We start from the raw sequence: 40773 nt of genomic DNA, 5'->3' as shown, positions 1-40773 counted from the left end.
TTCGAGCGGCTCCTGAATACGTGCGAACGACACGCGACGGGGACCAGCGGGTACGGCGGAGGCGTTGCGCGAGGCTGCCAACAGATGTCCTTCCGAGGGCTCGCGGCGGACTGACTACACGCACGCCAGACGACCATGCATCGGAGCACCAAAAGAAGCGGGTCGTCAAAGGGCAGCGCAAAGGGGCAGTGTAGCCGAACGGCATACACCTGTCCAGTTCACCCTCGCTGCGCTCTCCACGTTGGTCGCAGCATCGCCCGTCAGAGCCGAAACGTCAAGCCCGTGAGCCGACATTTCAGCCAAGGAACAGCCGAGCCGCTGGGAGTTTTCCCATCGTGTGACCTGCGCAACCACCAGCCCCAAGACGATACCCGCGCCTCGGGGAGGCTAACGCCTCGCCCTACGAAGCTTCGAGCGCCAGACGCACACACGACCGACGATCGACGCTGCGATGAACGATGTACCCGGCCACAAACCAGCTCTAAACGCAGACTTTGATAACAATTGAATGAAGCGCCACGCCAACCTAGTGGGGCGGCGGGTTTCCCAGCAGGGTGGACAGCTCGGAGACGAGCCAGTGGGAGTCCTGCCTGACCATGACCAACCGGGCCCTGTTCTGCCTGATCTGACGCCGGGGCTGCTTGTCCCCCGGCATGGTCCGCACGGTGCTCATGTTCACGAACAGCAGGACCTCGACCCGGTCGGCGCGCGCCGACTCGACCCCGGCCCCGGCCACCGTCGCCTGCTGGACGGCGCGCTCCTTCCTGGCCGTCGGCACCAGGCTCGTGGTGAGCTGCCGGTAGTACTGGCTGAGGTTTCCCGTGGTGTATCCCCGAGCCCGTGCGAAATCCTGTTCGATAGTACGGTAGTCGTACGACAGCATGTCGGCGGCGACGGAGCGGGCGGTCGCGAGCGCCTCCCGTCCGGCGGCCTCGTCCGAACGCAGTCGGCTCAGATCCGCGAACATGATCCACACCACCGCGGCGAGCGAGAGCGCGACGGCGGTCATCACCCCGACCAGGAGGAGGGAGACGCGGGTCACAGGACCAGCTCCGTCTTCGAGACGAGCCAGGCGGTCCCGATCTTGGTCACTTCCATGTTCCACTGGTAGAACCGCTCCTGCGGGGGCTGTTTGCTACCCTCCCAGCGAATGACGGCGTCCCCGACGACCATCACTCTGGCGACGTTCCCCTTCATCGAGACGAGCCCGGAGGCACGGAGCGCGCCCGTCTGGAGAACCTTGTTCCTGAGCGTCGTCTCTTTGAGCGTCGTGACGTTCCTGGCGTACTCCGCCTTCGCCGCGCCGGTTGACGTGTCCAAGATGCGTTTGATGTCGGAGTCCACGGTCCGGTGACCGACCGAGAGCAGATCCAGGGCGTGTGATCCCGCCGCCCGTATCGCGGCCTCCCGGTCGTCGGCCTCCGCCTGGGCCTGCGCAAGCGCCGAGCGCAGCCAGAACGCCGCGCCGAGCAACGCCACGATCAACAGGGCCAGCACCAACCCGGCGACTCTCAGCGGGCGAGCCCGCCGAGCAGTGTTCACCGCCATGCGCTCTCTCCCATCGCGGGTCCGTCGGAACACGGACCGGTGATCACGTGGCGCCGGCCGTTCAGGCCGAAAGCTCCCCGATCGCCGGATCATAACCCGCCAAACGGATCGTCATGGAGGGCTTTGCCCACCTCCCCAGGAGCCGCCCTCTCATAACAGGAAAAAAATATCCCTGCCAAGGCCGCTGATCTCGTGGCCCTCTCCATCCCGAACCACCGATCTCGTGGCCCAGGCGCCCAGGCGCCACCGATAAACGACCTTCGGGCTCACGCGGGGAAATGCCGCCCGGTGCCCCGCCGTACGGCCCGGCGAGCTCTTCGGGTCGCATCCCAAACCCATTTCAGAGCATTTAATGGCGATTTAGTGAACAAACCGCCCATAAAGCCATAAATCATGAGAAGTTCGCCGCAGGAGAAGCCGACCGAAGGCATGAGAGCGTCGTACGGACGCCCCTCGCCGAGGCCTTCACCCAACCCCAGACGGGCTCTGACACGTCCCTGACGGGCCTCTGACGGGCCGGGAAAGCAGAAAGAGCGGGCCACCGGCACCAGGTGGACCCGCTCTTTCTGTTGAGTCTCGTCGAGCTCTCCTACGAGGCCTTCAGGCCAGGTGGGACTACTTGACGGTGACGGTGGCGCCGGCGCCCTCAAGGGCAGCCTTGGCCTTCTCCGCCTGCTCCTTGTTGACCTTGCCGTCGAAGACGGGCTTGGGGGCGCCGTCAACGAGGTCCTTGGCCTCCTTGAGGCCCAGGCTCGTCAGGGCGCGGATCTCCTTGATGACCTGGATCTTCTTGTCGCCGGCAGCCTCGAGGATGACGTCGAACTCGTCCTGCTCCTCGGCCTCCTCGGCCGGAGCGGCGCCACCGGCGGCCGGGGCGGCGGCCACGGCGACGGGGGCGGCGGCCTTGACGTCGAAGGCGTCCTCGAAGAGCTTCACGAAGTCGGCCAGCTCAAGGAGGGTCATCTCCTTGAACGACTCGAGCAGCTCGTCAGCGGTGAGCTTCGCCATGATGATTCCTCCGTATGGATCTAAAAACTGAGAATTCGGGACCGCGGTATATATGCGCTAATCCCCTGAGTCCGCCAGCGCGGACCTACTCGCCCGCCTCTTCGCGCTTGGCGCGCAGAGCCTCGACGAGCTGAGCCATGTTGGTGGGCAGCGCGTTGAAGACGGCGGCGGCGTGGGCCTGCTTCGCCTTCATGGCACCGGCCAGCTTCGCGAGGAGGACCTCGCGCGACTCAAGGTCGGCAAGCTTGCTGATCTCGGCCGGGTTCATCGACTTGCCGTCGACGACACCGCCCTTGATGACCAGGAGGGGATTGGCCTTGGCGAAGTCACGCAGACTCTTGGCGGCCTCGACCACGTCGCCCTCGACGAACGCGATCGCCGACGGACCCGCGAGCAGGTCGTCGAGCTCGCTGATCCCGGCCTGGTTGGCCGCGATCTTGGTCAGCGTGTTCTTCACCACGGCGAACTTCGCATGCTCACCGAGAGAGACGCGCAGCTGCTTGAGCTGAGCGACGGTGAGACCGCGGTATTCGGTCAGAACGGCAGCGTTGGAGCCTTCGAAGCTGCTCCGCAGCTCGGCTACAGCCGTTGCCTTTTCCGCCTTCGCCATGGGCCTCCTTCCAGATGTTGCCACCGGCAAGGGGCCACAGACGCGAACAAGCCCCGGGCGCAGGCGCACGGGGCTCACATGAGGAGGTCAGTCCAAATGGAAACTCACATCACACCTGCGCTGGTCGTCCACGAAGTGGAACCTTGGGTCGTCGAACCATGAGGCCTGACGACAACCGGCGGTCTTCGGCGTTGACAGCATACGCCCTGGCGGGAGGAACGCCAAACCGGGCTCCGCTCGGGAAGGAATCCAGGAAAACACGACGGCCCGCCTCCCCCGGTGCGATGGGAGAGGCGGGCCGTACATGGGTCTCGTGGTTCCCCGGACGGGGTTCCACGAGCCGTTCCCAGCGGGCCCTCAGTGGCCGCTCGGGACGGGGTTCTTCGGCAGGTCGCCCACCTGCTCGGCGGGCGGGGCCGCGATCGTCACGGGCTCGTTGAAGCCCTTGAAGAGTGCGGTCAGGTTGAACGACTCACCGTTCTTCGAGCCGCTGAGCGTGACCTTGCGGGGCAGGCTCTGGCCGTCGGCCCACAGGTCGAACTTCACGTCCTTGACCGACGAGAGTCGCTCCTTGAGCGGCTCCTGCTTGGCCGGGTCGAGCACCTGGGCGGCCTCGGCCACCGGGAAGGTGCCGCTGTAGTGGGTCGTCTCGGTCCCGCCGACCGTCTCGGTGCCCACGGCCTTGACGTCCTTGGACGCGGTGAGCAGCTTGACCGTCGCGGCGAGGTCGAACTGCCTGGCCTGCTCCAGGAAGCTCCTTACGCCCTTCTGGCCCTCGGCGTCGATGTCGGAGATCGAGGCCTTGAGCCAGGGCTTGTCCGCCCCCGCGAACCTGGCGAGCAGCTGCGACTTCAGGTAGACCGTGTCACCGGTGAAGATCGCCCTGGCTCCGCCGGGGACGTTCTGCCCGTCGAAGTTGATCGTGTCCAGCGTGATGTCGGTCGCCAGCTGAGGCTGGCTCTGGTAGACCACGCTGCCCTGGATCTTGCCCGCGCCCCTGTCGCCGCCTGTGGCGTCAAGGACGAGGTCCGCGGAGTACGAGGTGACCTCCCCGGCCCTCTGCGCGCTCTGCTGAACCGCCTCGGCGGCGGCCAGTTTGACGTTTCCGAGGGTTCCGGTGCTCTGCGCACCGCATCCCGTGACCGCGATCAGAGCGGCCGCTCCCAGTGTCAGTGCGGGAGCCAATCGGCGCATTGGTCTTCACTCCTTCGTGTCCCCCGATGGACTTGTTTATGACCATACGCCGGGCAATCCCGACACGCTTCCTCCATAGGAACGAAGAAAGGCCCCAACCGAATGGCCATTCGGTTGAGGCCTTTCCGAGAAGGCGTCTGCTAGCGGACGTCTCAGGCGTCGAGCTCGGCGGTCAGCGCCCGCGTCACGTTCGGGTCGACCGGGATGCCGGGGCCCATGGACGTGGAGAAGGTGACCTTCTTCAGGTAACGGCCCTTGGCGGCGGACGGCTTCAGACGCAGCACCTCTTCGAGGGCGGCGGCGTAGTTCTCGACCAGCTGACGCTCGCCGAAGGACACCTTGCCGATGATGAAGTGCAGGTTCGCGTGCCGGTCGACACGGAACTCGATCTTGCCGCCCTTGATGTCGGTGACGGCCTTGCCGACGGCCGGGGTGACGGTGCCGGTCTTGGGGTTGGGCATGAGGCCACGGGGACCGAGCACGCGGCCGAGACGGCCGACCTTGCCCATGAGGTCGGGGGTCGCGACGACGGCGTCGAAGTCGAGACGGCCCTTGGCGACCTCGTCGATCAGCTCGTCGGCACCGACGATGTCGGCGCCCGCGGCGCGGGCCTCCTCGGCACGGTCACCGGTCGCGAAGACCAGGACCCGGGCGGTCTTACCGGTGCCGTGCGGGAGGTTGACGGTGCCGCGCACCATCTGGTCGGCCTTACGGGGGTCGACGCCCAGTCGCAGCGCGACCTCGACGGTCGCGTCGAACTTGGTGACGCTGGTCCCCTTGGCGAGCTTCGCCGCCGCGGCCGGGCTGTAGAGGTTCTCGCCGTCGACCTGTGCGGCCGCCGCGCGGAATGCCTTGCTGCGCTTCACTTGCTCACTCCTGTGAATCCGAGTGTCCGTGGTGCGGGCCAGCGCCTGGCCCTTCCACTCACTTCGATGTCCTGGTGACGGACACGACCACCGTCGCGTTCCGCCGTTTTCCGATCCGTCGCCGGATCACCGGCTCGGGACCGAGTCGCCTGTCGTCAGTCGGCGATCGTGATGCCCATCGACCGGGCGGTGCCGGCGATGATCTTCTCGGCCGCCTCGATGTCGTTGGCGTTGAGGTCCTGCATCTTGGTCTCGGCGATCTGGCGCAGCTGCTCCTTGGTGAGCTTGCCGACCTTGTCCTTCTGCGGGACGGCCGAGCCCTTCGCCACACCGGCGGCCTTCTTGATCAGCTCAGGCGCCGGGGGCGTCTTCGTGACGAAGGTGAAGGAGCGGTCCTCGAAGATGGTGATCTCAACGGGGATGATGTTGCCGCGCTGGGCTTCGGTGGCAGCGTTGTACTGCTTGACGAAGTCCATGATGTTGACGCCGTGCGGACCGAGGGCGGTACCGACCGGCGGAGCGGGCGTGGCCTGGCCAGCGGGGAGCTGGACCTTGACCAGTGCCGCGATCTTCTTCTTAGGAGGCATGGTTCTTCTCCGGGTCCTAATCGGGGTGATGCGGCTCCCACGCAGACACGGGGAGCATGTCGGAAGGCCGTGCTTCGCGAGACACGGCCACCGAACGTCTTAGTTTATGTGATCGGTCAGATCTTCGAGACCTGGTTGAACGAGAGCTCAACCGGGGTCTCGCGACCGAAGATCGACACGAGGACCTTGAGCTTCTGCGACTCGGCGCTGATCTCGCTGACCGTGGCGGGCAGGGTCGCGAAGGGGCCGTCCATGACCGTGACGGACTCGCCGACCTCGAAGTCGACGGTCGCGGCCGTGGCCTTGACGGTCGACTTCTTGACCTCTTCCGAGGGCTCGGGAGCCAGCAGCTTGGCCACCTCGTCCAGGCTCAGCGGGCTGGGCTTGTTCGACAGACCGACGAAGCCGGTCACACCGGGCGTGTTGCGCACCGCGGACCAGGACTCGTCGGTGAGCTCCATCCGGACCAGCACGTAGCCGGGCAGCACCCGCTCCTTGACCAGCTGACGCTTGCCGCTCTTCACCTCGGTCACGTGGTGCGTCGGCACCTCGACCTGGAAGATGTAGTCCTCCATGTTGAGGGACTGCGTGCGGGTCTCGATGTTCGACTTCACGCGGTTCTCGTAACCGGCGTAGGAGTGGATGACGTACCACTCGCCGTACTGGCCGCGCAGATGGCGCTTGAACTCCTCGACCGGGTCGACATCGGGCAGGACGTCGCCGTCCTCGTCGACCTCACCGGTCTGCCCGGCCTCTTCTGCCTCGTCCTCGTCGACGTCGGCCGTGACCTCGTCGGTCTCGGTGTCGGCGTCGAGCGAGTCCTCCGCGACGTCGACGACCTGCTCCGGCTCGTCAGTCCGCTCTTCGCGGGACTCGCCGGCCGGCTGTGGAGACTCGGACACGGTGGCTCATTCTCTTTCGTCGATGGGCTGATGAAATTACGGGGGGCGATCCGCCGGGGTCCGGCCTCAGGCTCCGCCGAAGATCCGCAGCACACCTTCGGTGAGCAACGCGTCGAGTCCGGACACGACCCCGACCATGATCAGAACGAAGACCATGACAATCGTGGTGTACGAGAGAAGCTCTTTGCGCGTAGGCCAGATGACCTTGCGTAGTTCAGCGATGATCTGCCGATAGAAGAGGGCGGGAGAAGTGCGCTTGGCCTTCTTCTCACCGCTCGGCTTGTCTGCGGTTTCGCCGCGCGTGTCGATCGCCACAGTCCTCACCTGCTTCGTCGAGTCCAACGCATGTCTGCGGCGCGCTAGACGCCCTGATGCGCGGACCGCTCCTCGCAGGGCACGAGGGACTCGAACCCCCAACCGCCGGTTTTGGAGACCGGTGCGCTACCAATTGCGCTAGTGCCCTAAGACATGAACCACCATACATCGGTTGGACCGAAGTTTGTCCGTGGCTCACGGGTCCCGACCGCCGAGTTCGTGCACGCGGCGGTTAGGAACATGCGGGAGTCTACGTGGGAATGGCCCCCACGTCGAACCGGCAGGTGATCGACCCCTCGCCTCCCCCCGATCTCCCACGTCACAGCCCTTCCCCTTCCGTACGGCCCGCCGTACGGAAAAACCGGCGGGAGGCGGGGGGCACCTCACAGATCTGTAACCATGGAAGGCATGACCCGTCCTCGCATCTCAGCGCGCATCTCCGCGATCTCCGAGTCCGCCACACTCGCCGTGGACGCCAAGGCCAAGGCCATGAAGGCGGCGGGCCGCCCGGTCATCGGCTTCGGCGCGGGCGAGCCGGACTTCCCGACTCCCGACTACATCGTCGAGGCCGCCGTCGAGGCCTGCCGCAACCCCAGGTTCCACAAGTACACCCCGGCCGGGGGCCTGCCCGAGCTGAAGCAGGCCATCGCGGACAAGACGCTGCGCGACTCCGGCTACCAGGTCGACGCGGCCCAGGTGCTGATCACCAACGGTGGCAAGCAGGCCGTCTACGAGGCCTTCGCCACGCTCCTCGACCCGGGTGACGAGGTTCTGGTCGTCGCCCCCTACTGGACGACCTATCCCGAGGCCATCAAGCTCGCGGGCGGTGTCCAGGTGGACGTGGTGACCGACGAGACCACCGGTTACCTCGCGAGCGTCGAGCAGTTCGAGGCGGCCCGCACCGAGCGCACCAAGGCCCTGCTGTTCGTCTCCCCGTCCAACCCGACGGGCGCGGTCTACTCGCCCGAGCAGGTCGAGGCGATCGGCCGCTGGGCGGCCGAGCACGGGCTGTGGGTGGTCACCGACGAGATCTACGAGCACCTCACCTACGGCGGCGCGACGTTCGCGAGCATCGCGACCGTCGTCCCCGAGCTGGGTGACCGGGTCGTCGTGCTGAACGGCGTCGCCAAGACCTACGCCATGACCGGCTGGCGGGTCGGCTGGCTGATCGGCCCGAAGGACGTCGTCAAGGCCGCGACCAACCTGCAGTCGCACGCCACCTCCAACGTCTCGAACGTGGCCCAGGCCGCCGCCCTGGCCGCCGTGTCCGGCGACCTGTCGGCCGTGGCGCAGATGCGTGAGGCCTTCGACCGCCGCCGCCAGACCATGGTCCGCATGCTCAACGAGATCCCGGGCGTGCTCTGCCCCGAGCCCAGGGGCGCCTTCTACGCCTACCCGTCGGTCAAGGAACTGCTGGGCAAGGACTTCGGTGGCAGGCGTCCCGAGACGTCCGCCCAGCTGGCCGAGCTCATCCTTGAGGAGGCCGAGGTCGCCCTCGTCCCCGGCGAGGCCTTCGGCACCCCCGGCTACTTCCGGCTCTCCTACGCGCTCGGCGACGAGGACCTCGTCGAGGGCGTGAGCCGGGTGGCCAAGTTCCTCGGCCAGGTCGGCTGAGGCCCACCTGAGACCCGTCTGAGGTCCACCGCCGGGCGGCGCGTGTACGGCGCCGCCCGGCGGCCCGCCCTCCGGCTCCGTGGGAGCGGGTTCGGCGTGTGGCACCGTGCGGTGCCCGGCATACGGCACCATATGGAAATGCCACGCCCGCTCACCGACCTGCCAAAGGCCCACCTCCACCTGCACTTCACCGGCTCGATGCGGCACACGACCCTGATCGAGCTCGCCCGTGAGCAGGGTCTGCACCTGCCGGACGCGCTTGAGCAGGACTGGCCGCCCCGGCTGCGGGCGACCGACGAGCGGGGCTGGTTCCGTTTCCAGCGGCTCTACGACATCGCACGGGCGGTGCTGCGGCGGGAGTCCGACGTCTACCGGCTGCTGCGGGAGGCCGCGGAGGACGAGGTCGCCGAGGGGTCTCGCTGGCTGGAGATCCAGGTCGACCCCTCGGGATACGCCCACCGGTTCGGCGGTCTCACCCCCACCCTTGAGCTGATGCTCGACGCGGCGCGCCAAGCCTCGGCGCACGCGGGCATCGGAGTGGCGCTCGTGGTCGCCGCCAACCGCACGAAGCACCCCCTGGACGCCAAGACGCTCGCCAGGCTCGCCACGCACCACATGGACCAGGGCGTCGTCGGTTTCGGGCTGTCCAACGACGAGCGCAGGGGCCGGGCCCGTGACTTCGACGGAGCCTTCAGGCTGGCCAGGCGGGCCGGATTGCTGGCCGTACCGCACGGTGGGGAGCTGATGGGGGCGGCCAGTGTGGCCGAGTGCCTCGACGAGCTCGGCGCCGACCGGGTCGGGCACGGCGTGCGGGCGGCCGAGTCGCCACGGCTGATGGAGCGGCTGGCTGACCGGCAGGTCACGTGTGAGGTCTGCCCGACCTCCAACGTCGGCCTCGGGGTTGCCGAACGGCCGCAGGACGTGCCGCTGCGGCGGCTGTTCGAGGCGGGGGTGCCCATCGCGCTCGGCGCCGACGACCCGCTGCTGTTCGGCGCCAGGCTGCTGCCCCAGTACGAGCTGGCCAGGCAGGTGTACGGCTTCCGCGACGCGGAGCTGGCCGAGCTGGCCCGGCAGTCGATCAGAGCCTCCGCCGCCCCCGAGAGCGTCCGCAAGGAGATCCTCAGGGAGATCGACGAGTGGTTGTCCTCCCCCGACCCCGAGGGTGTCTAGGGCTCTTTGAGGGCCAGGCTGGTGGCGGCGTCGAGGGGCAGGCCCTCGACGGGGAGGACCTCCGGGACGGCGATCGAGGCCAGCAGCGGCGGGCGCAGGTGCTCGCCGCCGAGCGCCGTCCAGGCGTCGCGGGCCGCGGCCAGCAGCTCCAGGCCCTCCTGTGACCGTCGTTCGGCGACGGCGAGCGCGCCGAGCAGTTCGACCCCGGCGGCCTGCGCCGTACGGTCGTCGAACAGGCGGGCGGTGCGCAGGGCCTCGCGGGCGTGCTCCCCGGCGGCGGTGAGGTCTCCGCGCAGATAGTCGGCGTGGGCACGCAGGTGGCACAGGTGGGAGCGGGTCCACAGGTCCTCGTAGGTCTCGCAGAGGTCGAGTCCCTCGACGAGGACGCCGACGGCCGCCTCGACGTCGCCCAGCGTCAGCAGGCAGGCGGCCACCACGGCGTAGCCGGGCAGCAGGCCGGGGAAGGCGCGTCCCGCCGAGTGGTGGCGGTCGCGGGCGGCCCTGATGCCGAGCACGGCGCGGGTCGCCTGCCCCCGCTGGGCGGCGACCTGGGCGGCCAGCTGGGTCACGTAGGCGCCCGCGTGGCCGCCGGGGTCGGCCTCGCGGCACTCGGAGAGCCGCTCCTCGGCTCCGAGCAGGTCTCCCTGGAGGCTGGCGACCCAGGCGCAGACCCACAGCGCCCTGGTCCGCGCCGGTCCCCGCCGAGGGTCCGTGGCCAGGGCGCGGTCGAGATAGTCGCGCCCCTCGGCGTGCATCCCGCAGCACACCCACAGGATCCACAGCGCTCCGGCCAGTTCGAGACCGGTCCCCGCCTCAAGGCCCGTCTCCAGTGCCTGGGCGAGGTTGGCCGCCTCGACGCGGAGCCTGTGGTGCCAGCGCACCTGGCGGCGTGGCCACTCGCGTTCGGCGTTGCGGGCCAGGGCCAGGTAGAAGTCGTGGTGGCGCAGCCGTACCTCCTCCTGCTGGCCGAGCAGGGCCAGCCAGCCCGCGCCGAACTCGCGGGTGGCGCCGGGCATCAGGAAGCGGACTCCGGCGTGGGTCTCCCTGCGCAGCAGCACGGACTTGTCGACCAGGCCGGTGACCACGTCGATCATGTCCTGGGCGCGCAGCGTCTCGTCCCGGCAGACGTAGGTCGCAGCCTCCAGGTCGAACTCGCCGGGGAAGACCGAGACGCGCGCCCAGAACAGTCGTTCCCGCTCGGTGCACAGCTGGTGGCTCCACCCGATGCAGGTGGCCAGCGCCCGGTGCCTTGAGGGGCCCTGCCGTTCCTCGTCGACGAGCAGGGCCAGGTGCTCGCCCAGATTCGCGACGAAGTCCGCGACGGGCATCGTGCGCAGCCGTACGGCGGCCAGTTCGATCGCCAGCGGCAGACCGTCCAGCCTGTCGCACACCTCGGTGAGGCTCTCGCGTGTCCCGGCGGGCCAGGTGTCGCCGAGGCCGGTGAGCAGGGCGTAGGCGTCCGGGGCGGGGAGGCCGGCCAGCACCCGCAGGTGCTCGCCGGGGACGGCCAGCGACTGGCGGCTGATCGCCAGGATGCGGAGTTCGGGGTCGGTGGCGAGCAGTTCGCCGACCAGGGAGGCGACCTCGTCGACCAGCGCCTCGCAGGTGTCGAGCACGAGCAGGGACCCGGCCGAGACGGCCAGGGCCTCGGTGACGGCGGGGGCCAGCGCCTGTGGCCCGCCGACCTCGGCGACCTCCGCGACGTCGACGACCGCGGGCTCGGGGACGAGTGTCCTGGCGAGTTCGAGGCCGAGCCTGGTCTTGCCGACACCGCCCGCCCCCGACAGGGTGACGAGCCGTACCCGCTCGAAAAGGGCTGTGATCTCCGCGACCTCGCCCTGCCTACCGACGAATGCACTCATTCCGCAGTCTCCTCGCGGCGTGGGCATTCATGCTAAAGGTGACCGAAGCCGTCTGTGTCCCGGATGCGGGCGACAGTGGTGTCGATGTCCATGGCCATTCCCCTGGCGAACGCGCGTTCGTAGGCGAGGTCGCCGAGCAACGCCCTGGCCCGGCGTTCCGTGCGTGCCCTGGACGTCGCGTACGGCGAGGCGTCGGGGGTGGGAAGGCCCGCGGTCGTCCACATCCGGGCGGCCGCGCCGAGCAGGCGGGCGGCTCTGCGCCCGTCACCGCGCGCCACGGCGGTCGCGGCGAGCTGGTCGGTGGCCGCGGCCACGCCGAGCGGGTCGCGCAGGCACCACTTGGCGTCGAGTGCCGCGCGGGCGTAGGCCTCGGCCGCCTCGATCTCTCCCCTGCCGAGTTCGGCGAGCGAGCGCACGTGGTCGCCGTGGGAACGGGCCCACAGTTCGCCCCGTTCGGCGCACCTGGCCCACTGGCGCACGAGGACCTCGACGGCCGGGCCGAACTCCCCCCTGAGGCTGTGCGCCATCGCCAGCGTCGTCTCGGCGACGGGGAGACCGATGTGGGCGGCCCGTTCCGGGGCGGCCTGCTCGAACAGCCCGGCGGCCTGGGCGGCCAGGCGCGCGGCCCCGTCGAGGTCGCCGAGGGCGAGCGCGGTCGCCGCCGCCCCCTGCCTGGCGCATCCGGCGGCGGCGAGGTCGCCCTCGGCCGTGGCCGCCGCGTACGCCTCGGCGGCCCTGCGTCTGGCCTCCGAGGTGTCGCCCGCGGCCAGCGCCGCCCATGAGCACACCCACAGGGCCTTGGTGCGGGCCGGGCCGGGGGTGATCTCCCGGTTGAGCAGCCGGTCCAGGTGCCGGTGCCCGAGGCCGGCCCTGCCGAGGCAGCACCAGACGAACCAGAGCGAGGTGGCCAGGTCGAAGCCCTCGTCGCGGGCCAGCGCGGCCTCCAGGTCCGGCATCGCCCGCCTGGCCCAGGCCGCCCAGCGGGCCTGGCGCGGGCCGTACCACTCGGCCTCCGCCCTGCGCGCCCCGGCCAGGAAGTGGTCGTGGTGGCGGGCGAGAACGGTCTCCTCCTCGCCCAGCAGCCGCAGCCACTGCCTTCCGTAGTCGCGGATCGTGCCGAGCATCCGGTAGCGCGGGCCACCGGCGACGTCGGCGACCAGGATCGACCGGTCGGCGAGCCCGGACAGCGCGAGCGTGGCCAGTCGGCCGTCGGCGCACACGGCCCACGCGTCGTCGGCGTCGAACCAGCCCTCGAAGACCGAGAGGCGGGCCCACAGCAGGCGTTCCCCCGGGCCGCACAGCTCGTGGCTGAGGCCGACCGCGGTGCGCATGCTCCGGTGCCGCCCGAGCGGGGCGCGGCTGCCGCCCTCCAGCAGGGCGAAGCGGTCGCCGAGCCGCTCGGTGAGCTGTGGCACGGACAGCGCCCGCAGCCGCCGTACGGCCAGCTCGATGGCGAGCGGGATGCCGTCGAGGCCGCGGCAGAGCCGGGCCACCTCGTGGGGGTCGAGGGCGGCGCCGGGCACCAGGGCCCTGGCCCGCTCGGTGAACAGCCGGACGGCGTCGCAGGTCGCGGCCTCGGCCCCCTCGGGTACGGCGAACGGCTCGACGGGCATCAGCCGTTCCCCGGCGAGCCCCAGAGGACCGCGGCCGGTGGCCAGCACCCGGATGTGCGGCGCCCGTGCCAGGACCTGGCGCAGCAGTTCCGCGCACGCCTCTGCGAGGTGGTCGCAGTCGTCGAGGACCAGCAGCAGCCGCCGGTCGGCGAGGAAGTCGGCGAGGACCTCCGCCTGGGGCCGCACGGCCTGCTCCGGCAGGCCGAGCGCGGCGGCGACGGCGTGGCCGACCAGGGCGCCGTTCTGCTCGGCGGACAGCGCGACGACCCACACCCCGTCGGGGAAGTCCCCGCGGAGCGTGGTCGCGGCCCTGAGCGCGAGCCTGGACTTGCCGACCCCGGCGACCCCGGTGAGGGTCACCAGAGGAGAGTGGCCGATCAGTGCGGCGAGTTCGCCGAGCTCCGCCTCCCGTCCTACGAGGTCACCCGTCTCCGCCGGCACGTTGTCCCGGCGCGTGCGCGTCTCCTCCACCGATTCCTCGCCCCTCCGCGTTAGATGGCCAGCCAACCATGGGAGCGCGGCCATCCCGGCCTGACGGAGGACCCGCGGTTGTCCGTTCTTCTCCCGGGGCGCATATCTCACGCCGACGCGCAGGTCAGCGGTCTCTTGTCGAAGTCCTCCGGGGTGGGATTCCTCCTCCGGACCCCTCCTCGTTTCGTCGGTGTCCGGTGTCTCCCCGGCCGTCACGAAGGGGTTCCCAGGGACGTCATGGGGGCGTTTCCGGAGTCGCCGCGGGGGAAGCGACACTAGACTCTTGCTGTTTCCCGGCCGTGGACGCCCTCCAAGTCGTGGGCGACGCGGCTCCCCGATGAGTGAGCTGGACGGAACCGCATGTCTGGGTATGACCGCGTAGTGCAACCGGCGGCCGGTGACGAGGCCCTGGAGAACCACCTGGGTGGGGACGAGGCCAGGAACTACCGGCAGTACGAGCTCGACATGGTCGCCCCGCACGTGGGGAAGTCCATGCTGGAGATCGGTTCGGGCCTCGGGCACTTCGCCGAGTCGTTCCTGCCCCGCCTGGACAGGCTGGTGGTCAGTGACTTCGACCCCTACTGCGTCGAGCAGCTCAACAAGCGCTTCGCCGAGCGCGACGACGTGGACGTGCTGCAGTTCGGCCTGCCGACCGACATCCCGATCGGTGAGAAGGTCGACACGGTCGTGATGATGAACGTCCTCGAACACATCGAGGAGGACGTCGAGGCGCTGCGCTCCCTGGCGAAGGTCACCGCGCCCGGCGGTCGGATCGTCATCTGGGTGCCGGGCTACATGCAGCTCTACGGAGACTTCGACCGCAAGGTCGGCCACGTCACCCGCTACACCCCCGCGACCCTGCGCAGCACGGTCTCCAAGGCGGGCCTGGACATCGACGTGCTCAAGCCGATCAACTTCCTGGGCGGCATCGCCTGGTGGGTGGCGGTCCGCCGGGGCGGTGTCGGCTACCCCGACCCGCGTCTGGTCAAGATCTACGACCGTACGGTCGTCCCGGCGACCCGGTTCATCGAGCGTTTCGTGCGTCCGCCGTTCGGTCAGACCGTCTTCTGCGTGGCCCGCGTCCCCCGGTAGAAAACCCGTTGCACCGTACGGCGGGCCCGCCGTACGGTGGTCCGCATGTGGATCAACTCCTAGAAAGCAGGCGTTGACCGGCCGTCGCCGGTCCGCCCGCGCTCAGCTCTCTGGCCCCGTTCGTCTGACGCGGCAGCTGAGGTTCCGGCACGGCACAGACCGCGTCGTCATGATCTTCCAAGGAGTCCATATGCGAATTCGCGTTGCCAAAAAGCAGCAGACCGTCACGCCTCGTACCCCGCTGCCCGAGCGGGCCCCGGCGCCCAGGCGGGTGCCGATGCCGCCCGTTCCCGCCCGGCCCACCCGGCAGCCGCGCCGGATTCCCGGCCGGGGCGGTCGCTGACGGCCGGCCGGAGGCGGTGTCCACCCTGTTCCGGGTGGACACCGCCGGGTCTCAGCCGTCGAGGCGTTCGATGACGGTGACGTTGGCCTGGCCGCCGCCCTCGCACATCGTCTGCAGGCCGTACCGGCCGCCGGTCCGCTCCAGCTCGTGCAGGAGTTTGGTCATCAGGATCGCCCCGGTCGCCCCGAGGGGGTGCCCCAGGGCGATCGCGCCGCCGTTGGGGTTGACCCGCTCCGGGTCGGCGCCGATCTCCTTGAGCCAGGCCAGCGGCACCGGGGCGAAGGCCTCGTTGACCTCGAAGACGTCGATGTCGTCCACCGTGAGCCCGGCCCTGGCCAGGGCCTTCCTGGTCGCCGGGATGGGCGCGGTCAGCATGTGGACCGGGTCGTCGCCGGTGAGCGTCAGGGTGACGACGCGAGCCCTGGGGGTCAGGCCGTGCTCGCGGAGCGCCCGTTCCGAGGCGACCAGCAGGGCGCCGGAGCCGTCGGAGATCTGCGAGGAGGTCGCGGCGGTGATCCGGCCGCCCTCCCGCAGGGTCTTGAGGCCCGCCATCTTCTCCCGGGTGGTGTCGGCGCGGGGGCCCTCGTCGTTCTCGACGCCCGCGACGGGGACGATCTGGTCGCGGAAGCGGCCCTCCGCGACGGCTTCGAGCGCGCGCCGGTGGCTCTCGCAGGCGAAGCGCTCCAGTTCCTCGCGGCTCAGGTCCCACTTCTCGCACATCAGCTCGGCCCCGCGGAACTGGGAGATCTCCTGCCTGCCGTACCGCTCGGCCCAGCCCTCGCCGAACGGCGAGGGCAGGCCCTTCTCCAGGGCGGCGGTGACGGGGGAGCCCATCGGTACGACGCTCATGGACTCGACCCCGGCGGCGACCACGAGGTCCTGGGTGCCGGAGAGCACGCCCTGGGCGGCGAAGTGCAGCGCCTGCTGGGAGGAGCCGCACTGCCGGTCGACGGTCACCCCGGCCACGCCCTCCGGCAGCCCGGCCGACAGCCAGGCGGTGCGTGCGATGTCCATGCTCTGCGGGCCGAACTGCATGACGCAGCCCATGATCACGTCTTCGATCGCGGACGGATCGACGCCGGTGCGCTCGACGAGCGCCCTGAGCGTGTGGGCCGCCAGGTCCGCGGGGTGGACGGTGGACAGCCCTCCTTGTTTCCTGCCGACCGGGGTGCGGACCGCCCCGACGATGTACGCCTCTGCCACGGTGCCTCCTGCTCACAGAACCGAGCATTGTTCGGTTACCAGCAGGTTACCTCGGTCGGCGTGGCGGTGGTCAGGACCGCTTGAGGACGACGTAGCCATCCCTGTCGAACACCTTGGTGTAGCCGGTGCGCAACGCCTCGTCCACCCGCTGCTGCTGCACCTCGGGACCCCCGAAGGGGAAGGTCCAGCGCGTCACGTCGGCCACGATCCACGGGGCGCCGTACGCCTGCGGGCCCCACAGCAGCACCGTCGTCCTGGCGCTGAGCGCGGGACCGACGTTGTTGGCCGCCTCGACCACCACCCCGTCGGGGACCGTGGCCACGGCCTCGCGCGCCGCCGCGACGGACGGCTCCTCGGTGAAGAAGGACGACTCGACGAGGTTGCCCAGGGCGAAGCGCGGCACCAGGGTGAGCCCGATCACGCAGACCGCGAAGGCCCAGTGCCCGGCCAGCGCCCGCGACCGCTCGGGGAAGCGCCCGCGCAGCCGTCCGGAGAGCCGGTGGACACCGTCCACGGCGGCGCAGACGAGGATGGCCGCGAGGAAGGCGTTGTACTGGAAGTCGGTCCCCCACCACTGCGGCCGGTCGGCCAGGAACCGTTCGACCAGCAGCGGGACGGCGACCAGGACCAGCGGGGACAGCAGCGCGGTCAGCAGCATCGGCCACAGCAGGAAGGCCATGGTGTCCACCTTGACCTCGGGGCTGACCATCTGCCACAGCGTGCCGAACGGGTCACGGACGATGGACAGCGCCACCTCGCCGAGGGTCGCGCCGCGGCTGCCGTACGCCCAGTGGAAGCCCTCGCCGCCCGAGCCGATCATCGGCATCACCACGCCGCGGATGAGCAGCAGCGCGCCGCCGCCCATCAGGACGAGGGCCGTCCCCTCAAGCCTGCGTCTGATCAGGAACAGGTAGACCCCGAACCCGGCGACCAGCAGGCCCATGTCCTCCTTGACCAGCAGGATGCCGATGGCGGCGAGGACGGCGTAGCGGGTCCTGCCCGCGTCCGCCCGCTCGATCATGATCGCGCTGAGCAGCGGGACGAACGCCACCTCGTGGAAGTCGAACCCGGCGGCCTGCGCGACCGGCCAGGAGACCAGGTAGGCGACCGCGACCAGGTGCGCGGGGACCGGGCCGAGACGGCGGCTCGTGTAGTGCCAGACGGGGACGGCGGCCAGCGAGAGCAGCGCCGCCTGCGCGACGATGAGGGTCCGCGGGTCGTCGTACACCCAGTACAGCGGGGCCAGGACGGCCAGGATCGGCGAGAAGTGGTCGGCCGGCTGGACGAAGTCCATGCCCTGGTTGTAGAACATGCCGACCGAGGGGGCGACCGGCGGCCCGAAACTCGCGTACCCGCGCACCGCCTGGTCGAAGATGACCAGGTCGAAGATGCTCGCCTTGAACGCCGAGAACTTGACCAGCCCGAGCACGCTGTAGGCCACGGTGGCCAGGGCGACGAGCGCGCCGAGCGTCAGACCGTGTCGCCGCTCGCGCAGGAACGCCGGGACGTCGCGTGCCTTGTCCGTCCTGTCGACCGGCTCCTCGGCGGTCGCGGTCACCGCGCTCATGCTCTGCGGGTGCTCGTCATCGTCGCGTAGGCGATGACGTTGTCGGTGTAGTGGCCGGTCGTGTGGTTGTAGGTACCGCCACAGGTGATCACATGAAGCCGGGGTATCGGCGAGTCGCCGTATACGCGCTGTGTCGGGAACACCGTCTTGTCCGCCTGTTCGAGTCCGTCTACCGTGAAAACCGCGATGATGCCGTCCTGCCGCCGGACTTCGATCTCGTCGCCGTTCCTGATCTCGGCCAGGCGGCTGAAGACCGCGCTTCCCGAGCGCGTGTCCTTGTGCCCGAGCATGATCGCGGGACCGGCCTCGCCCGCCGTCGGCCCCGAACGGTACCAGCCGACCAGGTTCGGATTGCCGACCGACGGCACCTCGATCGCGCCTTTTTTGTCGAGTCCGACCGAGGTGATCGGCGCGTTGATGTTCAGCCGCTTGATGACCAGGCGTAGCGGGGTCGAGGGCTGCATCGCGGGGGCGGGAGGCAGGCGCGGTTCGGGCGGCGGCGCGGTCGGATCGGCCCTGAAGTAGGGGTCGGCGGGCGCGGTGGCGTTGACCGCGCTGCGGGGCGGCAGCGTCGTGCGCTGCTCAGCCAGGCCGTACTCGTCCGGGGAGACCGCCATCATCAGCAGGCCGACCAGCACCGTGACCACCCCGGCCGCCCCGGCGAGGATGAGCACCGAGCGCAGGATCCTGCCGCCCCCGGCCCGGTCGCCGTACGGCTCCTCGTACTCCGGGTAGGGGTAGTACCCCTGGTCGTACGGCTGCGCGGGGTGCTCCGGAGGCCAGCCTTCCGGTGGCGGGGTGGTCATGCGGCGCCCCGGTCAGCCCCGGGTCGCCGTACGGCGCCGCAGCATCAACCCGCCGATCCCCGCCGCCAAGATCATCGCCGTCCCGCCGAGGACGAACATCCTGGCGTCGGGACCGGCGTCCCCTCCCCCGCCCGTCGAGGCGCCGCCACCGGGGGTCTCGGCGACATGCCCGGACTTCCTGGGCTTGGGGGGCTTGGCGGTCTTGGTCTGGGTGATGGTCACGACCGGCTCGGGAGTGGGCGTGTCGGCCGGAGTGGTCGTCGTCGTCGGGGTGGTGGTCGCGGTCGTGGTCGGCGTGGTGGTGGCCGCGCCGGTCGGCTTGACGGTGACCAGCAGCGCGGCGGCGGTCGCCTCCGCCGGGGTGGCGACCAGGCAGTCGTAGATGAGGGTCTCCGTCCCGGTGCCCGCGGCCGCCTGGTGGCTGACGGAGAAGGCGTCCGGCCGGACCGTGACGACCCCGGCCGCGGTCGGGACCACGGTGACCAGCACGGTGGGCAGCGGGGGCAGCACTCCGTTGACGGCCACGACCCCGGGCGTCGTCGTGGCCAGGACCGAGTGGATGTCCCCCGTGGTTGTCGGCACGGGCCCGGAGATCGACGTGTCCGCCTCGATCACGATCCGGTCCCCCGCGGCGATGGCCACCGGGGCGACCAGGTTCGGCGGCGCGGGGGGCTGACCGGCCTTCCAGGTCACCACGACGGTCGCGCTCGGAGTGGGGGTCGTGAGGGGGCCCGACAGGTCCATCTGCATCTTGTAGGTGCCGGCGGTGCCGGTACCCGAGGCCGCGGTGCACGTGTAGGTGACCGGCTTGGCCACCGCCGTCATCGAGGCGATCGCGGGAACCGCGCCGAGGAGGATGCCCGCGCCGACCACTCCGGCTGCCGTCTTCGCCGCGACGCGACGACGCGTCTTGGACCTCAGCACAGTTACTCTCCGTTTCGGCACAGCTGACCGCTTTGGCGCGGTTGCCCACGATTCCAGGCGATGGTCACAGTCCGGCATAGATCCTATGAACACAAGCAGAGAGATGCACGTGTCTTGGCAAAACGGGCATAAATTCCGTCCTGTCTCATCAAGACAGTGCACGCCAGGAAAAAGACCTCTCAGGCGCGCAGCGCCCGGATCACCACCGTGGTGATCGGCAGTTCGAACTCACCCCGCGCGGTCTCCGGGGTCGAGCGCAGGTAGTCGGCGATCCTGCCCAGCAGCTCGGCGCGGTCTCCCTCGGAAAGCGTCAGCACGTGGGAGTGGGTGGCGATCGTGGCGACCATCGACTCGGCGGTCCTGCGCTGGCTGTGCGGGAACCAGGCCTGCTCGACCGGGCCGAACCACGGCTCTCCGAGTTCGAGCATGTCGGGACGCCACTGCGTGCGGGAGACCGTGCTGCGCGCGACCTCCTTCAGCCCGTTCACCCACGGCACCTGGTCGTCGTCGAGGTTCCACAACCCCGCGACCACCCCGCCGGGCGCCAGGACCCGGGCCATCTCCGGCGCGGCCCGGTCGAGGTCGAACCAGTGCATCGCCTGCCCGACCAGGACCGCGTCGACCGAACTGTCCGGCAGCGGGATCCGCTCCGCGCCGCCCGGCAGGGCCTCGACCCTGGGCAGCCGCACCCGGAACTGGCGGAGCATGGCCGGGTCCGGCTCGACCGCGACGACATCGGTGACGTGCCTCAGCAGCACCTCGGTCAGCTTCCCGGTGCCCGCTCCCAGGTCGAGGACGCGCGGAGGCTGCGAGCCCCTGACGGGTTCGAGCGCCCACAGCACGGCGGCGTCGGGGTAGTCGGGCCGCTCCCGCGCGTAGGCCTCAGCCTGGCCGCCGAACGATGACGCCCTGCGGGCCGCGGACTCGGGGTCGATGCCGGGGAAAGCGCTGGGTCCACCCATGCCATCACGATATAGGTCCATATTTCATGGCTCATCGTGAAAAAAAGGGTTTTCCTGGTAAAACGCCTGGTGGACACCGGTGAACCCTCGGGTAAAAGGGCCATACCATCACTCCGGGTGACCGTCGATCACCCGGCCAGCGCCCGGCGGTAGGGAGTCAGGGTCGCGAGCCACTCGTCAAGGGAGTCCGCGTCCTGCCACAGGTCGTACAGTTCGTTGTCCCCGGGGCGGGCCGCCCGGTCGAGAAGGTCGGCGGCGAGCCCGCGCAACGCCGCGTCCACCTGGAACGGGTTGCCCTCAAGCCATCTGACCGCCACCGGGTCGGTCAGGGCGACGGACTCGGCACCGGCCAGACGGGCGATCGTGAGACAGGCCATCGCGACCGCGCCCGCCATGTCCGGCCCCTCGACGTAGTCGTCCTGGTCGAGGATCTCCCGCAGCGCCTCCGACAGGGCCGCCGCCGGGTCCGCCGTACCGTCGAGATGCGCCAGCAGGTCGAGTGCCCCGTCGTTGTCGAACGGTCCCAGATCCCAGGCTCCCATGTCGCACCTCTCCTCACCGGCCTCTTCCTCGGTTCGGAGCTTAGGTGGCACCTCCGACAAATCACCCAAAGTTCTCCTTCCGCCGGATGAGGGGGCGTGGACGGGTCCCCCAGCATGGAGGAGGAAACGGGCCATCCGCGTCCCTACCTTCGAGACATGGCGGACAGAAACCCGGAACGCTCCACGAGACCACGCCCCAGGAGAGGTCGCAGACTGCTGCGGACACTGCGTCGGGCAGCGGCCCTCACCCTGGTCCTGCTCGTGCTGGCCTCTGGGGTGGGGTTCGCCTACGAGTCGAACGCCTCACGGGCCGACGCGCGGGAGCACCGGGCACCGGGGCGGCTGGTCGACGTGGGCGGCCACCGCCTGCACCTGTACTGCACCGGCCGGGGCGCCCCGACCGTCGTGCTCGAAGCGGGACTGGCCGAGTCGAGCGCGAGCTGGGAGGTGATCCAGCGCCGCCTGTCCGCCCGCTCCCGGGTGTGCTCCTACGACCGGGCGGGATACGCCTGGAGCCAGGAGGGACCCTCCCCCCGTACGGCGGAGCGCCTGGCCGGAGAGCTGCACGCGCTGCTGGCCGCCTCCGGGGAGGCCGGGCCGTACGTGCTGGTCGCGCACTCCTTCGGCGGCAACGTCGTACGGGTCTTCGCCGACCGCCTGCGGAGCCTGACCGCCGGGCTCGTGCTGATCGACGTCACCGACGAGACGGCCCTGACGGCGTTGCGGATCTCCCGGCCGCTGATGGCCGTACAGCTCGGCGTCAACCAGTTCGTCGCCCGGGTCGGGTTGCTCAGACTGCGCGGCGACGCCTTCGTGCCTCCGGAGGCGACCCCGACGGCCCGCGCGAACGCCACCGTCGTCTACGGCTCGGGCAGCATGGCGGCGGCCCGCGCCGAGGCGTGGGCGTCGGTGGACAGCGCCGCCCAGGTGGCCGCGACGGTCCGTCCCGGGGCGTGGGGCGATCTGCCGGTCACGGTGATCGTCCCGGCGGGACAGCCGGAGGAGGACACCAGGCACGCCAGGAGCCTGGCGGCGCTGTCGAGCCGGGGTCGCCTGGTGACGGCCTCGACCACCGAGCACTACGTGCAGAACGCCCAGCCCGGCCTCGTCCTCGCCGAGATCGCCAGAGTCGCCGCCGGGTGATCAGCCGGGCAGGTCGACCTCCTCGCGCAGCACGCTGTAGATCACCCCGTCACGCCAGTGACCGTTCCTGAACGAGTAACCGCGCAGCACGCCCTCCCGGGTGAAGCCCGCCTTCTCCAGCGCGCGCTGCTCGGCGAGGTTGGCGTCCTCGGTGACCGCCTCGACCCTGACCACCTGCGTGTGCGCGAACAGGTACTCCACCAGCAGGCGCTGCGCCCGGGTGCCGAAGCCCCGGCCCCTGGCCTCGGGCAGCAGGGCGATCCCCAGGTTCCAGCAGTGTGAGGTCTGCGCGGTCAGGATCCTGCGCCAGGAGACGAAGCCCAGCCGCTCCGCGCCGTTGACGACCAGCAACAGGCCACCCTCGGCGTCGAAGAAGCCGTTCTTCACCCACTTCCTGCGCCACCTGCCGGGGTCCGACCAGCCGAGCCAGCCGAACAGCCCCGCCGCCTCCGGCTCGACGGAGAAGCGCTCAAGCGTCTCCAGGTCCTCCTCGACGATCGGCCGTAACGCCACCTGATCAACGCTCATGCCGTCACGCTACGAACCGCCGGGCGAACCGTCCAGATGCCCGAAGACCTCCCGCGCCGCCCCGAGGCTGTCCCGCAGCGCCCGCTCAAGCTCGTCGGCCTCCTCGGCCAGCCGCCCGACCTCGGGTACGGCCAGCGCGTCCGCCCCCGACTCGGCGAGCAGCTCCTCGTAGCGCGGCAGTCGTTCGGCGAACGCCCGCAGTTGGTCATGCGCCCGCTGGGCCTGTTCCGCCCGCGCGACATGGGCGGCGTAGCGTTCGATCGCCTCGACCCTGGCGACGACCGCCTTCTCGCTCTCGGCCAGCACCCGTTCCAGGGGCCGCACCGCGGCCGAGACCTCCGGGGTCACCCCACCGGCCATGAGTGTCCTGTGCTCCGCGCGCAACGCGGACAGTTTGGCCAGCAGGCGTGCGATCTCCCACTCCTGCGCGGGCAGGACCACCGTGTTGCGCACGTCGTCGAGAAGACCCTCGGCGTTGACCCGCGAACCGAGGATCGAACCGGCCGCCGTCCTCGTCCTGACGAGCAGTTCTCTCGCCGCGTCGTCGAAATCCTCCTCAAGGAGATAACTCTCCCGGCAGTCTTCGGCGAGGCCGTACAAGACGTGTTCCGGAGAAAGGCGGTCCTCCGCGTCGCTGGCGGCCCGTATCGCGGCGACGACGAGACCGGCCAGCGTGAGGGAAAGCACGATCTCGATCAGGAGACCGGCGCCGACGAAAACCGCGGCGACAAGGGCCAATGCCGTCAGCATTCCCTTGACCGCGAGGGAGGCGGCCGACCGCTTCCTGGGCGGCGGCAGGGGCTTCCAGCCTTTTCGCACCTTTTCGAGCATGAGCGCGTTGTCACCGAGGACGGTCGCCGTCTCCTCGGGAAGGGCGGGGTCGACGATTATCCGGATTCTACGGTTGCCGGCCCGCGTAGTCGCCATGCGCTGGATCCTAACCGTTTCAGAAATGCGATTTCCGTTTTTCCCCGGCGCTTTATACGCGAGGAAAGCAGGTGGCCTCCCCGCTTCGGCCTGCCTACATTTGGTCCATGACGACTTCCCCGTTCCAGGTGATCTGCGAGATCGAGCCGCCGACCCGGCCCGACCTGATGCACGTCCGGCACCAGATCGGAACCCTGAGCAAGATCTCCGACACCTTCCTGGTGCCCGACAACCACATCGGCCGTGCCACGGTCTCCAGCGTGGCGGTCGCGCACGAGGTCGAGGCGATGGGAGGCCGTAGCATCGCGTGTCTCAACTCACGCGACCGCAACCTGCTGGGGTTCCGCCGCGACCTGCTGACCGCCGCGGCCTACGGCGTCGACCGCTTCCTGTTCGTCTACGGGGACAAGCCGGCGACGGGCAACCGCACCGGCGACCTGAACGTGCGCGCGATGATCGAGGAGGTCCGTGCCCTGCCGGACGACCCCGCCTTCGCCGGGGTGCGCCCCTTCCAGATCGGTACGGCCGCCGGCCTTCGCCCGCTGCCCGCCTGGAAGCACGCGGCCGACTTCGTCTTCGTCCAGGTCAGCTTCTCCCTGGAGGCCCTGCTGAGGTGGCGGGAGGCCAACCCCGTCGAGGTCCCCGTCTACGCGGGCGTGATGGTCCTGGCCAGCGAGAACCACGCCCGGCGTCTCTCCGCCGCGATCCCGGACATCGACATCCCCGAGGACCTGGTCCGCGCGGTCGCCGCCGACCGCCAGGCCGGGGTCGAGGCCACCTGCGAGCAGGTCCTCAAGATCCGCGACTCCGGCGCCTTCGACGGGGTTCACCTGATCCCGGTCTCCCGCTACCGCCAGGTCGCCGCCCGGCTTGAGGAACTGCTCTGACAGGTTCGTCCCAGAACGCCCGGCCGGTCAGCGGCCGGTCAGCAGTGCGGCGAAACGGTCGACGTCGACGTTGCCGCCGCTGATGATCACACCGATCCGCCGTCCCGCCAGGTCTCCCGCGAGCCTGCGGACGGCGGCGAGGCCGAGTGCGCCGGTGGGCTCGACGACGATCTTCATCGTGGCGAAGAAGGTCCGCATGGCCTCGACGAGCTCGGCGTCGGTCGCGGTGACGATGTCGTCGACGTCACGGCTGATGATCGCGAAGGTGTGGGCGCCGAGATGCTGGGTCTGCGCGCCGTCGGCGATGGTCACCGGGGTGTCGATGTGGACGACGCTCCCCTGGCGCAGGGACCGCAGGCCGTCGTCGCCCGCCTCGGGCTCCACGCCGTACAGCGCGCAGCCCGGCGACAGCGCCTTGGCCACCAGCGCGGTGCCGGACAGCAGCCCGCCCCCGCCGAGCGGCACGAACAGCGCGTCGAGGTCGCCGACCTCCTCCAGCAACTCCAGGGCGGCGGTGCCCTGCCCCGCGATGACGTCCGGATGGTCGTACGGCGGGATCAACGTGAGCCCGTGTTCCACGGCCAGCGCGCGGCCGATCTCCTCACGGTCCTCGGCGTAGCGGTCGTAGCCGACGACCCGCCCGCCGTACCCCTTGGTCGCGGCGACCTTCGCGGCGGGCGCGTCGTGGGGCATGACGATCGTGGCCGGGATGTCCAGCATCCTGGCGGCCAGCGCCACGGCCTGGGCGTGGTTGCCCGAGGAGTAGGCGACCACGCCCGCGCGCCGCTGCTCCGGGGTGAACCGGGACAGGGCGTTGAACGCGCCACGGAACTTGAAGGCGCCCATGCGCTGGAGGTTCTCGCACTTGAACACCACGTCGGCGCCGACGCTCTCGTTGATCCGGCGCGAGCGCAGCACGGGGGTGCGGTGCGCGTGGGAGGAGATACGGGCGGCGGCGTCCCGGACGTCGTCGTAGGTCGGCAGCTGGAGCATCGGCGGCTTCTCCCCTTCGGGGTTCTTCGACGGTTCGCAACGATCTTCGACACGACCACGGTAACCGCCCCGGCCGTTCGCGTCAGCCCTCCCGCCGGTCCGCCTCCCGGTCGGGCCGCACGGATCCGGGCCCCGTCGACCAGGCTTCCCGGGACGGTCCTCGCAGGTCGGGGCTTGTGGGTCAGGCACCGCGAATCAGACCCTGTAGGGCGGGTTCCGCGGGTCGGGCCTCACGGACCAAGACCCTGCGAGCCGGACTTCCCGGACCAGGCCTCGCGGGTCGGGTACCGCGGAGCGGGCTGCACGGACCAGACTGATCGGCTCAGACTTCGCGGGTCAGGCTTTGCAGGCCAGGCCTCTCGGGTCAGGCTTTGCGGGTGGCCGACAGGGTCGCGTAGACGATGATGTTGTCGGTGTAGTGGTGGGTCCGGCTATTGTAGACGCCGCCACAGGTGATCAGGCGCAGAGTCGCCTCTCCGGTGTTGCCGTAGACCCGCTTCGACGGGAACGACGTCTTGCTGACCTGCTCGACCCCGTCCACGGTGAACTCCACGATGGTCCTGTCCGACCTGGAGACCTTGATCTTGTCCCCGCGCTTGATCTCCTTCAGGCGGCTGAAGACGGCCGCCCCACTACGGGTGTTCACGTGCCCGAGCACCACCGAGGGGCCCTGCTGCCCGGGGACCGGGCCGTTCTTGTACCAACCTGCCAGGTTCGGCTTGCTCAACGGCGGGGTCTGGATCTCCTTCTTGGCGTCGACACCCAGCGCCATCAGCGGAGCCAGCAGCCCGATCTTGGGAATGGCCAGCTTGTTCGGCCGTACCCCCGCGCTCTTGAGCGGCGCGGGCGGCTTGACCACGGGCAGCGGCGGACGAGCGGTGGGAGCGGCGGCCGTCAACGGCACGTCGAGCCCTCCGTGCCCCACCTCGGCGGGGGCCGCCGCGACCGGCTCCTGCGGCTGCGGATCCTGCGACTGCCCCGGCTGTACGGCCTGCGTCTCCTGGCCACCCTGGGTGGGGACGTCCTGCACGATCATGCTGTCGGCCGCCCGCGGCACGGGTGGGCCGTACGGCTCGTCGTCGGCGACCGGCGTCAGGTAGGTCAGCAGCCCGGCCATGATCGCGGCGACCCCGCCGAGCGAGCCGACCACCAGCAGGGTGGGCAGCAGGAGGCCGCCGCCCTTCCTGGGCGGACGGCCGCCGCCGTAGTAGGGGCCCTGACCCTGTGAAGGCCCTGGATACACCCGGCGCCTCCTTACCTGTCCCCGCGCATGCGCCTACTGTCCCCTATCGACCCGCTTCGTGTCAGCGGCCCTGGCTGTGCGCCGCACGCCGCCGCCTCAACGCCACTCCGCCGACCACGCTCGCGAGCACCATCGCCGTCCCGCCGCCGATCAGCCCCGCGCCCGAACGATTCTCGTCGGGAGCCTCACCCGTCTGCGCACCACCGCTGGGCGTCACGATCACCTGAGGAGCGGTCGGCGTCGGCCGGGTGGGGGTCACGGTCGCGGTGACGGTGAGGGTGGGCTTGGGGGTGGCGGTGTGGGGCGGCACGGTCGTGTAGTAGGTGCTGGGCACCACGGTCGGAGTCCTGGTGGGGGTGGGGGTCGGGGTGGTCGCCGTAGGCGTGGGGGTAGGCGCCTTCTCGACCTTCACCGGCACTGTCTCGGCCTTGGTGGGCTTACAGACAGCATTGAAGTTGTCGACATCCGTATAAAGCTCGGGCTTCGGCTCCTTGAGCACCCTGAAAGCGTCGACGATCAAATACTTTCCAGGGGAAGCGTTCTTCAGCTTGACGGTGTGCTTTCCATACTTCAAGCCCTTCACGGACCAAAGAACCTGCTGCGTCCGCTTCACATCAGCCGGAACGTTGGTCTGGCCGTCCGTCTCCTTTGATGCATTGACATTCGTCACCTGCGGGATCGTACTTCCAGCCTCGGTGAAGCTGACTTCGACCTCACCCATGTCGTCATCGCGTTCGGTGACGTATTCGACACCGGTGCCGGTGAACGAGAACTCGGCGGTCGCGCCATCATCAGTGGTCGCGTGCACGTCTTTCCCGATGTCGTCGATTTTGTCGTCGGCCCTGCGAATCCACTTGCCCCCGGGATACTTGATCGCAGAGTTTTCCGCCCCGTTGACACTGTCGTTGACGACGGTCACCTCATCGGAGGGCAGGTACTGCACCGTGAGACTCCTGGGCGTGACCTTGATCTCGCCTTCCTTCCCCACGATGTAGGAACCTGGCGCCAATGTGGGGAGGGGAAGCGGCGCGCCCTTCTGCAGAGCGTTGGCGACGACGGTCTCTCCCATCGAGTCAAGCGTTCCCGTGCCACTCCAGTAGTCGGATATCCCCGCGCTGCCCCGGGCGACCACACGCGCCTTCGCGGGCGAGTCCTCCGGAGCCTTGAAAGGGGAATCACCCAGAGTCCACTTGATATCAAGTGACTGCCCGATATAGACCTTCGTCGGAAAAGCGACCCTGACCTGAATCTTCGTTCCATCCGGAGCCAAATCACTTACCGGAGGAGTGCAGAAGAAGTCCGAGATATAGGTGTCCGTGTCGGCAACGCTCTGAGAGCTCGTCAGAACGACCAGGGAACCAGCCGCCACCCCTAGGACTGACGCCGCGACTGCCTTGCGGAGTCCTGCTCCCCACCGAACCACTGGTCGCTCCGATCATCGGATCTGGCCATAAAACCGGTCATAAAGTCACAACTCGCTCCGGATCGTACTGCCCAGCCCCAGCATGACGCAGGAAGATGACAAGACCCCCAGCAGACTGTGGCGGACTTGTGATCCGCCCGAATCTCCGGCGGAGGCCGTACAACGCCCGTCACCTGGGTGTACCTATGGGTAACAGAATCGTATTCTGTCCTCGTATCCCAAGGAGGCAAGCCCATGCGACGAGACCTCTTCCAGGAGGAGCACCTGCTCTTCCAGGAGACCGTGCGCGAGTTCATGGCCCGCGAGGTGGTTCCCCACCACGACCGGTGGGAGAAGGACGGCATCGTCCCCCGCGAGGTGTGGAAGAAGGCCGGGGAGATCGGCATGTTCGGCTTCGGAGTGCCCGAGGAGTACGGCGGCGCCGGGATCAAGGACTTCCGCTACAACACCGTGATCGTCGAGGAGGTCATGCGGATCGGCGCCACCGGTCTCGGCTTCTCCCTGCACAACGACGTGATGGCGCCGTACTTCGTCGACCTCACCGACGACGACCAGAAGGCCCGCTGGCTGCCCGGGTTCGCCTCGGGAGAGCTGATCACGGCCGTGGCGATGACCGAGCCCGGCGCGGGCAGCGACCTGCAGGGCATCAGGACCACCGCCAGGCGCGAGGGCGACCACTACGTCGTCAACGGCCAGAAGACCTTCATCACCAACGGCATCAACTCCGACCTCGTCGTCGTGGTCGCCAAGACCGACCCGGAGGCGGGCGCCAAGGGTGTCTCGCTACTGGTCGTCGAACGGGGCATGGAGGGCTTCGGCCGGGGCCGCAACCTGGAGAAGATCGGCATGCACGCCCAGGACACGGCGGAGCTGTTCTTCGACGACGTACGGGTTCCCGCGGCCAACCTGCTCGGTGGGCAGGAGGGTCGGGGCTTCTACCAGCTCATGGCCAACCTGCCGCAGGAGCGCCTGTCGATCGCGGTCATGGCGGTGGCCTCGGCGGAGGCCGTCCTGGCGCAGACCATCGAGTACTGCAGGTCCCGTACGGCATTCGGCCGCAGCATCGGCAGCTTCCAGAACACCCGGTTCGTCCTGGCCGAACTGGACACCGAGCTGGAGATCGCCCGTCACTACGTGGACAGGTGCGTCCTCGCCCTCAACGCCGGGGAGCTGAGCGCGGTGGACGCGGCCAAGGCCAAGTGGTGGACCACGGAGCTGCAGAACAAGGTCATCGACCGCTGCCTGCAGTTGCACGGCGGCTACGGCTACATGATGGACTACCCCGTGGCCAAGGCCTGGATCGACAGCCGGGTGCAGACGATCTACGGCGGCACGACCGAGATCATGAAGGAGATCATCGGCCGCTCGTTCGGCTTCTGACCCCTCGAATGACCTCTCGGATGACCCCTCGGAGACGCCGGAACGCCCCGGGAACGCCGGGACGCCGCCCTCCCACCACGGAAGGGCGGCCCGGTCCCTCACTCCTTGACGATCTCCTCGACCTTGATCGCGTCGCCCTCCGAGATCAGTACCCTCGCCTCGAACGTGACCCCCGCCTTGAGCGCCTTGAACAGCTCCGCCGACGTGCAGCGGTGCGGAACCGCCCCCTTCTGGCAGACGCTCCCCTGCGTGTCGAGCACGACCGTGTCACCGGTGAGGTGCACCTCGTGCGGCCCGTCGGAAGCGTCGACCACGACCGACTCCTTCCCCAGCGGGCTGAGCCGCCCCGTCACGTCGTCGACCCGCGAAACGCTCCCGCTGCGTGTCGGCGTCGCCGTGGGGGTGGCGCTCGGCTCCACCGGAACGTCCGGCACGCTCTCACTGGGTGTCTCGGACGGCACCTGCGACGTGTCAGCGGTGACGGACGCAGTGGGCGACGCGGCGGCCGAGGGGCTCTCCCCCGAGGCTCCCGAGGTCCCCGAGCCTCCCGAGGAGCAGGCCGCCAGGCAGGCGGCGAGCGCGACGGCGAGCACGGAGCCCCGGACGGCCGAAGGAACGCGTGTCACTTTCACCCATCTACTCACGGACAGCACCATTCCACGAGAAACGGTGTCGTGGTTAATCGCCACAAGATCCTCACGGTCGACGCATACTGGTCACCGTAGGCTCCCCCTGAGGCGGTGTTGATGGACAGCGGACTGATCCTGCTGGTCTTCCTGGCGTTCCTGTTCGCCTGGGGGCTCAACCGGGTACGGCGCGCGATGCGGCTCGGCACGGTCGCCTACGCCGGCATCATGATCGTCTTCATCCTGGTGATGCTCGCCCTCTGGGGCCAGACCTTCCGCTAGCCCACCGAGCCGCCGACCCGACGAGGCCGGCCCCGCACGCCGTACGGAACGGGGCCGACGGTCCCGTCGTCAGCTCCGTGACCCCTCAAGCACCACCCGCGCGACCAGGGCCGGATCGTCGTTCATCGCCAGGTGCCCGCACCCCCGCAGCAGCCGCACCCGCTGCCCCGACCACCTGGCGGCCCGTACGGCCTGCCGACGGGGGAACAGCCGGTCGCGGTCGCCCCAGGCGATGGTCACCGGCGTCTTCGGCGGCGCCGGAGGCATCAGCCAGACGAACGAGTCGAGGGTGTCGTCGAACCCCGGCGCCTCCCGCAGCGCCCGCCTGGCCGAGGAGAGGTCCTGTGCGGAGAGCCTGGACGGGTGGCCGACGAGCAGCCCGGCGGCCAGCGTGTGACCCAGCGGGTTCGCCGCGAGGGCCTCGCCCCGCTCCGAGTCCAGCGCGAAGGCCAGTGCCCGGAACGTCCTGAGCACCGCCCGCGAGTACACCAGCTCGCTCCGGTTCCAGAATCCGACGGGCGACAGCGCCGTGGCCGTACGGACCGTCCCCCGTGAGGCCAGCTCCAGGGCCACGTATCCGCCGAGGGAGGTGCCCGCGACGTGGGGTTCGCCGAAGCCGAGCCTCGCGCAGAACGTCTCGACCGCGTCGGCGAGGCTCTCCACCGTGTACGGCGAGCCCGGCGGCAGCGGCGGGGAGGCACCGAAGCCGGGAAGGTCGACGGCGATCACGTCCCGCTCGGCCGCGAGCAGGTCGAGCACCGGCAGCCACGCCTGCCAGTGGTGACCGATTCCGTGCAGCAGGACCAGGGGCTCCCCTGTCCCGCGACGTTCGAAGGCCAGATCCATCCCCCGAGTGAAGCACCGATCGTCCCCGGCTTCTATGACGGGGGCGCCATGCCCTGACCGCCTCACCGGCTCAGGACGCGTAACCTGCGGGAAATTTCCGGACAAGCTCACGAAACCTGGCAGTGATCTTGATTCTGGTCAGCGTGACTTGGTGGGGATCTCGAACCAGACGGCCTTACCCTCTCTGGTCGGGCGGGAGCCCCAGCGCTTGGCGAGCTGGTCGACGAGGTAGAGACCCCGGCCACCCTCGTCGTTCTCCCCCGCGCTGCGGATGCGGGGAAGGCGCAGGTCCTGGTCGAACACCTCGACCCAGACGGATTCGCCTCCCCTGCGGAGCCTCAGGGTGAACTCCTTCTCGTTGACGACCTCGTCCTCGAAGCCCGGGATGTCCCACGACTCGTCGAAGGAGAAGGGGGTGGTGGTGTCGATCACCAGGTCACGACGGGGGACGCTGGCGTTCGCCGCGTGCAGCACGACGTTGGTGACCACCTCGGAGACCAGCAGGCAGGCGAGCTCGGCGCGCTCCTCGGGGACGTTCCAGCCGCTGAAGGCCTCCGCCGCCATCCTGCGGGCCTCGCCGACCATGATGGGCTGGGCGGGGAAGGTGCGTTCCTCGACGTCGAGCTCGTCACGGGCGGACCTGACGACCAGGATGGCCATGTCGTCGTCGATCTCGCCGGGGACGGCGTCCGTCGCGGCCTGGGCGATGTTCTCGACCGTGTCGTCGGAGACCTCGATGAGCTTGCCGAAGAGCGCGGCGAGGGTCTCCTCGTCGCTCGGCGGCCTGCCGTCGGCGTCGCGCAGGGGGCGGCGGTCGACCAGGCCGTCGGTGTAGAGCAGCAGCGCGGCCCCCGCGGGCAGCGTGCGGGTCTCCTCCTTGTAGACCAGGTCGGCGTTGATGCCACGGGCGCGGACGCCCAGGGGCTTGCCGACCTCCTCGATCTCCAGCTCGCTGCAGGTGCCGTCGACCAGGAGCAGCGGCGGGGCGTGCCCGGCGTTGGCGAAGGACAGCTGGCGCGACCAGGCGTCGTAGACGAGGTACTGGCAGGTGACGATGGGCGGGACGCTGATGTCGGCACCGCTGTCGTCCCACTCGGGGGTGGCGATGCTGTGGGTCCAGTCGTCGAGCCTGGCGAGGATCTCCGCGGGTGGCTTGTCGTCCTGGGCGAAGGCCCGCAGCGCGGCCCTGAGCTGGCCCATGACGGCGGCGGCCTTGGCTCCCCTGCCCTCGACGTCGCCGATGACGATGCCGACCCGGCCCGCCGACAGCGGGATGACGTCGTACCAGTCGCCGCCGACCTGGGTCTGGATGCCCTGGCCATGCGAGGCGAGCGGCGCCGCGGGGCAGTAACGGACCGCGATCTCCAGGCCGTCGAGCTCGGGCAGCGGCGCGGGGGGCAGCAGGTTCTTCTGGAAGGACTCGGCGGTGTGCCGCTCCTCCTCGAACAGCAGCGCGTTGTCCACGGCGAGCGCGACCCGGGTCGCGACGGCACCGACGAAGTCACGGTCGAAGGCGTCGTAGTGCGGGCTGCGCCGGTCGGTCAGGTTGGACAGGCCGAGGTACATCAGCCCGAGGACCTCACCGCGCACGCACAGCGGCGCCACGATGGCCGAGGTCATCCCGATCTCGGCGGCGAGGCGGGTGCTGGCCTCTCCGGGGCTGGGGTAGTTGGTCTGGGAGAAGTCCTCGACGAGGATCGTCTCCTGGCGCCGCAGCGCGATCTCGGCGTAGTGCCCGGTCGGGTAGTTGATGTCGGCGCCGATGGGGGCCCAGGTGTTGGGCGGCGGGCTCCAGCCCGGGACGTGGCTGGAGACCTTCCTGGTCAGCCTGCCGTTGTCCATGAGTTCGATGAAGCAGTGGTCGGCGAACTGCGGGACGAGCATCTCGGCGACGCGGTTGAGCGTCTCCTCGACGTACAGCGAGCCCGCGAGGCGCTCGCCGATCCGTTCGAGCAGGCCGTAGCGGTCCTTCTCGCGTTCGTTGCTGCGCATCGCCTCCCTGGCGGTGATGACGATGCCGGTGACCGAGCCCGACTGGTGCCGCAGCGGCACGGCCTGGGCCCGGACGTAGATGATCGTGCCGTCGCCGCGCTTGACGTCGAAGGTGCCCTCCCACACCCCGCCCTTGAGCACGTGCTTGGCGAGCTCGACGGCGAGGGGGTGGTCCTTCTCCATGATGCCCAGGGAACGTGACTGGTCGCGGGCCGCCGGGCCCGGCCTGCCGAACAGCCGTTCCGCGAAGGGGTTCCAGTAGACGACGTTGCTGAAGCGGTCGGTGACGACCACCGCCATCTCGGCATGGTCGAGGACCGAATGCGCCGAAAGGTGGTCGGCGGTGTCCTGTGAGAGATCCCCCCACCGTTTCATCCAGCGACCACCCCTTGGGGACGGCTTTGCGCAAAGCGAACCACGGTTGCTCCTGCTGCGGTCTCGGCAGGGGAGTGGAGGGTCTCCCGGGGGGATTTCAACCAAGCAGATGGATCTTGGTCATCGGGTGGAGACGAAGACATGCGCGGCGATGTCTCGCGGGAGGTCCGCCAGAGTATTCTCCGCCTTGTCGTCACCTGTCACCCGCACACCGTCGTCGCTTGCCGCGAGCGTTACCTCGCGTCCGGGTTGTATCCCAACTTGCTTGAGTTTAAGCATCACAGCCGGATCACTTTGCACTTGTTCGCTAATTCGGCGGACGACAACGGGTATATCCCTGGGTCCGGCCAGCGCCGCCATCGACGGCAGTGACTGCCAGGCCGCGCCGTCCTGGGCCGCGACGCCCAACTCCTCAAGGCCCGGGATGGGGTTGCCGTGCGGGTCCTCCTTCGGGTGGTTCAGCAGCGTGACCAGCCTGGCCTCGACGGACTCGGACATGACGTGCTCCCAGCGGCAGGCCTCGACGTGCACCTCCTCCCATGGCAGGCCGATCACCTGGGTGAGCAGGCACTCGGCGAGGCGGTGCTTGCGCATGACGCGCGTGGCGAGCGTGCGTCCCAGGTCGGTCATCGTCAGGTGCCGGTCTCCCTCAACCCTGACCAGGCCATCGCGCTCCATCCGGGCCACCGTCTGGCTGACGGTGGGACCGCTCTGCTGAAGCCGCTCGGCGATGCGCGCACGGAGAGGGGTGATTCCCTCCTCCTCCAACTCGAAGATCGTGCGGAGGTACATCTCCGTGGTGTCGATCAGGCCGTGTGCGGTCAAGGCTCCTCCCGTCCTTATCTCGTTCCAAGGCCGGTCGCGGCGTCCTCCCCTGGGGACAGCGACAGACCTGAAGTCCTCGGACTCTGACCCTATTGCGAGATCCGCCCACAGCGGCCAACGATGGCAACATCGGGGGCAGGTAAATCCTTCCCAACCTGCCCAAACACTCTGATCACTTGGACCCCGCGGCGGCGGAACGGTAACGCCTGAACGCCGGTACGGCCAGCCCGACCGCGAGCACCACCACGGCGCACGCGATCCCCCCGCCGACCCAGGAGGCCGTGGCGCCGAACCACACGGCCGTCGCGCCCGCCCTGAGGTCTCCGAGCCTGGGGCCTCCGGCGACCACGACCGTGAACACGCCCTGCATGCGTCCGCGCATGTCGTCGGGCGCGTGGGTCTGCAGGATCGTCTGCCGCCAGACGGCCGAGACCAGGTCGGCGGCGCCGCCCAGGGCCAGCAGGGCGATCATCAGCCACAGCTGGCCGACCAGTCCCGCCAGGGCGACGCTGACGCCCCAGGCGGCGATCACGAACGTCAGGGCGAGCCCCTGTCGGCTGATCCGGCCGACCCAGCCGGACAGCAGGCCGCCGAGGACCGCGCCGATCGAGATGCTCGCCGAGAGCCAGCCGAACGCGAGCGGGTCACCGCCGAAGCGTTCGGCGACGATCTCGGGGAACAGCGCCCTGGGCAGCGCGAACGCCATGGCGATGATGTCCACGACGAACGACATCATCACCACGGGGTGGCCGGAGATGTAGCGCAGGCCGTCCACGACGGAGCGCAGGCCGGGGCTGGTCACCGCGCCGACCGGTTCGAGGCGCGGCAGCCGTACGGCGGCGTAGAAGCCGGCGCCGAACAGCAGGGCGTCGATCAGGTAGGCGACGGCGACGCCGCTCTGGGCGAGCACGAAGCCCGCGATCAGCGGGCCGATCACGGTCCCGAGGTTGCCGACCAGGAAGTTGAGGGTGTTGGCGGCGGGGACGAGCTCGGTGGAGACGAGCCTGGGGATGATCGCCCCCCGGGTCGGGCCGGTGATGGCGAACCCGGTGGCGTGGACGGCGACGGTGGCCAGCAGCAGGCCGATGCTCGACACCTGCAGGAGCGCCTGGGCGAGCAGGGCCAGCGTCGCGCTCCAGGCGATCAGGGAGCCGACCAGCAGTAGTTTGCGCCGGTCGACGGCGTCGGCGACGGCCCCGCCCCACAGGCCGAAGGCGACCAGCGGGATCAGGTTGGTCGGGCCGAGCATGCCGACCCAGAAGGAGGAGCCGGTCATGCCGTAGATCTGGGCGCTGACCGCTACCGAGGTGAGCTGGAAGCCGATGAACGAGACGCCCTGACCCATCCAGAGCCGCCGGTAGGCCGGGACCCGCAGTGGACGGGTGTCCACCGCGAGTCTCCTGACGAGATTCCTGACCGCCACGTATCCCCCTCAGCCCTTAGGACATATGGGGATATATCAGTAATGGCCAGGTAACAAGTCACGGGGCCAGGCGTTCGACGGTCCACGAGGCGCCCGTACGGCGGTAGCGGAGACGGTCGTGCATGCGGTCGAGCTGACCCTGCCAGAACTCCACCTCCGACGGCACGACCCGGAAACCGCCCCAGAAGTCGGGCACCGGCGGGTCCTCCGGCCAGCGCTCGGCCAGCTCCGCGTAGCGCTCGTCGAGTTCCCGCCTGGACTGCACGACGGCCGACTGCCGTGAGGCCCACGCCCCGATGCGCGAGCCGTAGGGACGGGACCTGAAGTAGGCGGCCGACTCCTCCCGCGGCAGCCGTACCACGTGGCCCTCGATCCTCACCTGGCGGCGGATGGAGTGCCAGGGGAACAGCAGGCTGGCCCTGGGGTTCTCGGTGAGGTCGCGGCCCTTGCGTGACTCGTAGTTGGTGTAGAAGACGAATCCGTCCTCGTCGTAGCCCTTCAGCAGGACGGTCCTTGCCGTCGGCCTGCCGCCGGCCGAGCTGGTCGCGACGACCATCGCGTTCGGCTCGGGAAGCTCGGCCGCCACGGCGTCGTCGAACCATCGGGCGAACTGGCTGACGGGGTCGGGGGCGAGATCTTCCTCAAGCAGAGGGAGACCTTCGTAGGTGCGGCGAAGCCCGGCAAGCGAAGGCGGGCGCGAGGTGGCATCCACGGGACGGTATTCTCCCGTGCTTGACGGAGAGCATGCGCACCGCCCCCACCTGGGACGATCGCGTTCCGGCGGGTCCGGCGGCACACCACCGCGCCCTAGGGGGTTGAATATGACCCGCCGGTATCTCGACATCAAGGCTTTGACTTCAAGAAAGGGAGGCGGCCGAGAATGTCCGACTTCAAACCCGGGCTCGAAGGCGTGGTGGCCTTCGAGACGGAGATCGCGGAACCGGACAAAGAAGGGGGCGCCCTTCGTTACCGGGGCGTCGACATCGAGGAGCTTGTCGGTCGCGTTTCCTTTGGACACGTGTGGGGCCTGCTCGTCGACAACACGTTCCAGCCGGGCCTCGCCCCGGCCGAGCCGTACCCCATCCCTGTCCACTCCGGTGACATCCGCGTCGACGTACAGAGCGCGCTGGCCATGCTGGCCCCCGCGTACGGCTTCAACCAGGTGCTCGACATCGACGCCGAGCAGGTACGCGCCGACCTGGCGCGCGCCAGTGTGACCGCCCTCAGCTTCGTCGCCCAGTCGGCGCGCGGCCTCGGCCTGCCGATGGTCCCGCAGAGCGAGGTCGACAAGGCCGAGAGCATCGTCGAGCGGTTCATGATCCGCTGGCGGGGCGAGGCCGACCCCAAGCACGTCAAGGCGATCGACGCCTACTGGACGTCCGCCGCCGAGCACGGCATGAACGCCTCCACCTTCACCGCCCGGGTGATCGCCTCGACCGGTGCCGACGTCGCGGCGGCGCTGAGCGGAGCGGTCGGCGCCATGTCCGGCCCGCTGCACGGGGGCGCCCCCGCCCGCGTGCTGCACATGATCGAGGGCGTCGAGAAGCTGGGCGACGCCAAGAAGTGGGTCCAGCAGGAGCTGGACAACGGCCAGCGGCTCATGGGCTTCGGTCACCGGGTCTACCGGGCCGAGGACCCCAGGGCCCGCGTGCTGCGCCGTACGGCCAAGGAGCTCAACGCGCCCCGCTACGAGGTCGCCGCGGCGCTTGAGCAGGCCGCCCTCGAAGAACTGCACGCCCGTAAGCCCGACCGGGTGCTCGCCACCAACGTCGAGTACTGGGCCGCGGTCATCCTGGACTTCGCCGAGGTCCCCGCCAACATGTTCACCTCCATGTTCACCTGCGCACGCACCGCGGGCTGGGCGGCTCACATCCTGGAGCAGAAGCGCACGGGCAGGCTGGTCCGCCCCAGCGCCAAGTACGTGGGCCCACCGCAGCGTTCGATCAACGACGTCCCCGGCGCCGCCGAGGTCCTCGCCTCCTTCTGACCCCCGATCAGTCTCGTACGGCTGTCGCGCGACGCACTCTCGCGCGGCAGCCGTCTCGTGTTTATCGGGTGATTTCAGTCTCATTCCGGACACCACGCACGTCTCGAAATACGGACCCCGAGCGGGATCGCGCGGCGGGCTCAGTACGCTGTTCAGGTGGCTGACATCGTGATTCCCTCTGACATCAAGCCCGCCGACGGCCGTTTCGGCTGCGGGCCCTCGAAGGTACGACCTGAGCAGCTGGCGGCTCTGGCCGCCTCCGGTTCCACCCTGATGGGCACCTCCCACCGGCAGAAGCCCGTCAAGTCGCTCGTCGGGCGCGTGCGTGCGGGCCTGCGGGAGCTGTTCTCCCTCCCCGAGGGGTACGAGGTCGTCCTCGGCAACGGCGGCACCACCGCGTTCTGGGACATCGCCGCCTTCGGGCTCGTCCGTGAGAGGTCGCAGCACCTGCACTTCGGCGAGTTCTCCTCCAAGTTCGCCTCCGTCGTGGCGAAGGCCCCGTGGCTGGGCGACCCGACCGTGATCAAGTCCGAGGTGGGCAGCCACCCCGAGGCCCGTCTCGAAGAGGGCGTGGACGTCTACGCGCTCACCCACAACGAGACCTCGACCGGCGTCGCGATGCCGATCAAGCGGGTCGGCGAGGAGGGCTCGCTGGTCCTGGTCGACGCCACCTCCGGCGCGGGCGGCCTGCCCGTCGAGGCGAGCGAGTTCGACGTCTACTACTTCGCCCCGCAGAAGAGCTTCGCCTCCGACGGCGGTCTGTGGCTCGCCCTGATGTCCCCGGCCGCGCTGGCCAGGGTCGAGGAGATCTCCGGCAGCGGCCGGTACGTCCCCGAGTTCTTCAGCCTGCCGACGGCGATCGACAACTCCGTCAAGGACCAGACCTACAACACCCCGGCGGTGGCCACGCTGTTCCTGCTGGCCGACCAGCTTGAGTGGATGAACGGCAACGGCGGCCTGGCCTGGACCACCGCCCGCACCGCCGACTCGGCCCAGCGGCTCTACACGTGGGCGGAGAAGACCTCCTACACCTCGCCGTTCGCCGCTCCCGAGTTCCGCTCGAACGTGGTGGGCACCATCGACTTCTCCGCCGAGGTCGACGCCGCCGAGGTCGCCAAGGTCCTGCGCGCCAACGGCATCGTGGACACCGAGCCCTACCGCAAGCTCGGCCGCAACCAGCTGCGCATCGCGATGTTCCCGGCCGTCGACCCCGACGACGTCGAGGCGCTGACCAAGTGCATCGACCACGTGGTCGAGCGGCTCTAGCCCTTCTCTGAGCCTGTCCGGCGGGGGAAGGGCGACGTCCTTCCCCCACCGGAGGCCCTGGTGACCACGCGGGCACCCGTGGAGCCCGGAGGCCGGGCCCTTTCTGGGCGCGCCGGGAAACGGGCTCCCAGCGCCCTCTCAGCTCCGTCCCGAGCCCTCACGTTCCGGCGGCTCGGGAATCCTGTGGAAGGCGCGGCCGGAGTCCGGGTCCGGCGGGCGACAGCGTCGCGCTGACCTCCAGGCCTCCGCCTGAGCGGGCGCGGGCGACGACCACGCCGCGGTGGGCGGCGACGATGGAACGGACGATCGACAGCCCCAGACCGGCTCCCTCCCTGGGGCCGGACCTCGCCTCGCCGAACCGGACGAAGGGCTCGAACAGCTCGTCGACCTTGTCCGGGGGGATGTCCTGGCCGGTGTTGCCGACCGTCAGGCCGCCCGACGCCGTGACGCTCACCTCGACCACACCGCCGGGACGGTTGTAGCGGATCGCGTTCTGCACCAGGTTCATGAGGAGCTGCGTGATGAGGACCCGGTCGCCGGAGATCTCGACCGGCGCGGACCTCAGCTCCGTGCGCACACCGGCCGCGGCGGCGACGTCGGTGTACTGGGCCAGGACCTCCCCCGCGACCTCGTGGAGCGGGATGGGCTCCCTGCGCGCCAGGCCCCGGTCGCTCTGCGCCATGAGCAGCAGCCCCTCGATCAGCCGCTCGCTGCGTTCGTTGATGGTCAGCAGTTCCCGTCTGGCCCGGACCACCTTCTCCGACATCGGCCCGGCCAGCCCCAGCTGGAGCACCGTGCGCTGGACGGCCAGCGGGGTCCTCAGCTCGTGGGAGGCGTTGGCGACGAAACGACGCTGACTGTCGGCGGCCTGTTCGATCCTGGCGAGCATGTCGTCGAAGGTGTCGGCGAGCCTCTTGAGCTCGTCGTCCGGTCCCCTGAGTTCGATGCGCTCGTGCAGGTTGTCCAGGCAGAGGCGCCGCGCGGTCTCCGCGATCCGGTTGAGCGGCCTGAGCATCCTGCCCGCCAGCCACCAGCCGATGAGCGCGGCCATGACGACCAGTACGGCCAGGCAGGCGGCGGACGTGGTGAACAGCTGGTGCAGCAGTTCGTGGCGGGCCTGCGCCAGCCGCCTGTCGACGGCCTCGGTCGTGTAGGACCTGGCCATGGAGACGATGACGTCCACCGACTCGCCCGGCGACCTCGCGGTCGGCTTGTTGGTGAAGGAGATCACCTTGACCTTGGAGTCGACGCTCCGTGCCAGCAGGAAGTAGACGACGAGGACGACGACCGTCCCCGCGGCGAGGATGAGCCCGCCCTGTACCGCGGCGAGCCTGACCCTGACCGGCAGGCCGCGCCACCGCGCGGGCGCCCGGCGCGAGGCCGCCACGGCTCAGATCCGGTATCCGATGCCCAGCACGGTCTCGATCA

The 40773-nt window shown here is 69.7% G+C and carries 40 protein-coding genes and 1 tRNA gene (1 of these 41 cut by a window edge); 10 read left to right on the top strand and 31 right to left on the bottom strand.

The features are described 5' to 3' along the window. Positions 1–526: 526 nt before the first annotated feature. From ABZ463_RS30450 to ABZ463_RS30405, 10 genes are all read right to left on the bottom strand, one after another. Positions 527–1042: a hypothetical protein gene (locus tag ABZ463_RS30450; RefSeq protein ID WP_352014744.1), complete on the bottom strand. Its 516-nt coding sequence runs from the start codon at positions 1040–1042 to the stop codon at positions 527–529. Continuing rightward, positions 1039–1500 (bottom strand): hypothetical protein, encoded by a 462-nt coding sequence (locus tag ABZ463_RS30445; protein ID WP_352014743.1) that lies wholly within the window; start codon positions 1498–1500, stop codon positions 1039–1041. Before ABZ463_RS30445 ends, ABZ463_RS30450 begins: the two co-directional genes overlap by 4 nt. A gap of 663 nt (positions 1501–2163) precedes the next feature. Continuing rightward, positions 2164–2556 (bottom strand): 50S ribosomal protein L7/L12, encoded by a 393-nt coding sequence (gene rplL, locus ABZ463_RS30440; RefSeq protein ID WP_352014742.1) that lies wholly within the window; start codon positions 2554–2556, stop codon positions 2164–2166. Positions 2557–2641: 85 nt separating this feature from the next. Beyond that, entirely contained in the window at positions 2642–3166 is a 525-nt protein-coding gene (rplJ, locus tag ABZ463_RS30435) for a 50S ribosomal protein L10 (RefSeq protein ID WP_352014741.1), read from the bottom strand. 357 nt (positions 3167–3523) lie between these two features. Then, positions 3524–4360, bottom strand: a complete 837-nt coding sequence (locus ABZ463_RS30430; RefSeq protein WP_352014740.1) for an LppX_LprAFG lipoprotein — start codon at positions 4358–4360, stop codon at positions 3524–3526. Positions 4361–4512: 152 nt separating this feature from the next. Beyond that, positions 4513–5226, bottom strand: coding sequence for a 50S ribosomal protein L1 (rplA, locus tag ABZ463_RS30425; protein WP_352014739.1), 714 nt, complete (start codon positions 5224–5226; stop codon positions 4513–4515). Between the two features lie 155 nt (positions 5227–5381). Beyond that, on the bottom strand, positions 5382–5813 hold the full coding sequence (gene rplK / locus ABZ463_RS30420; RefSeq protein ID WP_184712590.1) for a 50S ribosomal protein L11: 432 nt from the start codon (positions 5811–5813) through the stop codon (positions 5382–5384). Positions 5814–5929: 116 nt separating this feature from the next. Continuing rightward, complete coding sequence (gene nusG / locus ABZ463_RS30415) at positions 5930–6715, bottom strand: transcription termination/antitermination protein NusG (protein WP_352014738.1); 786 nt, start codon at positions 6713–6715, stop codon at positions 5930–5932. A 66-nt stretch (positions 6716–6781) separates the two neighbouring features. Then, positions 6782–7030: a preprotein translocase subunit SecE gene (gene secE, locus ABZ463_RS30410; protein WP_352014737.1), complete on the bottom strand. Its 249-nt coding sequence runs from the start codon at positions 7028–7030 to the stop codon at positions 6782–6784. 75 nt (positions 7031–7105) lie between these two features. After that, positions 7106–7178 (bottom strand) — tRNA-Trp (locus tag ABZ463_RS30405). A gap of 260 nt (positions 7179–7438) precedes the next feature. On the opposite strand from ABZ463_RS30405, the gene ABZ463_RS30400 reads away from it, so the two are divergent. Continuing rightward, positions 7439–8644 (top strand): pyridoxal phosphate-dependent aminotransferase, encoded by a 1206-nt coding sequence (locus tag ABZ463_RS30400; RefSeq protein ID WP_362781288.1) that lies wholly within the window; start codon positions 7439–7441, stop codon positions 8642–8644. 138 nt (positions 8645–8782) lie between these two features. Then, positions 8783–9814 (top strand): adenosine deaminase, encoded by a 1032-nt coding sequence (locus ABZ463_RS30395; RefSeq protein ID WP_352014735.1) that lies wholly within the window; start codon positions 8783–8785, stop codon positions 9812–9814. Here the strand turns inward: ABZ463_RS30395 and ABZ463_RS30390 are convergent. Next, a complete protein-coding gene (locus ABZ463_RS30390; RefSeq protein ID WP_352014734.1) occupies positions 9811–11676 on the bottom strand; it encodes a hypothetical protein in 1866 nt (621 codons plus the stop codon). The genes ABZ463_RS30395 and ABZ463_RS30390 overlap by 4 nt on opposite strands. A gap of 32 nt (positions 11677–11708) precedes the next feature. Beyond that, positions 11709–13760, bottom strand: a complete 2052-nt coding sequence (locus ABZ463_RS30385) for an AAA family ATPase (RefSeq protein ID WP_352014733.1) — start codon at positions 13758–13760, stop codon at positions 11709–11711. A 360-nt stretch (positions 13761–14120) separates the two neighbouring features. On the opposite strand from ABZ463_RS30385, the gene ABZ463_RS30380 reads away from it, so the two are divergent. After that, positions 14121–14852 carry a class I SAM-dependent methyltransferase gene (locus ABZ463_RS30380; protein ID WP_352014732.1) on the top strand — a complete coding sequence of 244 codons (732 nt, stop codon included), beginning with the start codon at positions 14121–14123 and terminating at the stop codon, positions 14850–14852. A 190-nt stretch (positions 14853–15042) separates the two neighbouring features. Next, positions 15043–15195: a hypothetical protein gene (locus tag ABZ463_RS30375; RefSeq protein WP_352014731.1), complete on the top strand. Its 153-nt coding sequence runs from the start codon at positions 15043–15045 to the stop codon at positions 15193–15195. 51 nt (positions 15196–15246) lie between these two features. Here the strand turns inward: ABZ463_RS30375 and ABZ463_RS30370 are convergent, their stop codons facing one another. The 6 genes from ABZ463_RS30370 to ABZ463_RS30345 form a co-directional block, all read right to left on the bottom strand. Beyond that, complete coding sequence (locus ABZ463_RS30370) at positions 15247–16398, bottom strand: acetyl-CoA C-acetyltransferase (RefSeq protein WP_362781285.1); 1152 nt, start codon at positions 16396–16398, stop codon at positions 15247–15249. 70 nt (positions 16399–16468) lie between these two features. After that, entirely contained in the window at positions 16469–17965 is a 1497-nt protein-coding gene (locus ABZ463_RS30365) for a DUF2079 domain-containing protein (RefSeq protein ID WP_362781283.1), read from the bottom strand. Beyond that, positions 17962–18771 carry a class F sortase gene (locus ABZ463_RS30360; protein WP_362781281.1) on the bottom strand — a complete coding sequence of 270 codons (810 nt, stop codon included), beginning with the start codon at positions 18769–18771 and terminating at the stop codon, positions 17962–17964. The genes ABZ463_RS30365 and ABZ463_RS30360 overlap by 4 nt, the downstream gene beginning before the upstream one ends. A 12-nt stretch (positions 18772–18783) precedes the next feature. Next, on the bottom strand, positions 18784–19695 hold the full coding sequence (locus tag ABZ463_RS30355) for a hypothetical protein (RefSeq protein ID WP_352014727.1): 912 nt from the start codon (positions 19693–19695) through the stop codon (positions 18784–18786). Positions 19696–19874: 179 nt separating this feature from the next. After that, positions 19875–20657, bottom strand: coding sequence for a class I SAM-dependent methyltransferase (locus ABZ463_RS30350; protein WP_362781278.1), 783 nt, complete (start codon positions 20655–20657; stop codon positions 19875–19877). 128 nt (positions 20658–20785) lie between these two features. Next, positions 20786–21199 (bottom strand): DUF4259 domain-containing protein, encoded by a 414-nt coding sequence (locus ABZ463_RS30345; RefSeq protein ID WP_362781276.1) that lies wholly within the window; start codon positions 21197–21199, stop codon positions 20786–20788. 156 nt (positions 21200–21355) lie between these two features. Here ABZ463_RS30345 and ABZ463_RS30340 point away from each other — a divergent pair, with 156 nt between their 5' ends. Further along, positions 21356–22342: an alpha/beta hydrolase gene (locus tag ABZ463_RS30340; RefSeq protein WP_362781274.1), complete on the top strand. Its 987-nt coding sequence runs from the start codon at positions 21356–21358 to the stop codon at positions 22340–22342. Here the strand turns inward: ABZ463_RS30340 and ABZ463_RS30335 are convergent, their stop codons facing one another. Both ABZ463_RS30335 and ABZ463_RS30330 read right to left on the bottom strand, forming a co-directional pair. Then, positions 22343–22870, bottom strand: a complete 528-nt coding sequence (locus ABZ463_RS30335) for a GNAT family protein (protein WP_362781272.1) — start codon at positions 22868–22870, stop codon at positions 22343–22345. A gap of 9 nt (positions 22871–22879) precedes the next feature. Next, complete coding sequence (locus ABZ463_RS30330) at positions 22880–23797, bottom strand: hypothetical protein (RefSeq protein ID WP_362781270.1); 918 nt, start codon at positions 23795–23797, stop codon at positions 22880–22882. A gap of 107 nt (positions 23798–23904) precedes the next feature. Between ABZ463_RS30330 and ABZ463_RS30325 the strand changes: the two genes are divergently transcribed. Further along, positions 23905–24684, top strand: coding sequence for a methylenetetrahydrofolate reductase (locus tag ABZ463_RS30325; RefSeq protein WP_352014721.1), 780 nt, complete (start codon positions 23905–23907; stop codon positions 24682–24684). Between the two features lie 27 nt (positions 24685–24711). Here ABZ463_RS30325 and ABZ463_RS30320 read toward each other — a convergent pair whose 3' ends face one another. The 3 genes from ABZ463_RS30320 to ABZ463_RS30310 all read right to left on the bottom strand — a co-directional run bounded on the left by ABZ463_RS30320 (position 24712) and on the right by ABZ463_RS30310 (position 28289). Continuing rightward, positions 24712–25677 carry a threo-3-hydroxy-L-aspartate ammonia-lyase gene (locus ABZ463_RS30320; RefSeq protein ID WP_352014720.1) on the bottom strand — a complete coding sequence of 322 codons (966 nt, stop codon included), beginning with the start codon at positions 25675–25677 and terminating at the stop codon, positions 24712–24714. Positions 25678–26041: 364 nt separating this feature from the next. Next, positions 26042–26920, bottom strand: coding sequence for a class F sortase (locus ABZ463_RS30315; RefSeq protein WP_362781267.1), 879 nt, complete (start codon positions 26918–26920; stop codon positions 26042–26044). 61 nt (positions 26921–26981) lie between these two features. Beyond that, positions 26982–28289 (bottom strand): hypothetical protein, encoded by a 1308-nt coding sequence (locus tag ABZ463_RS30310; protein WP_362781265.1) that lies wholly within the window; start codon positions 28287–28289, stop codon positions 26982–26984. Between the two features lie 288 nt (positions 28290–28577). On the opposite strand from ABZ463_RS30310, the gene ABZ463_RS30305 reads away from it, so the two are divergent. Further along, positions 28578–29723: an acyl-CoA dehydrogenase family protein gene (locus tag ABZ463_RS30305; RefSeq protein ID WP_362781263.1), complete on the top strand. Its 1146-nt coding sequence runs from the start codon at positions 28578–28580 to the stop codon at positions 29721–29723. 98 nt (positions 29724–29821) lie between these two features. Here ABZ463_RS30305 and ABZ463_RS30300 read toward each other — a convergent pair whose 3' ends face one another. After that, positions 29822–30349, bottom strand: coding sequence for a hypothetical protein (locus ABZ463_RS30300; RefSeq protein WP_362781261.1), 528 nt, complete (start codon positions 30347–30349; stop codon positions 29822–29824). Between the two features lie 120 nt (positions 30350–30469). On the opposite strand from ABZ463_RS30300, the gene ABZ463_RS30295 reads away from it, so the two are divergent. Then, positions 30470–30631 carry a hypothetical protein gene (locus ABZ463_RS30295; RefSeq protein ID WP_352014715.1) on the top strand — a complete coding sequence of 54 codons (162 nt, stop codon included), beginning with the start codon at positions 30470–30472 and terminating at the stop codon, positions 30629–30631. 69 nt (positions 30632–30700) lie between these two features. Here the strand turns inward: ABZ463_RS30295 and ABZ463_RS30290 are convergent, their stop codons facing one another. From ABZ463_RS30290 to pdxH, 5 genes are all read right to left on the bottom strand, one after another. Next, positions 30701–31477, bottom strand: coding sequence for an alpha/beta hydrolase (locus ABZ463_RS30290; RefSeq protein WP_352014714.1), 777 nt, complete (start codon positions 31475–31477; stop codon positions 30701–30703). A 138-nt stretch (positions 31478–31615) separates the two neighbouring features. Further along, complete coding sequence (locus tag ABZ463_RS30285) at positions 31616–33844, bottom strand: SpoIIE family protein phosphatase (RefSeq protein WP_352014713.1); 2229 nt, start codon at positions 33842–33844, stop codon at positions 31616–31618. 120 nt (positions 33845–33964) lie between these two features. Next, positions 33965–34669 (bottom strand): metal-dependent transcriptional regulator, encoded by a 705-nt coding sequence (locus ABZ463_RS30280; protein ID WP_352014712.1) that lies wholly within the window; start codon positions 34667–34669, stop codon positions 33965–33967. Positions 34670–34841: 172 nt separating this feature from the next. After that, entirely contained in the window at positions 34842–36059 is a 1218-nt protein-coding gene (locus tag ABZ463_RS30275) for an MFS transporter (protein WP_352014711.1), read from the bottom strand. Positions 36060–36150: 91 nt separating this feature from the next. Further along, positions 36151–36804 (bottom strand): pyridoxamine 5'-phosphate oxidase, encoded by a 654-nt coding sequence (pdxH, locus tag ABZ463_RS30270; protein ID WP_352014710.1) that lies wholly within the window; start codon positions 36802–36804, stop codon positions 36151–36153. A gap of 168 nt (positions 36805–36972) precedes the next feature. Here pdxH and ABZ463_RS30265 point away from each other — a divergent pair, with 168 nt between their 5' ends. Together ABZ463_RS30265 and serC are read left to right on the top strand one after the other, a co-directional pair. Next, a complete protein-coding gene (locus tag ABZ463_RS30265) occupies positions 36973–38079 on the top strand; it encodes a citrate synthase 2 (protein ID WP_352014709.1) in 1107 nt (368 codons plus the stop codon). Positions 38080–38235: 156 nt separating this feature from the next. Beyond that, a complete protein-coding gene (gene serC / locus ABZ463_RS30260; RefSeq protein ID WP_352014708.1) occupies positions 38236–39345 on the top strand; it encodes a phosphoserine transaminase in 1110 nt (369 codons plus the stop codon). Between the two features lie 157 nt (positions 39346–39502). Here the strand turns inward: serC and ABZ463_RS30255 are convergent, their stop codons facing one another. Then, a complete protein-coding gene (locus ABZ463_RS30255) occupies positions 39503–40732 on the bottom strand; it encodes an ATP-binding protein (RefSeq protein WP_362781256.1) in 1230 nt (409 codons plus the stop codon). A 3-nt stretch (positions 40733–40735) separates the two neighbouring features. Continuing rightward, positions 40736–40773, bottom strand: partial view of a response regulator transcription factor gene (locus ABZ463_RS30250; protein WP_362781254.1) — the 3' portion only. It continues 616 nt past the right edge of the window; 38 of the gene's 654 nt are visible here — the last part of the coding sequence; its start codon lies beyond the right edge, outside the window; it ends in the stop codon at positions 40736–40738.

Source organism: Streptosporangium sp. NPDC020145 (genome assembly GCF_040631275.1).
GTDB lineage: Bacteria > Actinomycetota > Actinomycetes > Streptosporangiales > Streptosporangiaceae > Streptosporangium.
The sequence above is the reverse complement of the archived record's forward strand: the minus strand, read 5'-3'. Positions and strand labels throughout refer to the sequence as shown.

What these genes read in the sequence shown, in the direction of transcription:
- rplL (WP_352014742.1), bottom strand. Translation starts at nt 2,556, where the DNA reads ATGGCGAAGCTCACCGCTGACGAGCTGCTCGAGTCGTTCAAGGAGATG.
- rplJ (WP_352014741.1), bottom strand. Translation starts at nt 3,166, where the DNA reads ATGGCGAAGGCGGAAAAGGCAACGGCTGTAGCCGAGCTGCGGAGCAGC.
- ABZ463_RS30430 (WP_352014740.1), bottom strand. Translation starts at nt 4,360, where the DNA reads ATGCGCCGATTGGCTCCCGCACTGACACTGGGAGCGGCCGCTCTGATC.
- rplK (WP_184712590.1), bottom strand. Translation starts at nt 5,813, where the DNA reads ATGCCTCCTAAGAAGAAGATCGCGGCACTGGTCAAGGTCCAGCTCCCC.
- ABZ463_RS30400 (WP_362781288.1), top strand. Translation starts at nt 7,439, where the DNA reads ATGACCCGTCCTCGCATCTCAGCGCGCATCTCCGCGATCTCCGAGTCC.
- ABZ463_RS30395 (WP_352014735.1), top strand. Translation starts at nt 8,783, where the DNA reads ATGCCACGCCCGCTCACCGACCTGCCAAAGGCCCACCTCCACCTGCAC.
- ABZ463_RS30390 (WP_352014734.1), bottom strand. Translation starts at nt 11,676, where the DNA reads ATGAGTGCATTCGTCGGTAGGCAGGGCGAGGTCGCGGAGATCACAGCC.
- ABZ463_RS30380 (WP_352014732.1), top strand. Translation starts at nt 14,121, where the DNA reads ATGTCTGGGTATGACCGCGTAGTGCAACCGGCGGCCGGTGACGAGGCC.
- ABZ463_RS30375 (WP_352014731.1), top strand. Translation starts at nt 15,043, where the DNA reads ATGCGAATTCGCGTTGCCAAAAAGCAGCAGACCGTCACGCCTCGTACC.
- ABZ463_RS30365 (WP_362781283.1), bottom strand. Translation starts at nt 17,965, where the DNA reads ATGAGCGCGGTGACCGCGACCGCCGAGGAGCCGGTCGACAGGACGGAC.
- ABZ463_RS30360 (WP_362781281.1), bottom strand. Translation starts at nt 18,771, where the DNA reads ATGACCACCCCGCCACCGGAAGGCTGGCCTCCGGAGCACCCCGCGCAG.
- ABZ463_RS30350 (WP_362781278.1), bottom strand. Translation starts at nt 20,657, where the DNA reads ATGGGTGGACCCAGCGCTTTCCCCGGCATCGACCCCGAGTCCGCGGCC.
- ABZ463_RS30345 (WP_362781276.1), bottom strand. Translation starts at nt 21,199, where the DNA reads ATGGGAGCCTGGGATCTGGGACCGTTCGACAACGACGGGGCACTCGAC.
- ABZ463_RS30340 (WP_362781274.1), top strand. Translation starts at nt 21,356, where the DNA reads ATGGCGGACAGAAACCCGGAACGCTCCACGAGACCACGCCCCAGGAGA.
- ABZ463_RS30335 (WP_362781272.1), bottom strand. Translation starts at nt 22,870, where the DNA reads ATGAGCGTTGATCAGGTGGCGTTACGGCCGATCGTCGAGGAGGACCTG.
- ABZ463_RS30330 (WP_362781270.1), bottom strand. Translation starts at nt 23,797, where the DNA reads ATGGCGACTACGCGGGCCGGCAACCGTAGAATCCGGATAATCGTCGAC.
- ABZ463_RS30325 (WP_352014721.1), top strand. Translation starts at nt 23,905, where the DNA reads ATGACGACTTCCCCGTTCCAGGTGATCTGCGAGATCGAGCCGCCGACC.
- ABZ463_RS30320 (WP_352014720.1), bottom strand. Translation starts at nt 25,677, where the DNA reads ATGCTCCAGCTGCCGACCTACGACGACGTCCGGGACGCCGCCGCCCGT.
- ABZ463_RS30305 (WP_362781263.1), top strand. Translation starts at nt 28,578, where the DNA reads ATGCGACGAGACCTCTTCCAGGAGGAGCACCTGCTCTTCCAGGAGACC.
- ABZ463_RS30295 (WP_352014715.1), top strand. Translation starts at nt 30,470, where the DNA reads ATGGACAGCGGACTGATCCTGCTGGTCTTCCTGGCGTTCCTGTTCGCC.
- ABZ463_RS30290 (WP_352014714.1), bottom strand. Translation starts at nt 31,477, where the DNA reads ATGGATCTGGCCTTCGAACGTCGCGGGACAGGGGAGCCCCTGGTCCTG.
- ABZ463_RS30285 (WP_352014713.1), bottom strand. Translation starts at nt 33,844, where the DNA reads ATGAAACGGTGGGGGGATCTCTCACAGGACACCGCCGACCACCTTTCG.
- ABZ463_RS30265 (WP_352014709.1), top strand. Translation starts at nt 36,973, where the DNA reads ATGTCCGACTTCAAACCCGGGCTCGAAGGCGTGGTGGCCTTCGAGACG.